Genomic DNA, 57,671 nt, shown 5'->3' with positions numbered 1-57,671 from the left:
TTTTGTAATTCATTTTACCAATCAATTATTACTTTACAAACTCAATAATAAAACCTCCTTTTGGAGCCATATTGTATTTCCACTTAGCATCAATTGGATGAGTTTCTACTTTAAAATCCATCAATGGGTCTTTACCTTCAGAAATGATTCTGAATTTTGAATGCCCTTTTCCGTATTTAGTCAGATCAATAGAAACAGGTAAAACTGTGTTAGTTCCGTTTATTCCGATGATATAAGAAAGATTATCTTTTTTACGTGACAACACGATTGATTTTCCTGGTTCTGCCACAATAGCCTCAGTTTTATCCCAAGTGGCAGGCATTTCTTTCAACAAATCTTTAAGTTCATTTGGCAATGAATTAAAAACCTCTTCCGAATCGGCAAAATGAATAATCCCTGAGGTATAAATCATAGCCATTGCCAATTCATGAACCGAAGTATTTAAACGTGTATATTTTCTAAAAGTTAAAGCAAATGGCGTGTAATCAGCTGGACCAGCAACGTTTCTTGTAAAAGGCAATACGGTATTTTGTTCTGCTGCTTTTTCTGGAAATCTTGGTTCATAAAAATAACTTTCTGTTCCTAAAATAGCTTCTGCGGTTACAAAATTCGGCCATGTTCTGTGCCAGCCTCTTGGAACTGTTGTTCCATGTAAGTTTACCAATAAATGTTCTTTTGCTGCATCTTCAAAAACGCCTTGCAAAGCTGCCATAACTTCTTGCCTGTCTGAACACCAAAAGTCAATTTTTACTCCTTTTATTCCCATTTCAGCCAATTCTTTAAATCTCTTTTTTCTTTTTTCTGAATCAAAGTATTCTGCTGAAAATCCCCAAACTAATGGCTGCACTCCTTTAGACAATGCATAATCTACAATTTTCCCTTCCTTGTTGGCTTTTTCCCAACCAGCATCAAAAAGCGTGTATTTGAAACCAAATGAAGCCGAAACATCCGTAAATTTATTATACATTTCTGGCGTAAAATCTTCTGGATGCGACCACCACGACCAAGCCGCTTTTCCAGATTGAATCCAAGAAACATCTTTAATTTTAGAAGCTGGAGCTAAATCAGTAATCATTGTAGACAATAAAATATTACCTGCATTATCTCCAATCATAATAACTCTCCAAGGCATTGTCCACGGTTCTGCAGACTCAGGATATGCATTTCCTTTATCTGGTAATGGCAAAGTAAATTTCTCATCATTTTTAGCAAAGGCAATGGTGTACATTCCGTTTTTAGAATCTGGCGCTAAATGACAGCCTGGAAATGAACCGTCTGTACCAGATTCTGCAATCAGTACCCAGTTTTTAGCATCGTTTACATTAAAAAGTGCTGGCATACACCAACCAATAGATTCGTTTCGAGCACCGCTTATTGGATCTCCTGATTTTACATTTACATAAAAATCTTCATAACCTGGTGTATAATCTCCAGCCTTATTATAAGGTTGCAACCATCCTTTTGCTTTTTGATCGATATGGAATCCTGTTATTTCATTTTTAAGAACTTTTGATCCATTCACTTTATTATCAAACTTATATCTAAAAGCAACACCTTCTTCTCCTGCAATTAAGTCTATCGTCATCAAAGCACCTTGTTTGTTTTTGAAAGTGATGCTTTTGGTTTTAAAAACATGATCAGCTGTTTTATTATTGGCTACTTTAAGTTCATATTTCTCACGTTTTTCTTCTATTGGAGAAACATTTACAACAGATAATCCAGTAGTAAAATCATCATTCTCGAAAGTCAATCCAAGAGGAGAATCAAGTATAACAGCTTTATCATGACGCGTAACTTTATAAGACAATTGTCCGTCTTCGCTTAAAGACAGTGAGATCTGATTGAGATTGTCCTTAGATTTTAGCGAAAGTGATGTATTCTGTGCCTTACAATTCGTCAGCAGAAAAAATACTGACGGCATCAGGACAATTAAAAATCGGTTTACAAACTTTTTTTTCATTATATAAATATTTAAAGGTGATAGTTAAATTTTGTCAGTTACTATATCAAAAGTATAAGCAATGGTTTCATCGTAGATTTGACCTGCTCCAAATAAAGTGTTAGGAAAATATTCATGATTGGGACTGTCAGGATAATACTGACATTCTAAACAAAGTCCGTCAAAAGATTGGTATAATTTAGAATGTTCACCGATTAGTGCACTGTCTAAATAATCTCCTGTATAAAGCTGCACACCCGGATATGAAGTATAAACTCGCATTATTCTACCTGATTTTTCTTCAATCAATTTACAAACAAGTTTTTCATCAACACGATTGCGATCTAAAACATAATAAAGATTTAGTCCCTTGTTTTGCATTACGTCACCCAGTTTATCATTCATAAATAAATATTCGTCAGCTAGTATAATTTTTCCTGTCGGAATATAGTCGGCCGTACTTTCTAATATTTTTGATCCTTGAATGGTTAATCTATGATTGTGAATTTTATCTTGACAAGCAGATAAATTGAAATAAGAATGATTGGTAAAATTAAGCGGAGTCGATTCGCTGGCTTCCGCCAAAAACTGAATTTTCAATTCGTTTTGATCAGTCCATTTATAAATCACTTTTAGATTTACATCTCCCGGAAAACCGCCTTCTCCACTTCTGTTTTCAAGTGAAAAAATCACAGCATCGTTTTCTATTTTAAAATCGAATACTTTAGAATTAAATCCTGCTGAACCGCTGTGATTGCTATTTTTTCCGTCGTTTTTATCCAGATAATACGTTTTATTCTCAATAGAAAACGAAGCATTATTTATTCGGTTTGCAAAACGCCCGATTGTCGCTCCGATATAAGCCTTGTCTTTTAAATAACCTTCTAAAGTAGGAAAACCTAAAACTACATTTTCTTTCTTCCCATTTTTATCTGGCACAACTATGGATTTTACTATGGCACCATAATTAAGCAGCTCCACATAATTTCCTTGGCTGTTTGTAATAGTAAATTTGAAAACTTCTTGATCTGCAAACCAGCCAAAAGACTCGTATGCAATTATATTGGTAGAATTCATATTGGTTTAAAAAAGGTCAGAAAAGATTTAAGTTAGATTAGAATTTCAAATTTACTTTTGATAATTGTGCTTAAAATGGACATTTTTTTTGAAAGCATGGATTAAATTATGATATTTGAAAAACAAGATTCAGGAAAATGAAAAACGCATCGCAAAAGGAAAAAATAAAAGTTAAAGAAGGTTTTTTAGGACAGCGCATGATTGTAATTCCTAAAAACATACTTTCCAATATCAAAAAGAATCCGCTTATTTCGAGTTTGTATTTTACCGATATTGGCGTTTTTCCTAATGCGAGCCATCATTCCATGAAGCGAAAACACGGAAGCAAACAATATATCCTGATTTATTGTTATAAAGGAGAAGGCATTATTAGCCGAGAAAACAAAACCATTACACTCAAAGCCAATACCTTTTATATTATTCCGCCAGAAGTTGCGCATGATTATTATGCTTTAAAACAAAATCCGTGGAGTATTTATTGGATTCATTTTACTGGACCACAAGCACCTTATTTTTACGATAAATTCATAACCGAATATCCTGATACCGCTCCGCAATTATCGCTTGAAGAAAGACGTATCGAACTATTTGACAACATATTAGACGTTATGGAAGATGGTTACAGCTCCAGCAATCTCGAATTTGCCAATTTATCTTTATGGCAGCTACTGAATACCTTTTTGTATGAGAAATTTTTCATTCAAAAAAACCGAAAATTTTCAGAGGATAATACTATTGAGTCGGCTATTGATTATATGAAAAATCATCTGGAACTTTCGTTAAAAATAAACGATGTTGCAGCTTATTTTAATTATTCATCATCACATTTTTTTACCTTATTTAAGAAACAGACGGGGTATTCTCCTATACATTATTTCAATTATCTAAAAATGCAGAAAGCCTGTCAATACCTAAGTTTTACGACTATGAGCATAAAAGAAATCAGTTTTAATTTAGGTTTTAATGATCCGCTATATTTCTCCCGTTTATTCAAGAAAATAATGAGTACATCACCTATTCAATATCGAACAGAATATAAGCAGTAACGCAATTGTTTTCGGATTTTAAAACATGATGCCAAAAAATCAGATTATAATCCATCTATTCAAAAAAAATATCCATAAATCAAAGGTTCCGATTCCGCTAATTTTACAAAAGCTATTAAAACCTTTTTATGAAAAATTACAATTATACCTTTTTACTATCAATTAGTCTAGTTGCAGCACTGGGTGGTTTACTCTTTGGCTACGACTGGGTTGTTATTGGCGGAGCAAAACCATTTTACGAAATTTATTTTGGCATTTCAGATTCTCCAGCTCTTCAAGGCTGGGCAATGAGCAGTGCTCTTGTTGGCTGTGTGGCAGGTGCTGCTGTTGCAGGAAAACTAGCCGATACTTACGGAAGACGTCCTCTACTGATTGCTGCCGCCGTATTATTCTCCTTATCGGCAATTGGAACAGGAGCTTCAGAAACCTTCAACATATTTATTGTCTGGCGTATTATTGGAGGAATCGGAATTGGAGTTGCTTCTACCATTTCGCCTTTATATATTGCAGAAATCGCACCTCAGGAAACCCGCGGACTTTTCGTGTCCATAAACCAACTTACCGTAGTTATCGGAATTCTTGCAGCACAGATTACAAACATGCTAATCACAGAAGTTATTCCAACTGGTTATTCTCACGCACAGATTCTTGCTTCTTGGAACGGACAAACTGGATGGCGATGGATGTTTTGGGCAGGATTTTTCCCGGCTGTTCTTTTCTTTCTATTGATGTTTCTGATTCCAGAAAGCCCAAGATATTTGGCTAAAAAAGAGAATCAAAATTCGGCAGAAGATACTCTTGCTAAAATTGGAGGAATTGATTATGCTAGAGAAGAGCTTTCAAAAATTAAAGAAACTTTTACACACGAAAGCGAAAAGACCGATTTCAAAATATTATTCGACAAAAAAGCTTTTTCGATCTTAATTATCGGAATCGTATTGGCCGCTTTCCAACAATGGTGCGGTATTAATATCATTTTCAATTACGCTCAAGAAATCTTTGTTTCGGCTGGTTACAGTATAAACGATTTGTTCATGAATATTGTGATAACAGGAAGCATTAACTTGGTTTTCACTCTAGTTGCTATGGGAACTGTAGACAAATTAGGCCGTAAAAAACTAATGCTTTTTGGTTCTGGAGCACTTGCTGTAATCTATGCTTTACTAGGATATTTTTATTATACCAATGTTACCGGATTTCCATTGTTGCTATTGGTATTATTAGCCATTGCCATTTATGCAATGTCTCTTGCTCCTATTACTTGGGTTATTTTATCTGAAATTTTCCCTAACCGAATTAGAGGTGTAGCAATGTCTATTGCCACTTTTGCGCTCTGGATTGCTTCTGCAATATTAGTACAGACCTTTCCAATTTTTAACAACTATCTGGGCACGTCAGGCACTTTCTGGCTGTATGGAATTATCTGTGCCTTAGGATTTCTATTTGTTTTCAGAAAACTTCCTGAAACAAAAAACAAAAGTCTTGAAGAGATTGAGGAGCTTATGGCTGCTGATCAATCAAAACATATTCAATAATTTAAATTTCATTACATCATGCAAAAAGTAAATGTTTGGAAGGAAAAAATAATCCTGCCAACTTATGAGGTGGGCAAACCTGAAAAAAATCCTGTATTTATTGAGAAAAGAGTGTATCAGGGAAGTAACGGATCGGTATATCCTTATCCGGTTATTGAAAAAATCGCGGACGAAAAAACAGATAAAGAATATCAGGCCGTATATCTTGAAAATGAATTCATTAAAATAATGATTCTGCCTGAACTTGGCGGAAGAGTTCATATGGCTTATGACAAAACTAAAAACCGTCATTTTGTATATTACAATCAGGTTGTAAAACCTGCATTGGTAGGACTTACAGGTCCGTGGATTTCTGGCGGAATCGAATTTAACTGGCCTCAACACCACAGACCAACTACATTTGATCCTGTAGATTTTACGATTGAAGAACATGAAGACGGAAGCGCAACAGTTTGGTGCAGTGAAGTTGAGCGTATGTTTAGAACCAAAGGTATGGCTGGTTTCAGATTATATCCTGATAAAGCGTATTTAGAAATTAAAGCGCAATTATACAACAGAACGTCATTTCCACAGACTTTTTTATGGTGGGCAAATCCTGCTGTAAAAGTAAACGACGATTATCAATCAGTTTTTCCGCCTGATGTAAATGCTGTTTTTGATCACGGAAAACGTGATGTTTCCTCTTTCCCAATTGCAAAAGGAACGTATTATAAAGTCGATTATTCGCCTGGAACAGATATTTCACGTTATAAAAACATTCCGGTTCCGACTTCTTATATGGCGATTGCTTCAAAATATAATTTTGTTGGCGGATACGAAAATGATTCAAAAGGTGGCTTATTGCACGTTGCCAATCATCATGTTTCTCCAGGAAAAAAACAATGGACTTGGGGACATGGCGATTTTGGACGTGCTTGGGACAGAAATCTTACTGATGAAGATGGTCCGTATATCGAATTGATGTGTGGTGTTTATACAGATAATCAGCCTGATTTTACTTGGATTATGCCAGGCGAGCAAAAAGATTTCACACAGTATTTTATGCCATATCGTGATTTGGGAGTAGTAAAAAATGCAACCAAAAATGCGATGGTTAACTTAGAAAACATCGGCGATCAATTAGTTATTAAAGCATACACAACTGGAGTTTATCCAAAAACGACGGTGACTTTAAAAAATAATGGCTCAGTTTTATTCCAAAAACAATATGATGCATCGCCATACAATTCATTTGAAGAAACAATTGATTTCAATACCTCATCAGGTTTAGAAGGATTGTCAATTACTGTAACAGATGCTGATGATAAAGTTTTAGTAGATTGGAATTACGAAGCTCAAAACGAAGATGAGATTCCAGAAGCTGCAAAACCTGCTCTTGCACCTGAAGATATAGAAAATAACGAGCAATTATTCCTGACAGCGCAGCATTTAGAGCAATACAGACACGCCACTTATAGTCCGATTCCGTATTACGAAGAAGCGCTTAAACGTGATTCTGGTGATGTTCGTGCTAATAATGCAATGGGATTATGGCTGATGCGTCGAGCAAAATTTGCAGAAAGTGAGCCATATTTCAGAGCTGCTATTAAAACGCTTACACAGCGAAATCCAAATCCGTACGATGGAGAAGCGTATTTCAATTTAGGATTGTCACTTAAATATCAGAATAAAAACGAAGAAGCATACGATGCTTTTTACAAATCGACTTGGAATGCAGCTTGGCAGAATCAGGGTTATTTTTATGTAGCGCAGCTTGATGCTTTAAAAGGTGATTTCGATTCAGCTTTGACTCACATTCAAAAAGCGATTTCTAAAAATACAGAAGATCATAAAGCATTGCATTTGCAGGTGGCTTTTCTTAGAAAATTAAACCAAAAAGAGAAAGCGATTCAGCTTGCTAATGCTTATTTAGAGAATGATTCTTTCAATTTTGGATTACTATTCGAAAAGTATCTTCTAAGTAATGACAAACAGGATTTAACGTATTTAAATGCACTTATTCGAAACAACATTCATACGTATATCGAATATGCCTTAGATTACAATGCAGCAGGTTTGTATCAAGAAGCTTCTGCTTTATTAAGTGAAGGATTAAAAGACGAAAATACCTATCCGATGGCTTGGTATTTTGCGGGTTCGTTTTATGAAAAGCTGAATGATTTTAATCAAGCTGAAAAATGTTTCAAGATGGCTTCTCAAGCAAAACCTGATTATTGTTTCCCAAATCAGATTGAAGCTGCTTTGGTGCTTTCAGAAGTTATCGAGAAACAGACTAACGATGCAAAAGCGCTGTATTATCTAGGAAACTTTTGGTATGCATCAAAATTTTATGATGATGCGATTTCGTGTTGGGAAAAATCGGTTTCAATTGATGATAGTTTTCCAACTGTACACCGTAATCTTTCATTGGCTTATTACAACAAATTGAACGATGAGCAAAAAGCACTAGCAAGTCTGGAAAAAGCTTTTTCACTTGATTTGGAAGATGCAAGAATTCTAATGGAATTGGATCAGTTGTACAAACGTTTAAATAGAGATTTGGTTTTCAGGTTGGCCTTCTTAGAAAAACATTTAGAATTGGTTATTCAAAGAGATGACGTGTATTTAGAAAGAGTTGCTTTGTATAATCTTTTAGGGAAACACGATAAAGCACTTACGTTACTGCAAAACCGAATGTTCCATCCTTGGGAAGGCGGTGAAGGAAAAGTAAGCGGGCAATATTTGATTTCTTTAACTGAAATTGCGAAACAGGAAATTGCGCAAGGAAACTATGATAAAGCCATAACGCTTTTGGAACAAGCACAAATTTATCCTGATAATTTAGGTGAAGGAAAATTACCTGGAGCACAGGAAAATGATATCCATTACTGGCTTGGTGTTGCTTATGAAAAGAAAAGCGATCTACAACAAGCTAATAATTGGTGGGAAAAAGCAACGCAAGGTTTAGAAGAACCAACAGCAGCTATTTTTTATAATGACCAACAGCCTGACAAAATTTTCTATCAAGGCTTGGCTTATCTGAAATTAAATGATTTTGCTGAAGCGAATAAACGTTTTGAAAAGCTCGTAGCTTACGCAAAAAAACACGTAAACGATCATGTTACGATTGATTATTTTGCGGTATCACTTCCAGATCTTATGATTTGGGAAGATGATCTGGACAAACGAAACAAAATTCACTGCTTGTATATGCAAGGATTAGGTCTTTTAGGTCTTGATAAAAAAGCTGAAGCAGAACAAACTTTTAATAGTGTTCTAGCAGAAGAGAAAAGCCATTCAGGGGTTACGATACATTTATCTCTTCTAAAAAATGAAGAATCAGTTTTTATAGGTTAATATAAAAACAGTTTTTTGAAGAAAAAGGTTTGATGATTCATTTCATCAAACCTTTTATTTTTTCTAATATATAAAAATAGGAAAATTTAATTTGCAGGTCTATCTTCTGTTCTTATTCCCCATTTTTTATTAGGTTTTGATCCCATAACAAATTCTAAAGTTCCTCCGGAATCCAAATCTGACTGCTTAATAAAGGTTTTAGTGTAAGTCTTACCATTTAGTTTTGCGCTCTGAATGTAAACATTTTGATCTGATACATTTTTGGCAGTTACTTTAAACGTTTTTCCGCCTTGCAATTCAATTATTGCTTCTTTCAAAATTGGAGAGCCAATAACATACATTCTGTTTGCTGGATTTACAGGATAAAATCCCATGGCACTAAAAATATACCAAGCCGAAAGTTCACCGCAATCGTCATTTCCAGAATAACCTGATGAAGTAGTATTGTACATCTTTTTCATGATTTCAGCAGTATATTTTTGTGTTTTCCACGGTTGACCTGCATAGTTGTACAAATACGCAATATGATGGCTCGGTTCGTTTCCGTGCGCATATTGCCCAATAAAACCTGAAGCATTATCATTTACTTCTTCTGGTTTATCTTCTAAAGTAAAAAATGTATCTAGTTTTTTAGTAAATAATTGATCATTTCCAACTAAGCTAATTAAGCCTTTTACATCCTGAGGAACATACCAAAAGTATTGCCATCCATTTCCTTCTGTAAACGGATAACCGCCATTAGCGCCATATTTTAAAGGATCAAATGGACCAATCCAATTTCCTTTATCATCTTTAGCTCTAAAAAAACCAATTTCTTTATCGTATAGATTTCTATAAAACTGAGAGCGTTTTGTAAAATGATTATAGTCTTCTATTTTAACTAATTTCTTTGCTAATTCAGCCACACACCAATCATCGTAAGCCATTTCTAAAGTAAGTGAAACCGATTGTGATTTTAAGTTTTCTGGAATATATCCAAACTTTTCCCAGATACCAAACGGAGATCCAGGGTGTTCGCGCATTGCTGAGTTCTTAATAGCCTCGTAAGCCAAATTGGAATCAATTCCTGGTAAATTCTTCATTACTGCATCTGCAATTACTGGAATAGCATGATTTCCAATCATACAATAATTTTCTTGTCCCCATAGTTGCCAAATTGGTAAATAGCCAAAAACTTTATAATACGCCAGCATGCTGTTTACGAAATCGGCTGAACGTTCTGGCTGAATTAAAGTGTATAACGGATGCGCTGCACGATACGTGTCCCACAAAGAAAAGGTAGAATAATAAGGTTTTGAAGCATTTTTAACTGTAAAATCTGCCGAAGGATAATCTCCATTTACATCCGACAAAGTATTTGGCTGAATATAAGTGTGATACAAAGCAGTGTAGAAAATCTGTTTTTGCTCGTCTGTGCCATCAATTTTTATTTTACCGAGTTCTTTTTCCCAAACGGCATCTGCCTCTTTTACCTTTTTTTCAAAATCCCAAGCAGGAATTTCAGACTCTACATTCAATCGTGCATTTTCTATACTTGTTGCAGAGATTCCCACTTTTACAAAAACTTCCTGCTGTTTTGAAACATCAAAATCTAATATGGCTCTTATGGCATTTCCGTTTACTATTCTAGCATTATCATAACTATTACCGCCGTCTTTAACATGATTACGAATTATAGGCTGTGAAAACTCTGCATGAAAATATACTTTTCGCATAGGCGCCCAACCTGTAATAATGCGATATCCTTCAACTGTATGATTATTTGGAAATGATAATTGGGAGGCAATAATTCGCGTGTTCCAATCTGATTTTTTCATCGAATGATCTAAATCGATGATAATATGCGCTTCTTTATTTTTAGGAAAACTGTATTTATGAAAACCCGCTCGTGTAGTTGCCGTTAATTCTGCTTTTACCTGATAATCTAATAATTGAACACTGTAATAACCAGGTTTTGCTGTTTCATTTTTATGAGAGAATTTCGACTGATAGGCATTTTCTCCTTCAGCTTCTTTCACAATTGCACCGCTAAAAGGCATCAGCATTACATCAAATAATTCGGCTACGCCTGTTCCGCTTAAATGAGTGTGGCTAAAGCCTGCAATTGTGGTGTCATTGTAATTATAACCGCAGGCTACACTCCAATCTGGTGTGCTGCGCGTATCTGGACTAAGCTGCACCATTCCAAAAGGAACTGTGGCACCAGGAAAATTATTTCCAGACAAAGGCGATCCATCTGCTGCTCCCGTTCCAATAAACGGATTAACATGTGAAGCAATTCTTTCTGAATTCTGCGCACTTGCTATCACAGAAGCGAATAAACTGCCTATGATTATTATGTTTTTTAAAATCATGATAAAAACTTTGTTTTAAAAAATTAATCCTGCAAACTCAAAAAAGGCCTTGCAGGATTAGGGTTGTTATTAACTACAATTTAGAAGAGGTGGTTTCTTTTAATTCTCCATTCACTTTGATTTTTACTTTTTCAGGTGATGGCGACAGTATTTCGTATTGTATTATTTTACCATTTTTCCATTTCATATTTATGGTAAAATTGCCTTCTGCTTTTAATCCTTTTACTTCGCCTTCTTTTAGCCAAGCGTCTGGCATTGCCGGCAATAATTCGATAAATCCTGCATGGCTTTGTATTAGCATTTCTCCAATTCCTGCCGTAGCTCCAAAATTTCCGTCAATTTGAAAAGGCGGGCCAGCAGAAAGCAGATTCGGATAAACTCCTCCTCCGGCTCCGTAATTGATATTTGTTGCAAGAGTTGGCCTTAAAATGGTTTTCAATAATTTATAAGCTCTGTTTCCGTCTTTTAATCTAGACCAGAAAAGCATTTTATAAGCAATTGACCAACTTGGGCCGTCGTCTCCTCTAACTTCTAAAGTTTTCTTTGCTGCTTCTGCTAAATCTGGAGTACTTTCTGGGGTTATTAAAGAGGCTGGATATAATCCGTACAAATGAGAAACGTGACGATGCTGCGGATCTGGTTCTTTATAAGGTTTCAGCCATTCCTGAATTCTTCCGTCTGGACCAATAACTCCTGAAGGCGGTAATAATTTCAGCCTTTTTTCCAAATCATTTCGCAATTCAGAATCGATTCCGAGTTTTTCAGAAGCTGTAATTACACCATTAAACAATTCACGTACAATTTGATTGTCGATTGTCGGCCCCATGCAAACATGCGCGTCCTGACCATTTGGAAGCAAAAATGAATTTTCTGGCGATACTGATGGCGAAGTTACTAGCCAACCTGTTTCCGGATCTTTTACCAACATGCTGTTGTAAAACTGAGCTGCTCCTTTGATTATCGGATAAATTTCTGCTAGATAATTTTGGTCTTTGGTATACAAATAATGATTCCATAAATTGTTGCAAAGCCAGCCTGATCCTGCTTTTGCAATTCCCCAAGAAGCACTTTCTCCTGGTTCTGTAAATCCCCAGACGTTCGTGATCACATGCGCCACCCATCCATCAGCATTGTAATAGGCTTTTGCCGTTTTTTCTCCGTAAGGAACCATTCCTTTTACCAAATCTTTTAGCGGAAGATTCAATTCAGATAAATTTCCTGTTTCTAATGCCCAATGATTCATCTGAACATTTACGTCAAGATGATAATCGCCATTCCACGGAGTTTGAACCTGATGCGCCCATAAACCTTGCAAATTTGGAGGCAGCAATCCGACTCTTGTACTGCTAATGCTTAAATAACGTCCGTATTGGTAAAACAAAACGGGAAGCTCAGTATCTGAATCTGGTTCTTTTAAAAACGCATCTAAACGTTCATTTGTTGGCAATGTTTTCTGAACTGGTTTTCCAAAATTTAAAGCCACGCGATTAAACAGTTTCTGATAATTTTGAATATGTATTTTCTTCTGATCGTCGTATTTTTTCTGCATCGCTACATCCAAAATTTTATCTACAGAAGACTCAAAACTTTTATCTTTAAAATCTGTTCCTGCTGAAATGTACAGAATTACTTCAGTTGCATTTTTTACTTCAATGGTATTATTGGCATAAAAAGCGCTTCCATCTATAATTTTAGCTTTTACTTTGGCTTTATATTTCATCCCTTTTCCGTCAATTCCATTGTTCAATTGTCCTGTCATTACAAGAGAATTGTCATTTCCGTTTTCGGTTTTAAAATGCTCTGGTCTATTCAATTGAACTGTGAAATTCAATTTCCCTTTTTTGCTTGAAGTCAATTTCACAAAAAGAGCATCATCGTCAAAACCTGCAAAATATTCCCGTTTATACGTTATTCCGTCAATCGCAAATTGAGTTGAAGCAAGAGCGGTTCGAATGTTTAGATTTCTGGTGTAATTTACAGGTTGAGATTTGGTTTTATAATCAAATTTTAATGTCATGTCAGCCAAAACCTGATAGCATCCAAATTGTACATTGGCACCGTCACCGCTTCCTGAACCAGGACCTGTACAAACAAAATTTTGATTGATAAGCTGTTCAGCTTCACTGTTTTTATTGGCCAATAATAATTCTCTTATTTGCGGCAAAAAAGTATAGGCTTTATAATTATTTGCATCTTGCGAAGATCCGCTCCAAAGTGTTATATCATTTAGGACTAATTTTTCGGTTTCAATTCCGCCATCAGGCATAATTCCTAAACGCCCGTTTCCTAAAGGCAATGTTTCTTCCCATTGAGAAGCTGGTTTTGTGTACCATAGTTCTAGCTGATTATTTTGCGAATAACCTAGAAATGGCAGTAGTACAAAAAGAAACCGTTTGATTATTTTCATATTCATAGTTTTATTCTTTTGCCACAGATTAAAGAAATTATAATAATTTTTAATCTGCCCTAATTTGTATTAAAAAACTTTAAAAAATTTCTACAAGGTTTTTAGAAACCTTGTAGAAATAGAACTCTTATTTATTGTATGGAATCGCTTTTACAACTGGCTTTTCTCCATTTTTTAAAGCTGATTCATCAAATTCTATTATAACTTCTTTGCTTTCTCCTTTTAACAAAGTGAAATAGCTGTCGCTTGCAATTGCGGGTAATATCTGAGTTCCTGATTTATCATTTAAAACCTGCATCTGAATTCCAAAAGCAATTCCTGATGTACTGGAAACTTTTGCTTTTACCACATATTTTCCGTTTTGTTTTACCACTTTCGAAGTTACATTTACGTTTGCTTTTGGCAGTTTGTTCAATGCTGTAAAATCTTTCATATTGGTTCCTCTCCAATAAAAATTCTCACTGATTACCTTGTTCTGAGCGTCTTTTAGCTTTAAGCGAATAAAATGCACTGGACTTAAATCTGAAGTATCTGTACTATTTTCTGCTCCAAAAACCTGAAAATCGTATAAAGAATAACCCCATCCAGAACCTCGTTTTATGCCTAACATTCGAACATAACGTCCTTTTACCTCATCAAATGCTATATTTTGAAGTCCTTGTTTTCCGTCTTTTATTACACTTGCATCGGTCCAGTTTTTTGCATCTGAACTTATCTGAATTTTATATTCTTTCCCAAAAGCATTTTCCCAATTTAGAGTCACGCGATTGATCACGTATTCGTTTTCAAGATCTACGTAAATCCATTCATTGTCTGTTGAATTACTTGCCCATCTGGTATTAGAATCACCGTCAACAATGTCTTTTACATTTCCTCCATCTGTAGAAGATGCTGTAACATTCTTTTGAAAAGCCAAATCTTTCTGATTCGAGTAAAACGGAATCACAAAGCTTTCTGTTGCTGTATTTGAATAAGAATCTACAACGGCATTTTGTTGGAATTTCGTCACTGGTTTTCCATCTAAATTGTAGACAATAGCTTCTGCCTTTAGATTTTTATAATCGGTTCCTGTGGTATTAATTACTTTTACCGAATTATTCACTGGACTCCACTGAATGTGCATAGGCTCGCAAGCCGATTTTACGCCCCAATAGGCTCCCGTTAAATCGTAATAATAATCGTAAGTCTGCCACACCATACTTGGATAAGACGACTGGCTCATCCAGATCATAATTCCCGAAGCGTCTTCCCACATATGGTCTAACCATCCTTCATACATGGCTTTGTTAGTTTCAATGTTTAATAATTGGGCTTTTCTTGTGTATTCTTCCAAATTGTTAGGTTTTCCATAGCGCTCGTTTATGCTTTTATCATAATTATCTGGAGTTGCATTGAATGCTTTTTGTCCAAAGAAATGCTTGTCCCACATATCGTTTCTTGGCCACCAGTCTTTTTCTGGAATAAATTTCTTGAAGCTTTCTATATTAGGAAAAACGGCTGTACCTATTTCAGATCTTAATCCCCAGCTTGGTCCGTCGCCTGTTCCTGCATAAGGTTCTGGATATTTTGTAAAATAGAATCTCGGATCTTTATTTCCCCAAAGTCCGCTTCCGCTTAAATTTCCTGTATTGGAGCATGGCTGATAATAACGATCGTTGTTGTCGAATGTTTTTACATTTTCGGCAATCCAACCATTTAATGGAGGTTGCGGAAGACCTTCGTTATTGCCGCACCAAAGTGCAATACTTGCATGGTTTCTAACGCGTTTTATTTTCTCGATTACATTACTGTTGAAAACGTGAATATCTAATGGCAGATTTGGATTGGCATTCAGCCAGAAATCATCCCAAACCATTATACCGTATTTATCGCAGGCCTGATAAAATTCGTCGTCTGTAGTTGAGCCTAACCAATTGCGAATGATATTGTAATTCATTTCTTTATGAAGTTTGACTTTCAAGTCATATTCTTCGCCTCTGCATCTCAGCATGTATTCGCTCATTCCCCAGTTTCCTCCTTTCAAGAAAACACGTTTTCCGTTAATGGAAATATGGAGCACGCCACCTTCTGTATCATAAGTATATTTTTTGATGCCAAAAGTTATTTTCTGGCTATCTGAAACTACATTTCCAATTTTAAACGTAAACTGACAAGTGTATAAATTAGGATCTCCGTAACCGTTTGGCCACCATAATTTCGGATTTTGAATGGAAAGTTCTGGAAACTGTTCTTTTGTTAATTTTACATTTGTAATTCCATCGGCATCAAGACTTACTTTTTTAGAAAAAGTGATATTTCCTGGCATAATAACTCCGGTAAGAACACCTTCCTGATTTTGTGCTGATGAATTTTTAAGGTCTACTTTTATTTCAAGATCGGCACGAGCATTTGTTGGCAAGCTGGTATGAACCCAAGGATCTGCAATAGTTACTTTATCAGTGTTGCTTAAGAATACGTCATCTGTAACACCTGAATTTAATCCTGGAACATATGGCATCCAGTCCCAGCCAGCGCTAGAAATATAAGTTGGGCTTCCGTAATTGTTTAAAGGCTGTTTAGGAATGCTTACCAGAATGTTTAAAACGTTTTTTGCTTTACGATGCACCAATTTTGTAATATCAAATTTTCCTCGCTGCATCATACCGCTTAAAACTGCGATTTTTTTTCCGTTAAGATAAATTTCTCCTTCGCGATTTATTCCTTCAAAATTAAGCCAGATAATTTCTTTAGTGAAGTTTTCAGGAATCGTAAATTCTGTTCGATACCAGAAACTGCGGTCATATTTTGCTTTGTCGACTTGATAAATATTATCGCCGAAATTTGGATCTTTTTCTAATCCGCTTACTACATAAGAATTAAAGACAGTTCCCGGAACAACTGCTTTTACCCAATCGGCATCTGAATAGTTTGGAGTAAATATTTTAAGACTGTCTTTTCCAATTTCTGCTTGGGGTTTTACTTTCCAAGCAATATCAGAAGAATTTAAGCTTACTCTATTTTGAGCATAAAAATTTAACGATAAGGCGTTTAAAACAAATAAATAGAGATAAAACTGAATAGTATAGAATTTCATTGTTATTTGAATGATTATAAAATTGTAATTTATTAAAATAGGAATGCCATTTTGGGCTCAGTTTCTAACAGAAAAGCTCACTACTGTTACTACACCTATACCCAAAATGGCATTACAAATCAAAACTGTGATATTAACCAAATCACATGACCAAAAAATAAAAAATTACTATTTAAAGTTTTTTTAGATATTAATAACCAGGATTTTGATCCTCTGGACCAATTTCATCATTAAGCTTGATCTCTCCAATCGGAATAGGATAACGGTTGTGAAATTCAGCAATTGTACCGTTTTGTTTAGCCCATTTGTTGCGAGCACCTACTAATTCTACCAATTTTCCTGTACGAATAAGATCCATTCTTCTCCAACCTTCAAAAGCTAATTCACGCATACGTTCATCCAAAATTTGAACTCTAAATTGCGTTTGAGAAAGTCCACTCCATTTCATAGCATCAGGCAATGTTCCTCCAAAAGCTCTTGTACGAACCTGATTTACATATCCTTCGGCTTCTGTTGTGTTTCCTAATTCATTTAAACATTCTGCGTAGCTAAGTAATACGTCAGAGTATCTGATATATGGTTTGTTTTTTCCTGAATTCCAAAACGATTGTTTTCCATCTACACGAATATCTTCGTATTTTTTAATGTGCGGATCCAACTCATCACCACCAAAACCAGCTGGAAGTGTTGGCACAACTCCTTTATAGGTAAAGTCATAACGAATGCTCGCCGCTTTACGCATATCACCTGCTTCCCATATTCCTCCATCAGTTTTATCTTTATAGCAATATTGAGTAGGAAGAATTAAGTCATAACCACCAAAATAAGCGTACTGATCCATGTTAGCCAAAACTCTTGAGCCTGTCTGCCATTGTATTTGGTTGTTATCTGGCCAGTTATTAGTATACTGCCATTCGTATAAAGATTCTGGAGAGTTAGCATGATCTGGGCTAAAAACATCTGCATAATTAGGCAATAAACTGTATTTTCCAGATTTAATAACTTCTTCAAACCATTGTTTTGCTTTGGCATAATCACGGTATCCTGACGCTTGTGGAGCATATAGATATACTTTCCCTAATAGTGCTTGAGCCACTCCTTTTGCAGGAAATGCAGGATTGCTCTGTGTTGCAGGAAGTTTTTCAACTGCTCTTTCCAAATCGGCAACTATATAAGAATACACCAAAGGTAGAGGCTGACGTTTTAAGCCAAATTCTGCCGATTTTGCTTTATCGTTAATTGGTATTTCTCCCCAATATTGTGTAAGCTCAAACATTAATGTAGCTCTTAAAAAACTAGCTTCCCCCATTAAAAGGTCACGTTTTGCGCTATCTTCTTCAGTATTGATTCCTAATGCTCTAATAGATTGTGCCGCTACTTCAATTACTGGCCATCTGTCATTCCATAATTGCCCAATTGCCTGATTCTCCTGGCTTAAAAAACCATTGTACAAATCAAGTCCTGCTTGGTTTGCATCTCCAGTTACCTGCAAAGCTCCTTGTTGCGCTTCGTCTGTACCAAGAGAAGTATAAAGACCAGCACGGTCTTTTTGCATATTTCTCCAATTCGTTATAGCTCCTAATAGAACAGGTTCTATTTTTCCTAAACTGCCATAAGCTTGGGCAGCAGTAAGTGAACTTTTAGGGTCTTCATCCAAAAAATCTGAAGAGCAGGATCCTGATAATATAGCTAGAGCCATAAAGGCTATAATTTTTGCTTTCATAAAAATAATTTTTAAAATTAATTTGATTAAAGAGTTACATTTAATCCCATAACTATCATTCTAGACATTGGATAAGAATCTCCTCCTTCAGGATCATAGCCTTTATACTTAGTAATGATAAATAAATTAGATCCTGTTAGATAAAATCTTGCGTTTCTAAGAAAAACACTTTCTGCAACTTTATCTTTTAATGTATACGATAATGTAAGTGCATTTAATCTTAAGAATGAAGCGTCTTGAATTGCCTTATCTGTTTCGCCTAAAGTATATCTTCCTCCTCCATAATAAGCTCTTGGCACATCTGTATTAGTATTAGTAGGAGTCCAACGATCCAAAAGATCTGTGTGTGCTGCACTCATTCCTCCTGAGTTCATGTAACTTTCGTAAGTTCCGCTTGGTCTCTTACCTCCTATTGAATAAGCAAATACGGCATTTAATCCAAAACCTTTGTAATTAACATCTGTAGAAAAACCACCATAATAATCAGGATTTAAATCACCAACCACATATCTGTCCTGATCGTTTATTACACCGTCTCCATTACGATCTTTAATTTTAATATCTCCAGGCTGAACAGTTCGGCTTCCGTAATTTACTTTGCTAAGGTCTTCTCCTTGTTGTGCTATACCATCATATTGAAATACATAAACTGTGTTTACTGATTGGCCTAAGAAAAAGTTTCCTGTACGTTGGATCTCATTGTTGCTATAACCACCTAAATTGTATATCTCTGTAGCATCTCCATAAAGTTTTGTAACCTTATTTTTTGCTGATGATATGTTAGCAGAAACATTCCATCTTAAATCTTTGTTTTTAATAATGTCGCCGCTAAGCTCTAATTCGAAACCCTGATTAGTAGTAGCACCAATATTATCCAGCTTGTATTTATATCCAGATGAAACTGGCATATTGCGAATCATTAAAAGGTCGTCATTATTTATATGGAAATAGTTAGCACTTGCAGTCAGTCTGTTTTGGAAGAAACCAGCATCTAACCCAATATTAAATTGTTTTTGTTTTTCCCATCTTAAATCAAAATTATCAATATAGTTGTCAGACACATAAGTCCCAGAATTGTTGCTCACTTGTGCATTATACAAGGCAAAATATCTGTAAGGATCCACATTCTGATTACCAACCATACCATATCCTACACGAAACTTAAGCTGGCTTAATTTTTCAAATCCTTGAAGGAAATTTTCTTTAGCAATATCCCAACTTCCTGCTACTGAAGGAAAGGTTCCCCATTTGTTGTTAGGACCGAATTTAGAAGAACCATCTCTTCTTATTGTACCTGTAATATTATACTTTCCATCAAAAGTATAGTTCAATCTAGCGAAATACGATTGGTTTGAATAATTTGTAAATTTTGAACCCAACTGCGCATTATCTTTTTGATAAGCACCAGATAAAGCCATATAGGTCAAATCATCACTAACAAATCCGCGAGCTCTAACATCGGTTGAATTATCTGAGTTGCTCATCACAGAGAATCCTCCCATTAAACTTACATCATGCTTTTCAGCAAAGACTCTGCTATAAGTTGCGGTATTATCCCATTGGTAATTAAATTGTGAATATCTGTAATGATGCGCTTCTCCGTTCATAGAGTTTCTAAGCGACTGCCCTGTATAACTTGGCACATAATCAAAGTTTGCCTGATCTGTAACGTCTATAGAAAGAGTAGTTCTGATATCAAGTCCTTTTACTGGTTTTAGGCTTAAAAAATTACTGCTTGTAAGTCTATTACGTGTACTTGAATTTATGATATCAAGACTTTTTATCGGATTATAAAGATTTTGGTCAAATACTTCACCATATCTAAGATAAGTAGCCTTAGGATCTATAGGCAATAATGGATTTGCTCCCAATGCCACTCCAAAAGCGCTTCCTTCTTGATAGTTAGTTTCACTTCTTGAAAAAGTAGTATTGGTACCGAACTGCAACCATGATTTTAAATCTTGCGTAAGGTTAATTTTTCCGTTATATCTTTTAAAATCAGAGTTTTTAAGAAGTCCCTCTTGGTCAACATAATTAAAGCTTACAAAATAAGTTCCTTTCTCTCCTCCTCCGCTAAAGCTTAAATTATGGTTAGTTTGAAAGCCTGAACGCGTTACTTGGTCTAACCAATTGTAACTTTTACCAGTTCTATAAGATTCCAATTCATAAGGCGCAAATACTGTAGAACCATCTGATTTAATTTGATTGATATAAGCAGCACGATCAGCCCCTGGATGTTCATCCATATAGCGATTTGCATAAGCATCAACTCTTAGATCAAATAACTGCTGGCCATTCATCAAAGGGATAGTTCTTGCAAATTCAGATACACCTGTCCAGCTATCATACTGTATTTTTGCTTCTCCTGTTCTTGAACCTTTTTTGGTTGTAATTACGATTACTCCATTAGCCGCTCTTGAACCATATAATGCGGTAGCAGAAGCATCTTTAAGAATTTCCATACTCGCAATATCGTCAGGGTTAATGTTTTCAAAATTGCTATCGGTAATCAAACCATCAATTACAAATATTGGGTTACCTCCAAAGTTTAGAGAATTATTCCCCCTAATTCTAATTGAACCTGCTTGACCAGGAACAGCACTTTGTTGCACATATACACCAGAACTACGCCCTTGAAGTGCTTGCACTACGTTTGGCGTAGGAACCTCTCGAAGCTTGTCACCAGAAACACTACTTACAGCTCCTGTTAAATCTCCTTTTTTCATTTTGGCCCCCACGATTACAACTTCAGTCAGTTCTTGTGTACTTGGAGTCAAAGAAATATTAATTTCAGATTTACTTGCTGTTGCAGTCTTTGAATCAAATCCGATGAAACTAAATTCTAGTGTGGAGCCAGATTTTACGTTTGTTAATTTGTAACTACCATCAATGTCTGTAGCTGTAGAAATCTTAGTACCTTTTACCAGAATGGTTGCTCCAGGCAAAGGTAAGTTTTCATTATCTGTAACTTTACCGGTTATGGTTTGGGAATAAACTGTACCGGCAGAAAGCATAACTACTAAGAAGCATAAGTATCTTATTGCAATTCTCATAATAATTTGGTTTTTTTAGTTAATAAATTAGAGAGTTAGTTTTTTTATTTGTTTATTGAGCATCTAGAATATGAGAAAACGAATTGACTTATACTATACTATACTACAACATTACAAACATACAAATATTTTTATTACATCCAAATTTATGTTTAAGAATTTGCTATTTTTTTCAGTGATTTATTTCGTCTTTAATACAAATACACAGGAATAAAAACGAAAAACAGAATAGATAGCGAATCGTTTTAAAGAAATATCAGACAAAACATTAGAAGTATTATGCTTAAAACAAGGAAAATCGTATGAATTTAATTCCTAGTCTAGCAAACTTAATTTTCAAAAAAAAACAAGATTTTACTTCTTAAGTGAAACAAAAAAGATGCACTATAGTGCATCTCTATCAAAAAGTTTTAAATCTTAATTTCTCTGATTCTTAGAATTTTAGAACTATGCGACTCCCCATTTTGAAAATAATATAAAGATACTCAGCATACCAATCAATAAAAGGGCGAAATACCAATATCGATTCTTCCAAGGAGTTAATTCAACCGATTCCAGTTTAATTTCAGCATAACTGTAACTAGGATAAAATTTAGAAACCACCAACATACATACAGAAGTAAGCACAAATAGCAAAGCTAACATATGCAGATAATGCAGTTGAATATCTAGAAGGTAATTAAAAATAATATAGCTAAGAATAAAAAATATCATCCCAATTTTTGCTGCTTGAGGCGGTACTTTTTTAAATACAAAACCTACTAGAATAATGGTAAAAATTGGCACACAAAACATGCCTCCTAATTGCTGCAAATAGGTATAAAAACCTGCCTTGCTAAAAATGATAAATGGAGCTGAAAACATTGCTAGAGCCGAGACAATAATCTCAAACTTGCGTCCAGTGTAAACCAGATGCCTTTCTGTTACTTCTTTGTTTCTTTTCTCCAACCACGGTTTATAGAGGTTAAGCACAAATAATGTACTACTGCTATTAAGTCCCGCATTAAAAGTACTAATTGCAGCACCCAAAACTACAGCGGCAGTTAAACCAATCATTACTCCTGGCAATGTATCTTTTATTACTAGCGGAAAAACTTCTGCTGTATTTTCTAATTTATCGTAAAGATGAACTCCAACTAAACCAGGAATATTAATAATGAAAGGGCAAAGCAACTTTCCTAAACAAGCCAATCCCATACCTTTTTGACTATGCGATAAACTTTTGGCCGAAAGCGCTTGCTGCACAATAAATTGTTCCATTCCCCAATAGTACAGATTCATGATAAACATTCCTGTAAAAATGGTATTAAGCGGAATCTCATCTTGAGATCCGCCAATAGAATTTAAATGTTCTTTGTGTTCTGAAAGCAGAATATTGAGACCTTTAAACCAATCTCCGTTCCCTAAATATTTGAATCCAAAATACGGAAAAGCAATTCCAATTGTCAGCAATCCGATACTTAAAACCGTGTCACTAATTGATATGGCGCGCAAACCGCCTAAAACAGAATAAGCACATCCTGTAAGTCCGATTACCCAAACCATAAACCAAATGTTCTGCCAATAGGTTAATCCTAAAGGTTGTAAAAAATTAAACATTCCGGTTAAGGCAACTGCGCCTCCATATAAAACAGCAGGAAGCAAATTGACCACATAACTGCAGAGAAATATTATCGAAACTAGTCTTTTAGTAGAATGATCGTAACGTTTTCCTAGATAATCTGGAATGGTCATGGCTCCAGTACGGAAATAAATTGGCAGGAAGAACTCAGCAACCAAAAGCATGGCTAGCACAGAACTTACGCCCCATGCTATCACGCTCATATTATTATTGTAAATAGATTCGTTTTCGCCTATAAACTGATTAGCACTGATATTGCTCAATAGTAAGGCTCCTCCAACGATAAAAAAATTATTGTTACGATCGGCAAAAAAAAGTCCATCTGTTGTCTGAACCTTTTTTTTCCGAGTTTTTAATGCTGAAATTACGGCAACTAAACCTGTTATTAGTAAAAAACTAACAATGGATGAAACGTTCATAAATTACAACGAATTTCTATCTATAAGAATTGTTGGAATGATTTCCTGAGTTTTTTTTCTGTTTAAAACAAAATCGGCTGCTTTTTTTCCCATTTCTGCGAAATCAGTAGAAAATGTTGTGACACCATCAAAAATAATCTCTTTTACAATATCATCATTGTGTGAGATAAACCCAATGTCTTTACCAATTTTCAAACCTTTGATTTTTGAGTCTTTCAACATTTCCCAAAGTTCGAGATTATGAATGGTAAAGTACACTTTTCCTTTTTCTAGAGAACCAGCCGTATACTCCTCTTTTATAACTCCTTTGATATCATAATCTTTCATGAATCTTTTGAAGGAATTTAAAATTTCATTAGGTTCTGCAGACGACGGTTTAAAGAAGAAAACTAATTCGTCGTATTTTTTAATTTTATCTTTAAGCTGCACAAAAGCATTGTAAGACGAATCTCCAAACTCTTGTGCAACATAATTATAATCTTCATCTGTTTCTATAAAACGGTCTACCAATAACACTCTGTTTGTTGGAAGTTGTTTTAAGACATCTGGCGTTTTTTTGCTAGGAATCGGAGCAATAACAAACATTCCGTATTTTCCTTTTATATTCTGAACAATGTTTTCGAATGTGCTAAAATTATTGTGATGGAAAAAAATATCCAATTGCACATTCTTTCCAAGCCCTTTTCTAAAATTCTCATAAAACGTTTCCTGAAAAATATCAAATGCAAAGATCAATAATGCAACTTTCAACTCCTGCTTTACATCATTAGTGGCAACAAAGTAACCCAATCTATTTTTGGATTCGATTATTCCTCTGTGAACAAGTTCTTTATAAGCTTTTGCAATGGTTTCTCTTGCAAAACCCAGTTCGCTTATAAAAGTATTTACAGACGGAAGCAAATCGCCTTTTGTGACTACCTTTTCATCAATGGCATTAATTATCCCCTGAACCAATTGCTCATGTTTAGATAAGGAATTAATAGATTCAAGATTTTTGATCTGCTGAATAATTTGCTTCATAAAACGTTTTAATAGGTATTTATTTAGAAAATATAGTATTACAAATATATACTAATGTTTATAATTTAGTTAAGCTTTAGTAATTTTTAAAACCACGCTGCTGTTTGATGGCGTAACATTTGGATTGATTCCCACTTGCATTAAGAAATCGCCAGAATAAACCGCTGTTTCTACTACTGGTTTTTTATCTGGATATACGTTGATTTCTTCTATTTTATAATTTTGATTTGCTTGCAATCCTTTTAATTTTATTGGAAGATGTGTTCCTGCTTCATATCTTGAATTAACAGAATAGCTGAAAACCACTCCTTCATTTCCATTTTTATTGACAAACATTACAGACGCAGCATCATTTCCGTACGGATCTTGTAAACGATATTGGTCACCATGCCAAATAGTATTGCTTAATGCATGGTAATTTTTGATAGCCTGTTGTGTAAAAGTTAAGTCTTTATCGTTTAATTCTTTCACCACAATATCAAAACCTAATCTTCCCATCATCGCAACATCTGTACGGTATTTTAAAGGCTGTTTTCCCCAGTCTGTAACGTGCGCTGCAATTGTTAAAGCAGGATAAAAATAAGAGTACTCATACTGCATGTACACACGCTCTAAAGGATCTGTATTGTCACTTGGCCAGAATTCTGTAAAATATTTCAAAGCTCCGTAATCTACTCTTCCTCCACCACCAGAACAAAGCATCATTGGTATTGTTGGATATTTTACACGAATACGCTCCAATACTTTATAAAGTCCGTTTACATAATCTGTATAAAAGTTGTTTTGTTTATCTTTTAAATAACTAGAATATGCATTATAAATTACAGCATTACAGTCCCATTTAATATAAGCCAATTCTGGATTTTCGGTAAAAAGATTGTCTACAACTCCATAAACAAAATCTTGAACTTTTGGATTAGACAAATCTAAAACCAACTGATTACGGAAATAATGTTCTGCTCTTCCTGGCTGTTTTACAATCCATTCTGGGTGTTTTTTGTACAAATCACTTGCCGGACTTACCATTTCTGGCTCAATCCAGATTCCGAATTTTACCTGATTGTCTTTGGCTGTTTTAACTAAAGTTCCAATTCCGTTTGGCAATTTCTTTTTGTTAACTTCCCAATCTCCTAAAGCCGCATCGTCATTGCTACGCGGATAAGTGTTTCCAAACCATCCGTCATCTAACAAGAACATATCTACGCCCAATTTTTTACTGTCAGCAATTAAGACTTTCAGTTTATCTTCATCAAAATTAAAATAGGTTGCTTCCCAGTTGTTTAACAATGTCAAACGATCTCCTTTTCCGTCCAAGATTTTATAGTTTCTTGACCAATCGTGCAGATTACGGCTTGCGTGTCCTTTTCCTTTAGATGATAAAGTGTACCAGAATTTAGGTGTTGTAAAAACTTCGCTTTTAGCCAGTTTGTAAGCAGCCGCTGCATTATTAATTCCAGAGATTACTCGAAGGTTATTCAACGGATCTAGTTCTAAATCAGTTCTAAAGTTTCCTGACCATTCCAAACCTGCAAATAAAACTTTCCCTTCGTCTTCTGAAGCTGGTTTGTCCAAAGAAACCATAAATACTGAAGGCTGAAATAAATTGGTACGTGAGCCTAATTTAGTATCCAAAGTTTTAATTCCGTGAGTAATTTTAGCCTCCTCAGATTGCATTTCTTTGGCCCATTCACCATGATATTGGTTTAAATAGAAATTGTTGTATCCTTTTAAATATAAGTTAGCCGAAGCATATTTGTTTAAAGTAATACTTCCTTTTTCGTTATGCTGAATGGTTGTCCATTGCTCAATAACATCAGTATCGTAATACGCCTGAATAAACAAATGAACCTCAACAGGATATACTGGATCTTTTAAAGTGATTTCGGTTTGAGAAACTCCTGTACTAACCGTGTTGGTTTTATGGCTTACATATAACAAATCTAACGAAGTGTTTCCGTCAGCATGAGTTACGGTAATAGCTGGTTCTAATAAATTTTTAGATCCAGAAGCAGTATAAGTGGCATTATAAATACCTGAATAATCGGTTCCTTGACGAAACTGACTTTGTATTTTGGCATAATCTGAATCGTTTGCCAATTTTTCTCCTAAATAAATAGTACTTACTTCTTTGCCTTTATTTACCTGTAAAACCAATGCATTTGATTTTGTTTTTACAGCTATAATTTCTTGTGCTGTTATTGAACTGCAATAACTCGTGAGAATAAAAAATGCTATCGCAAAAGACTGCCTTAAATTGATACTTTGTTTTTTCATTTTATTATGTATTATTTTTTACTTCTTTTCTTGTGTAATTCCTTTCCAATTATCTGTTCTAAATGATGACGCAGGAAGACCTGATGCATTTGTCAGATTTCCGTCTGGATTATCTGCCCAGTTGTATCGAACCGCTGCAGGATTTGGAACGTTCTGCGCATATACGATCACTTTTCCGTTTACTATTTTTGCTTCTGCCCAATAAAATTTCTGATCTGCTCCCGCAATAGAAAATCCTTTCAGCATACCTTCTTTAGCTTTAATTTCAGTGTTAAAATCAAAATCTAACACAATTGTATTGTTTTCAATTTTAAACGATTTATAAAGCGGTCCCGAATAATCGATTTTGGCATTATACACTTTTGCTAAAGCAATATTAGCGAGACGACCTCCTACATCTTGTTTATTTTTTGGGTGAATATCTTCTCCATTTCCAATATCAGTGGTTACTGCCATTCCTGTGTTTTGCAGTTTTAAAGCCATGAACTGTGCCTCTCTTAATTCTGCCCAATCCGAATCTCCAGGTTCTTGTTTCTGCTGTTTGTAATTGGCTAACTGCACAAAGAAAAACGGAAGATTTTTATCTTTAAACTGAGTTCGCCAGTCGTTTATAAGCAGCGGAAATAATTTTTGATATTGAAAAGCTCTTTCTGCATTGCTTTCTCCCTGATACCAGATTACTCCTTTTATTTTGTAATCTGCCAAAGGAGCAATCATGGCATTGTATATTGCACTTGGCCTATTTTGCCCCTGAGCCAGATAAGGTCGTGCAGGCAAATCTTTACTGTCTGCACCTATATTGTATTTCCAATCTCCTGCTAAGGAAATAATTTCTTTATCTGATTTTAAAGCGATATTTTCTTCTCCATAAATACCTCCATTTCCTGCTCCGTCATATACTCTAATGATAATTACGTTTTCTCCTTTTTTCAAATATTTTGATGGAATGGTATAATGACGCTCTACGTTATATCCTTTTGTTTCTCCAATATAATTTCCATTTACCCAAATCATATCATCATCATCGGCAAAATAGCTTAGAGTAAAATCTTTACTATTATCTGCGATGGCAACCTTTTTTCTGAACCAAACTATACCGTCAAAATTTCCTAATCCGTTGCTGTCAAAAAAAGAAGGAACCTTCATTGTTTTCCATGAAGCATCGTCAAAACCAACTGAAGCCCAGATTGCTTTTTCGTTCTGATATCCTTTGTCAGCATTAGCTAGATGTTTTTCCCAAACCGCTAAATCAGCATTGTATTTTTTCTCTAAAGTTTCTCTGCTTGATTCAGATTTCATCGCTTCTATCTGAGCATCAAAATCATGAATGGTGCTTAACGCTCCAGAACTTGTCCAAGCTTCTATCAATGTTCCTCCCCAAGAAGAATGGATTAATCCGATCGGAATTTTTTTTTCTTTATAAATTTTCCTAGCAAAAAAATAAGCTGTTGCACTAAAATCTGCTATAGTTTTAGAATCGCAGACATTCCATCCATTGTGTTGCACTTTTAGTATATTTAATTGCAAAGTGCTTTCTATATGTTCTGCTTGCAATAATCGAATCTCAGGATAATTGGCGTTTGCAATTTCTTCTTTATAATTCTCTATTTTTCCCCAGCCTTCAAGCGGCATTTCCATGTTGCTTTGTCCAGAACACAACCACACTTCTCCAATTAGAATATTTTGAAGCGTTTTTACTTCTCCGTCATTTATTGCAAGCGTATAAGGTCCGCCGTAAGCAGGCGTTTTTAAAACTACATTCCACTTACCATTTACAACGGCAGCTTTATATGTTTTTTTATCCCAAGAACTTGTAACTGATACTGATTGCTGATTGCTTTCTCCCCAAAACGGAACGGTGCTTTTTTGCTGCAAAACCATATTATCAGTAAAAAAAGAAGGCAACTTTACTGTAGCATTTGCTGCAACCGAAACCAGTCCTATTACAGCTAACAGAATATTTTTTAAAAGATATTTTTTCATGCTGAATCTATTATCGTTTTATGATTTTATACAAATGAGCATCTTTTGAACCAAGATTTACATTTAAAGTATTGTCTTTTATTTCGCTCTTTTGAGAAGTAAAAAGATCTTCGATTTGATAACTTCCTTTTTGAATATCTAATCTCTCCAATGGTAAAGCATAGCTTTTTGCTTCGTTTCCATAATTGAAAACAGCGATATACCAATCGTTTTCTATTTTCTGCTGAAAAACTTCAGTTGTATCTTTTCCTGTATTTCCTTCTACTGGTCGAAAAGCCACGCCATGAGCCACTATCTTAAGCAACTCTTTATTCTGAAGCCACTCTTTGGCGCGTTTGCTCCAAATTCCTTCCTTACTGTAATCGTCTCCTGTGATTAATGTTCCTGTGATTATTGCAGAAATTAATCTTGCACGGTTTTCTCCCTCTGTAACATCAGCAAAAACAACATGATCGGCATCAATATAATCATACGAATAGGTTTGCCACCAGCCGTAATTCACGCTATTCAGAGTATATTGAGTCTGCTCGATAGTTTTCCAAGCATCGCATGCAATACGTCTTATATGAGCATAACGAGAGGTTGCCATATTTGGAGAAATTGCGGCATAAATAAGCATTTGTCCGTCTAGTGCATTTACCAAATGCTCCATTCCTACTTTGTAAGCCTGCATTCCTGTTGTGACATTTTTATCATAAAAAGAAGAAGATTCAGCCGCTGCATGTCCTAGAAAGTCGATTTTGATCATTTTGAAGCCGCACGCTTTTAGTTTATTAATTACATAATCAACACGTTTTAGCGTACCAGGATGTGTTGGATCAATTGCGCGTGCGCCATCAAAATCAAAATAAGTATTTCCAGTTTTTGTCCACATTTCGCCAAAAGTATAATCGCTTCCTTCTGCTTTACGGTTTGGTCCGTCTTTCCAGCCCCAATCTGTAAAAGGTGCCCAATAGGCTCCCGGTTCTAATCCTTTATTTTTACAGTAATCTGCAAATTCTTTTAGTTTGCTGAAATCTCCTGTAAAACCGCCTTTTACCATATTATCCCAAAATGAATCAAGATCGATATAAGCTGTGTTTCCTACTCGAAACTGCGGAATTTGATTCGCAAAAAAATCAGCAACTTTGGTCGTATTCTCATAATTGATTTTTTCCATCAAAACGCCCCAGCTGTTCCATCCCACTGGAGTTGGCTTATCCCATTCAAAAACATATGGTTTTTCTACAATACGATTGGTTTTAGCATATTCTTCCATTCCGTTTCTCCAATCGGAATAATATCCAACAAAGAATTTTGGCGACAATACTTTGTTTCCTCTTACCAAACCGTGCGCAATGCTGTCTCGCGTTATTTCTTTTTCAGAAAAACCTGCCCAAGCCGAGAATAAAGGCTCTTTATTTTTGTTGATTGATTTTACAGCACTTTTCCAAACGGTATGTTCTAAAGAACCTACTATAAAACCATTTCTAGAAGTGTTATTAAATACTATTCCAACTTCTGCACTTGTATTATTTGAAATTGTATCTAATTTTTTAGAATTATAACTCGCCCAAGCATCATTATCATAAGGAACAAAAACAGTTTGCAAGTTTTCTACTTTATCAAAAGTAATTTTTCCTAAATCTAATGGCGCAATATAATTGGTTGCTATTTGCTTCTCGTTTCCTAAAATTTCAATTTGAGTTATAAAATAAGATTGATTATTATAGGTAAAGAAATTTTGAATTAAAGTTGGATTGTTTTTATCCTTATAAGTTAGAATATACTTTGTCCCTTTTCCTAAATTATCTGTAAAAGCTTCTTTTGATAAAACCGCTTCAGGATAATCACTAATAGAAATTGTTTTACCATTAACAACAACCGAAGCTTTTGCTCCAGAAAAAATATTTTTACCAGATTGGCTTACTGCTATTGTTTTGTTTTTAACATCATAAGTAATGTTGCCATTTTTTCCAAAAGTCATTTTTATGCTTTTTTGAGCCTGCATAAATGGACTAAAAAAAAGCATTATTATCCCAGACAAAAACAGCTTTTTTATTAATAAACAATGTGGTTTCATTAATTTTATTTTTGGTTATTATACTATTCTATACTACAATGATACGAATTAAAATTTACCCTGCAAGAACATTGCAAAAAATACTGCTTACTTTTTTTGCCCAAACAAACATAATTACCTAAAAATCAACATTTAACACAATTACAAAAGAGCTTTATTTTTTTTCTTCAAAATAGTCATTTTGACAATAATTATGACATAATCTCAAAAATCTAACTAAAAATATACATCTCAAAAAATTTTATAAATCAAAAATTATCATTTTAACATTCTAGCCAAAACAAAAAATCCCGATTCTCAACTAAAGTGAAAATCGGGATTTTTGAAAGTTTTAAAAGTCTTTAATTCTTAACAAACTTAAAGTTTTGCACCGGATGTCCAGTCGCTTTTACTTTTACCATATAAACACCCTTTGAAAGTCCGTTTACTGGTATTTCTGAACTAATCATGTCTTCGGCAGTAATAGCATTCTTCCAAACTTCTTTTCCGCTTATATCATATAATGAAATTGTCGCTGTACCATTAATTACTTGATCAAACTTAATTCTGAAACTGTTTGATGCAGGATTAGGAAAGACATAATTTGTAGAAGCAGTTGGCCAATTGTAACTTGGCGCACTTAGCACTCCTGCGTTCGAAATAGCATAAATAGCCGCATCTGCTTGAGGCAATTGAACATTCAATGTGCTTTGAGCGGTACTTGTCGCTCCAGAATAAAGCTCTTTGACTGTATAGTTTCCTGATCCAAGCCCTAGACGACTAAAACTGATATTATTTGTCATCGTTGTATTTCCGTAATTAAAAACAGCTACATAAGTAACGTTGTTGTATGTTGCAGAAAATACATTTGCGGCATTGTATCCTGTGTTTCCATCGGCAGGAATAAAATGCATCTCGTTACGAGCAACATTCATTACATCATTATTTTGCAAAAGACTTTGTGCAGTTGTTTTCCACTGACCCGCAACAGAAAAATCATCACCTGCAATTACTGTTCCTGTAACCACGCTGCTTAATAATCTTGCACGATTTTGCCCTATTGAAGCAGTCCCAAAAACAATATGATCTGCATCTATATAATCGTAAATTTGATTTTGCCACCAGCCATAAGTTGTACTATTCAAAGTATAATCTGTTTCGTTTATGTTTGTGTAGGCATCGCATGCTATACGTCTTACGTGCGCAAAAGGGCCAGTAGCCAAATTAGGAGATATTGCGGCTTGCACTAACATCGTTCCGCCAATTTCATCAATCAAATATTTCATTCCTTCCTGATACGCTTCCATACCCGTATGAAGCTGATTATTTGCAAAACTGTCAGCTTCAATACTCGCATGCGTTAAGAAGTCAATTTTTATCATTTCGAATCCCGCGGTTTTGAAACGATTTATAAAATAGTGAATTCTAGCCTTAGTTCCTGGACTTGTCGGATCCATAGCATAAGCTCCATCCAACTCTAAAGGATTTCCGTTAACTTTTGTCCAACACTGATTATAAGTATATGAACTTCCTTCAACCTGACGATTGTATTTTCCCCAATCTACAAAAGGAGCCCAATAAATTCCAGCCTTATAACCTTTACTTTTTGCATAAGTGACAAATTGAGCTAGCTCAGCATCACTCATATTGTCCCAATAAGAATCAAGATCAATATATAAAGCATTGTCTTGAGTTTTAAATGCAGGACAATCATTATGAAAAAAATCTACAACTGCTTTTGCTTTCGTCAAGTTAATATTGGTTTGCATAGCTCCCCAGCTGTTCCATCCAATTGGTTTTGGCGCTGTCCAGTCAAAAATATATTTAGGTTGCATTGCTGCATTTGCTTGTGCAAATTCTTCGAATCCTGTTCTCCAATCGTCTGTAGCATTAATCATTACTTTTGGAGAAGGGCAACTTGTCTGCCCCACATTTACCCAACCATGTCCTCTTGCATCTCGGGTTACATCTTGTTTTGTCCAACCTGCAATTACCGAAACATAAGCTGATGAAGAACCGCCGCCACTTACTGTAACACCTGTTTTCCATTTTGTATGCTCCAACGAACCAATTACCAAACCTTTACGATTAGTATTATTATAAATATTAGTTACCTCAGATGCTGTAAAATCAGCCGAATTTAAAGTATAGGCATTATATCGAATCCAGGCATCGTTATCGTAAGGAACAAATACAGCTCTAGTATCTCCTGTTCCAAAATTTGGCGTTACCTGATTACTGGTTAAAGGAGACATTTTATAGCAGTTTGAACCATTTCCTGTCAGCACAACTTGTACAGCCAGATAATTTTTATTGGTATAGGTATAAAAAATCTGCTGCATTCCGAGCGAATAATTTCCACTTAAAGTAAAAATGTGCTTAGTTCCGCTTCCCACATTATCGGTAAATGATTCTGAACTATAAACCGCTGAAGCAAAATTAGTACTCACATACTGCTGATCGCTATTTGCATAAGCAGATGCATTGCTAATTACAGTCGCACCATTAAATTTTATGCTATACGTTTTATTGGTTAAATTATAAACGATACTATTATTTGTTCCAAAAGCAATAGTTTGGTTAGTTCCTGCTGCTAAAGGTGTTAAAATAAATTTGTCGAGATTAGGAGCCCATGAGTTGGTATTATCCCAAAGCAAAGTTGTTGTGCCGCTGTTCAAATAAACGTTTATGTTTTTAGAAGCAGCTGTACTCCATCCTCCACTCGGTTCGCAAGGAATCGCAATCGCCGCGGCAGAACCAGCTGTTAATCGAATCGCACGTGGATCTCCCGTACAATAAAACAATTGCAGATTGTACCAACCCGTTGCTGCTACAGTAACATTTACAGAAACGCTACCAGTACCTCCTAAATTACCGACAATTTTTCCTGAACAGGAATCGCAGTTTTGAATGTCAGCATTTCCAGTGCGGGTACCATTTTCAAATTCGTAACTCTGACTCCAACTGCAAATCGTTAATAAAAATAGCATTAAAGTCAGTAGTTTTTTAACCGATACTTTTTCTTTTGTAATTTTTTCTTGCATAGTTTTTCAATATTAGTTAGTAAGATTTAGTACTATTCTGTACTATACTACAATAATAAGAAAAATATTAGTATAACATTAAAAATCAGACGATTTAATTGTTTAGTTGAAACAAATTAAACAGAGAGCCAATAAAACTGATGTCTTTTCTCTGCTAAAATATTTTTAGATTACAAAGTCTCTTTCTCTGTTGACTTTGAAAGCCTTAACTTTATTGATCGCTGTTCTTTTTACTACTCTATTATTTTCTTTAGAAATAATTCAAAAAAAATTTTCACAATTAAAAAAACGCCTTATATTTGCACTCGCAATCACGCAACGATTGCGACATACTGGAGAAATGGCAGAGCGGTCGAATGCGGCAGTCTTGAAAACTGTTGACTGTAACAGGTCCGGGGGTTCGAATCCCTCTTTCTCCGCTGAATTTTAAAAAACCTCAATATTCTATTGAGGTTTTTTTTTGCTTTATACAGAAGTTTACTCGGCTTTTCAATTCAATTTATAGCAAAACCTTAGCATAAAAATCATGTGCATTAAGTAAGAAAAAAATCATTATTTTTAACTAACCTTCATTTTTGCATTATGACCGATAAATCACAACTCTTAAGTTCCATTTTCAGGCATCTTGACGGCTTAGTTACTGCGCCTGTAGCAATAGCGCTAAAAAATAAATCTGTACTAGATTTTATCTTAAATAAAAAGCAAACCACTTTATCTGAACTTACATCGGTTTTTAATGCCAACGAAGGCTATCTAAATATCGCTTTACGAGTTCTCGCTTCTCAAGGATTTTTAGATTATGAAATCAATAATAAAACACAGACTATTTCAATTTCTGTAAATGAGAAAACCGAAATTGCTTTTTCATTATTTCATCTTTACAGAGATGTTGTAGAATTGCTTCAATTATCTATACATTTTCATCCGCGTTTGTTTGAAGACACTCCTTTTGAAAAACTCAATATCATTTTTGAAAAATATAAAAAGAGAGACGAAATTGAGCCTTCCAGTGATCCTCTAACGAATAGCATTCAAGAGCAAATTTTAAAACATATTGAAGGTTACCTCATCGGACCAACTATCGTGCGATTGGCAATGAACGGAATGTTTCATAAGTATTTTATGGAAACTTCTTTTAGACCTGAAGAGTTTCATAAATCGCCCGAAAATTTTAAAAAGATTTTAGACTTTTTTGTTCATCTGGGATGGTTTCTAGAAAAAAATGGCAATTATCAATTTACCGAAGCTGGTTTATTTTTTGCTAAAAGAGCCAGCGCTTATGGAGTTACGGTTTCCTATCTGCCAACATTTGCTAAAATTGAAGAATTGATTTTTGGAAATCCGGATATTTTAATAACTGCCGAAGGTGAAAACGAACTTCATGTGGATCGCGAAATGAACGTTTGGGGAAGCGGTGGCGCTCACGACACTTATTTTAAAGTAGTCGATGAAATCCTTATAAAGCTTTTTAATCTTCCTATTGAAGAACAGCCAAAAGGAATTCTCGATATGGGTTGCGGAAATGGCGCTTTTCTACAACATATTTTTGAAGTAATTGACAGGCAAACTTTAAGAGGAAAAATGCTCGACGAATATCCGCTGTTTATAGTTGGAGTTGATTATAACCAAACCGCTTTGAAAGTAACCAGAGCCAATCTGATCAATGCAGATATTTGGGCAAAAGTAATTTGGGGAGATATTGGCCGTCCCGATTTGCTTGCAGAAGATTTGCAAGAAAATTATAATATTGATTTGAAAGATCTTCTTAATGTGAGAACTTTTCTAGATCACAACAGAATTTGGCAAGACCCTAAACATGTTAACGAGAAAAGAGTCAGTACCTCAACTGGTGCATTTGCTTACAGAGGAAAAAGAATTAGCAATAATCTTGTTGAAGACAATCTTTTAGAACATTTACAAAAGTGGTCACCGTATGTACATAAATTTGGTCTTCTTTTGATTGAACTTCATACCATAAATCCAAAACTTACGGCCAATAATTTAGGCCGAACTCCAGCAACAGCTTATGATGCTACTCATGGTTTTTCGGACCAATATATTGTTGAAATTGATGTTTTTAATGCAATTGCCGCAGAAGCAGGATTATTTCCTGATAAATCTATTTTTAAGAGATTTCCTGACGCCGATACAGCAACAGTGAGCATCAATTTGTTGAAAGGAAAATAAATAAAATGTAACGTTTAAAATTAGCTGAAATAATATATTTCACCCCGCTGGGGCTCTTTCTTAAACCGCAATTCTATTTCTATAAATATTTCGTCCCTCTGGGACTTTTCTAAGACACAATTTAAAACTAATATATAGTTTCATTGGGATTTGAAAAACGTTTTCAAGCTCTGGAAGAGCGAAATATTTATAGCTAAAAATTCAAGACACAAAATAAAAGCTCCATCGGAGCGACATATTTCTGAAATTAATAAAGGAGCGACCTTTCCAGACGCTCCTTTAATTTGAATTTATTTAAGAAATTATTTTCCTCCAATCAATTCCATAATCTTGTCATAAATTGCCGTATTCTGATAAACTCCCATGAATTTCTCAGATCCTGGACCGTAAACAAAAACAGGAACCGGAATCGCCGTATGATCATTGGTACTAAAACTTCCGTGAACGTACCCTTTTTCAATACTTCCGTCAATTAATGATAATCCTCCAGTTTCGTGATCTGCTGTTACGATTAACAAAGTTTCTGAATTTTTATCTACAAATTCCATTGCCTGACCAACCAATTTGTCAAAATCAAGCATTTCTCTTACAACATATTCTACATTATTCTGATGTCCGCCGTAATCAATTTGAGCGCCTTCGGCCATAATAAAAAACGGATTTTTTGTTTTCGAAAAAGTGTTTGTCGCTTTCGCTAAAGATTTTGTTAGAAAATCTCCTCTTCCATTTTTTATAGAAACTACCGCTGCATCTTCTAAAACGACAAATTTGCTGTTTTTAATCGTATCTAAACTCGAGAATTTATCTGAGAAAGTGTATCCTTTTTCGATTAAAACTTTAGACAAATCTTTACCATCTTTTCTAGAAATAAATTCTTTCTGACCTCCTCCAATCAAAATATCTGACGGACTTGAAAGAAAATCGTTAGCAATTGGTTCGCTTAAACTTCTTTCTGGCTGATGTGCATAAAACGCAGCTGGAGTTGCATCAGTAATATTTCCAGCAGAAATAATGGCCGTTTTATAGTTTTTCTTTGCCAATTGTTCTGCAATCGTCTGAAGCGGTTTCCCTTGTTCATCAACACTTATAAAACGATTATTAGTTTTATGTCCCGTAGCCATTGCCGTTGCTCCTGCGGCAGAATCTGTGATATAACTATCTGAAGCTTTTGTGATCGAGAATCCTTGAGTTGGAATATTAAATAAATTCAATTGCCCTTTGTTTGCAGTATATCCAGAATAAATCTGCGCTAATCCCATCCCGTCTCCAATTAAGAGAATAACGTTTTTTGGGCGTTTATTCTTGAAAACATTTTTAGGAACATAAGCTTGGTGAAATTCTGTATTCTGGTAAAATGTCGTTTTAATGTTATTTATAAATTGAGTTAGTTCGTCTACTTTATCCGTTCCTATAAAATCAACTTTTAAATTCATTAAAGTCATATACGTATTCACGTTGTCTTGCGTAGCCCAGAATCTCACTTTTTTGTTTTGATCGTGGACTTTTTTGATAATTGCCTGAATTTTTTCAGAATCTGGCTGCGTCAAAACTCCTTTTCCGTTCCAAACTGTGATTTCATGTAAATCTTCGCTAATCATTTCAACTCTTGCCAATTGATCTGGAGTATAGCTTTCATTCAGCCTTCCGTCAAAATAAATGAAATCGGGATATTCCTTCCAAAGTGACGGTAAAGGTCTATTTCCAGAAATAACCACTTTTATGTTTTTATTCGAAATAATATCTGGAAAAGTCTTTAATTGTTGTACAATTGTTTTTAGAGTTGAGTCGGCATCAGACTTAATATCAATCATTAATATTAAAGGTTTATTGCTCGGATACGCTTTTCCTTCCAATGTTTTTAATTTGTTTGAAAGAGGTTCCAAATACATGCTTTTAAGTGTATTGTGAGAAGCAATTTCTTTAGAAGTATGTGCCACAAACAATTCATTATTTACTAAAAAGACATCGGCTTCTATAACGCCCGTTTCATTAGAATAAGCACCATAAAAAGGTAATTTACTTTCGTAATCGTTATGAGAATGAATATTTGAAGAACTGTATTCTTGCGCTTGAACGAACAAGCAAAATTGAAGGCAAAAAAGGGTGATTATTTTTTTCATCGAAAATGATTTTTATTCTTTTAAAGCTGTAGGAAATTTTATTAGAAATGGATTTCTGTAATTTATTTTTAACACATAGAAACATAGTTTTCTTTATGTGTAAAGGCGTTTCACTAGTTTAAATGCACATAGTAAAAAGTAATCTTGTCATTTCGACGAAGGAGACTCGAGCGATAGCGAATAGGCGAAGCAAATCTTCGTTAGCAACTCGGCAAAGATTGGGGATTTAGATTGTGGAGCTTCTAGTGAGGATTTCTCCTTCGTCGAAATGACAAGATTGTGTGAATGCGTTCGACTTGCCATTCCTCGGAATGACAAACTTTATTTTTTACAACTGCAGTCTCCTGACTAAGACTGCAGCGTAAAAAACTAAAAAAACACAATGAAATTATAGATTACCAGCCTTGGTTTTGAGTCAAAGCTCCTTTACTTACTGCGATTTCATCTGGCGGTATTGGCCAAACGTGGTGAATTGCAGGATTGAAATTACGAGCAGGATAAATAACGCTTCCGTTATAATGATGCAATGGTTTCGCGTACGTTTCTTTTGCATCTCCCCAACGCACTAAATCAAAATGGCGGTCTGTCCACTCACCTGCTAGTTCACATCTTCTCTCTCTTTTTAAATCGACCATTGTAGCTCCAGAAATATCTGTAAGACCTGCTCGGTGGCGAATCATATTGATTTCTGTATCTGCATTTTGACCCTTCATTAGTTTAGCTTCCGCTAACATCAAAATCACATCAGCATAACGTAAAAGAGGAACATTTAAAGCTGTTGAAGGCTTGTCTCCATTAGCATTTACATAACGAATATCTACTCCGCCCGAAGTCGTTTTTGGATAACTAAACGGCTCCATATATTTTTTAAACTGATAACCCGTTCTGTTACTTGAACTTACTACGTGATTGCCTTCGTTGAAAGTTACGGTCTCTCCGAAGTAAACAAATTTGTCTCCTTTTTGTAAAATTGTAGCACTGCGTCTTTTATCGTTTGCAGCATAAGTGTCGAATAATTCTTTTGTCGGATAGAAATTTCCCCAACCATTGTAAACTCCCCATCCTTTATCTTCTAAACAAACTCCAGGAAAAATAGAACCTAAAGAAGTATTTTCTGCACTTGAAGTTACAGACCAGATATATTCTGAAGACCAGTTGTTGCTGATTTTAAATACATCTTCAAAATTGTCCAATAATTTGTGTTTTCCGCTAGCCACAATCATATTGGCATATTTAATAGCATTGTCCCAATCTTTTGCATACAGATAAGTACGCACTAAATAAGCCCAAGCGGCAGTTTTGTGCGCGCGTCCGTAATTGTCTGGTGTAAGCTGATCAAAATAAGGCAACAAATCTGCTGCTTTAATTAAATCTGCTGCAATGTAAGCGTAATTTTCGGCTACATTTTTTGCGCGAGGCACAAAGGCATTCGTTGGATTTTCTCTGTCTTGAATTGGAATTCCCGCACGATCGTCTCCGTAATGGTATGCCAATTCTAAATGCATTACAGCATGATTAAAATAAGCCTCTCCCAACATTCCGTTTTTTGTACTTTCATCCAAAGCGATATTGGGAATATTACGAATTACGTCATTACAACGTTTCATGATTTCGTAGTGAATTCTCCAAATGTCTTTTGTATCCGATTCTGATCCGTCTACAATAAAGTTTTTAATTCTTTCTGCATTTTGTCTTGGTTTAGTCCCAATATCATCGCTGGCATTATTCAGCCAAAAGAAACCACGACCGTACATATTATCATCAGAATACAAAGCGTAAATTGCATTTACTCCTGCTTTTGCATCTGCTGGTGTTTTCCAGAAATTCCCGCTCGAAGGAGCTCCTTGCGGCACAACATCAAGTTCGCTTTCGCAAGCCGAAGTACTTACCAAAAGCACAAAACTCAATAATAAAAGACTTATTTTTTTCATTTTAATTGTTTTTTATTTTTTAAAAAGTTGCGTTAACACCTGTCATGTAAATACGAGAAAGCGGATAACGTCCTAAATCCATTCCGAAGTTTTTAAGTCCAACTTCAGGATCCATTCCAGAATATTTTGTGATTGTAAATAAGTTTTGTCCCGAAATAAAGAATCTCAGTTTCGCTTTTCCGTTCAACCAGCTTTCTTTAACGGTATAACCAATCGAAACGTTTTTCAATCTTAAGAAAGAAGCATCTTCGATAAACAAATCAGAAATACGCCCAAAGTTGTTATTGTTATCTGTTGATGAAAGAACTGGAACATTGGTATGAGTATTTGTTGGAGACCAAGCTTCTTTAGATTCAGACAATAAGTTATAACCTGGAAAAGAAGCATTTAAACCTGTATGTTTTACAGCATTGAAAACGCTATTTCCTGCAGCTCCGTTAAAAAAGATGTTCATATCAAATCCTTTGTATCTGAAATTGGCATTCAAACTATACGTTGTTTTTGGGAAAGGACTTCCTAACACTACTCTATCGCTATTGTTGATTACGCCGTCTCCATTTTCATCTTTAAATTTAATATCTCCAGCAACTGCATTTGGCTGATACATTACACCATCTTTGTTTACATACGCTTTCACCTCATCATTACTTTGAAATAATCCGTTTGTCTGATATCCGTAGAAAGCTCCAACTGGACTTCCAACTTGATAAATATTGGCTAATGGCAAACTACGAACTCTGCTTAAACCAAGCGGCTCTAATGAATTCAAATCGTCTTTAATCGAAACAATTCTATTGCTTAAAAATCCAGCGTTTGCCGTAACATCAAATTTAAATTCTCCGCGAGTTTTTTGGTACGTTAAACTCACTTCGATTCCTTTATTTTCAACATCTCCCGAGTTTACAATTCTTCCTTGTGGCGTTCCAGAAACTCCAGGCAATTGGTCACGAACCAACATGTCTTTGTTTTTCTTTACATAAGCATCAACAGATCCAACCAAGCTATTATTTAGCATCGTAAAGTCTAAACCAATATTGGTCTGTTCAGAACTTTCCCATTTTAAATTCGGGTTTGACAATTCGCTTTCAGCATAACCATAATTAATTGATGGCACTGCTCCAATTAAAGCCTGAGTTTGTACCAAAGGCACACTAAATTGATATGGCCCAAGGTTTCCTAAGTTTCCAATTTGTCCCCAGCTTGCACGAAGTTTTAAATTGCTGATGATTGGCTCAATACCTTTCATGAAATTTTCTTCAGAAATTAACCAACCTGCGGAAACTGAAGGATAAACTTTCCAGCGGTTATTTTCTAATAATTTTGAAGTTCCGTCACGACGAACAATTCCAGAGATTAAATATTTCTGACTGAAATCGTAATTAATTCTTCCCACATAAGACGAAATAATTTCATCTGATCTTCCTGCTGCGGTCTGCTGAATTAATTTTGCATTTAATAAATAACGCTGTGATGGATCTTCATTGTCAAAACCAGTTCCTTCAACGGTATAGAAGTCTCTTTTTGTTTCTTGATACGTATATCCAGCTAGAGCTTTCAGATTATGTTTTCCGAATGATTTCTCATAAGAAATAGTCTGCTCGCTCAATAAATCTGTAGTTGTTATGTTTTTTAACGTCAATCTGTTGAAATCGAAGATCTTTCCTGGCTCTGTAACTTTTACTGTAAAGTCTGATGCATTATCTTGGATTCTTGTATAACCCCAGTTCGATTTCACTTTTAATCCTGAAACAATTTCCCATTCTGCATATGGATTGATCAAAATGGTAGAAATAGGGTTCTTATTGTCTAATCTTTTCAAATACGCTACCGGATTGATAACGTCTCCGTAAGAACCAATATATTTTTCTGGAACACCGCCAAACTGACCTGAACCATCTTCTCTATAAATCGTTGCATTTGGCGGATACAAAATTGCTGCTTGAATTGCTCCTGTATACGAACTTGACGTATTAGCAGTCTGTCCATCTGTTAATGAGTATGAAATATTTTCTCCAATTGTGAAATTATCTGCCAATTTGAAAGAAGAATTTGCTCTTACTGTATAACGTTCTCCATAAGTATTTAGCAAAATACCTTCGTTTTTTCTATAACTTCCAGAAAGAAAGAAATTAGATTTTTCTGTTTTTCCATTTACCGAAAGCGACAAATCTTGAATTTCTCCTGTACGGAAAATTTCATCCATCCAGTTGGTTTTTGTTGTTCTTGCCGTTGGTTCAAATGCAGGATCAAAAGCAGGAATTCTTGGCAAACCTGCATTGTCTCTTGCTAAATTCATAGCATCAGCATATTCTGCAGCGTTTAAAACTTGTAATTTTTTAGCAACATTCTGAAAACCTCCTTGGTAGTTTACATTCACATTAATTTTATCTGAAACTCCTTTTTTAGAAGTAATTAAAATTACCCCACCAGAAGCTCTTGCACCATAAATTGCTGCAGAAGCCGCATCTTTTAAAACGTTTATCGATGCAATATCATTTGGATTTATAGTGTTTAAAGAACCGCTGTAAATGATTCCGTCTAAAACGATTAGAGGTGTTTCAGCGTTTAAAGATCCAATACCACGAATGTTGATTGTTGGAGATGCAGTTGGATCACCACCATCGTTGATTACCGTAACTCCGGCAACTGTTCCTTGCAATAATTCAGCTGCGTTGTTGTATGTTCTGCTAGAAGTTTCTTTCATAGAAACAGAACCAACCGCTCCTAAAACTTCATTTTTTTTCACACTTCCGTAACCCATAACTACAACTTCTTGAAGCTGTTTTACGTCGGCTGCTAATTTTACCGTGATGTTTTGCGAACTCGTAACTTTTACTTCTTGTGTTATATAACCCACGTAAGAAAAAACAAGTGTCGCTTCTGAAGCGTTTACTTCTAATTTAAATGTTCCGTCAAAATCTGTTGCTGTTGCTGCGTCTGAACCTTTATCTTTAATTCCAACTCCTGGTAAAGGCATATTGTCGTCTCCTCCGAAAACAGTTCCCGAAACCATAATTTTATTCTGATCAGCAGAAGCAACTTTCTGGTTTTTCTTGATTACAATATTGTTGCTCACAATCTCATATCTAAGCACATTTCCGCAAATCTTATCCAACGCTTGTTCTAGCGTTACATTACTCAATTTTAAACTTAATTTCTGATTGGCATTTACTTGGCTGCTTTCGTACATAAAATGCACATCAACCTGATTTTCAATTTTTTGAAATATATTCTTTATACTCTCATTATCTACTTTTAAAGTCACTCTTTTGTTAATGTCAACATTCCCAGCTTTTACTGTTAGTGCGGCAAAAAACAAAGTCATAAATAGGAATAATTTTGTTCCTATTGTCCTTATGCTGGCATACCGCATTTGCTTTTCATTCATAGTTTTTAGATTTAGTGTAATTGTTTTGTTTATTAGGTTGCTACGTAGTTTTATTTTTGTTGTTTAAAGAATTATTCGATTTTGTAAACCCCAGAGTCCATTTTGTATTGGGCATTGACGATATTACACACCAGTCCAATTACCTGATCGGCAGGCAGTTCTTTAAAATAAGCGCTAATCTTTAAATCGTTTAAACTCTTGTTTTTGACTTCAATTGAAACATTGTAATTACGATTGATTGTGGCCACAACTTCAGAAAGAGGCGTTTCTTCAAAAACCATAATATTTTTTCGCCAAAGTGAAATGGTATTCAACGGAACATCTTTAAAAGCTTGAAGCTTGTTGTTTTGCGATTTAAAAATCACTTTCTGCCCTGGAGTTACATATACATTTTCATCAGTTACAGTCGATTTCACATTTACTCTCCCGGTTGCAACCGAAACTTCTTGTGTCGTTTGATCTGGATACGCTTGAACATTAAAACTGGTTCCGAGAACTCTGGTATCCATTTTATTGGTATGAATAATAAAAGGATGCTTCTTGTCTTTGGCTACGTCAAAAAAAGCTTCACCACTTAAATACACTTCTCTAGTATCGCCTTTAAATTCCTTCGGATATTTAAGAACACTTCCTGCATTTAGCCAGATTTTTGTTCCATCACTTAATTTTATTTGAGCATGTTCGCCTAGTTTTACTGCAAATTGCTTGTTTTCAACAGTATTTGATGTTGCGTAAAAAAACACTGATAATCCGACAAGGAAAACCAAAGAAGCCGCAACAGCCCAGTTTTTGTATGAAAGAGAAATAACTTTATTCGTATTCTTTATTTGTCTTAATTCTTTTTTCAGTTTTGAGCGGTCAGATTGAACCACTTCCATATTATCAAAAAAATCATCAGTACGATCGTACCATTTGTTCCACATTTCTTGTCCTTTCGGAGAGTACTTTCCTTCTAAAAAATTTTTGATTTCGTTATTTGAATTTTCAGGCATTATAATTTCTTTATGTCTTTAATAGTATGTCTTGGGAATTGTAATTTTAGGTAGGCGCAAAAGGTTACGCTTCTGTTAAGAAAAAAGCTGAGATCTTAATCTGAAGTTTACTTTTAATTGAATTCGCCCAAATGCGTACGCATAAATTTGAGCGCATACGTAATATGATATTTTACAGTTTCGATTGAAACATTCAATTCTTCGGCGATTTCTTTATTAGTATAATGTTTTACGCGACTGAGAATAAAAACCTCTTTTGATTTTTTAGGAAGTAATGATGCCGCCTCGTCAACTGCTTTTTGCAATTCATCATAATAGATAGAATCTTCGATAGCATTATAACTGGTTTGCGAAGCAGTATTTTTATCTAGAACCTCCTGAATGTATTGATCGGTAACTTCGTGCGATTTGATGTAATCTAAAGTCATGTAGCGAACCGAAGTGTAGATGTACGCGGCAAAACTTTTTTGAATCACAATTGTCTTGCGTCTTTCCCATATAGAGGTAAAAACTTCTTGCACAATTTCTTCTGAAATGGCGATTGATTTCATTCGGAGATATACAAACCGAACAAGCAGATCTCGATATCTGAAATAAAGTTCATCAAAAGCTTTGTCCTTGCCCGATTTTAATAATTCAACAAGTTCTTCGTCTGTAAACTTCTTATACATGATTCATTATTTTATGATTAATCAAATGAAAAGCGTGAGCCAAAACACTTTTTCTGATTTTGTCTTGATAATGATCGTGCTGTTTAAAAATTGGCATATATAAAGTATTGGTTTCTTCTTATATGTCTCCAAAATTAAAGCTGAGGGTAGGTCGATTAGGTTACGTTTACATTAATAAAACTCTTCTAAAACGAAACATATTATTAACATTTGAGATCGAAAATTAGCCGCTACATAAAGGTTTACAGCATTTAGAACAAAAACTAAGAAACTTTGTTTGAGATAACAGTCTTTCTCTTATAAAAAGCAGAATTGAAGCGAAAAAGTGCTTAACAAATAATTAATAGGAATGTCTTAAAATGAATTTTATTCAGTTGAAATTCTTTTCAAAAAAAATAAAAATTGAAAATGGTTGACAAAAGCAACTAAATTTATATATTTGTACCTCAACAATACAATATTACAAATCATGACTACTACGACTTCAAAAATTAGAAGTTTCAATAGATTCTATACGGCGCATTTAGATATTTTAAGCCAGCATTATTTAGACAGCGAATATTCTTTGACTGAGATACGAATTCTATATGAAATCAGCGAAAGCAAAACTATAACGGCCCAAAAAATCACAGAAATTTTAAATCTAGATAAAGGATATTTAAGCCGAATTTTAAAACGCTTTTTAAAAGAAAATTTAATTGAGAAAGTCACTTCTTCTGAAGACAAACGTGCTTTAAATATTAAATTGACTGATTCTGGAAATGAATTATTAAGCGTATTAAATGATAAATCTGAAAACAAGATTGAGGGTAAAATTGAAAAACTAAACAATTCTGAAAAAGAAATTTTAGTCGATTCGATGAATACAGTTAGAAATCTGCTGACAGAAAATAAAATAACTCGTGAAGATATTACCTATCGCCATAATATTACTCCTGGCGATATTGGCTACATTATTTATTTACACGGATTTATCTATGGAAACGAATCGAATTTTTCAACTGATTTTGAGAAATATGTAATCAAGACTTTTTACGATTTCTTAGAAAAATATTCTCCAGAAAATGACCGAATTTGGATGGCAGAATACAATAACAAAATTGTGGGATGTGTTGCTATTGTGCATCAACCTAATGAAGAAGCGCAATTGAGATGGTTTCTTCTCGATCCCGCTTTTAGAGGTCTCGGAATTGGTAAAAAACTCTTAACCGATGCCGTTGATTTTTGCAGAGAAAAGAAATTTAAAAACGTTTTTCTGCTTACCACAAATTTACAAGACAAAGCGCTTCAAATGTATAAAATGATGGGATTCGAAGTTACAAAATCTGAAGAAGTTCACGAATGGGGGAAGACATTTTATGAGGAGCGTTATGATTTGAGACTTTTCAAATAGAATTTATAAAACATCAAAATGCTTTAGCCAAAACTTCAAATGTTTAGCTAAAGCATTTTTAATATCCTCTTTTTATTTAAAAATAAGTCTAAATTTTATTGAAACAATTACATCATAGTATTAATACGAATACTAGCTTTTATAAGAGCCAATGCCGATATTTTTGATACATGAATATCTTTTGGCTGATGATGCGAATTCTGACTTACCAATTTCACATAATCCTGTCCTTGATCAGATTTCTGAACGTATTTTACAGTGATGTATTCTTCCCAGTCATTCAGTTTAACACTTAGAAGATACATTTCGCCAAAAAAGATATTTTCAAATTCCGTTTCCTTATAAAGAATAATATCTCCCGATTTCAATAAAGGATACATACTATCTCCTGTAACAGAAATTGCCCCATCGCATTTTGGAAGATTTGGAATTTTTATTGTATCCAAAATTCTTTGCGGTTCTCCGCTGCTAAAGAGCTCTCTTAAACCCGCAACCGCCTCCAAATCATACAAAGGTATTTCTTGATTTGCATGAAGCGAATCGACTGTTTTTCTATCACTATTCATAACCATAACGCTAGTATTTTCTTCTTTAATCATAGGTCCGTTTCCTGTTAACAGCCACTCTGAACTTAGGTCTGGATAATAGTGTAATATTTTACACGCTTTATCTGTTCCCATATTGCTGCTATTGTCTAAAAATTTATTAGAAAATCCTAAATCATTACAAAACTTATATTTAGTAATCCCTTTATAATCAAGATATTCCCGCACTCTTTCCGTTGACCCCATAAAAAGACGTATTATTTTACGTTAAAAATTTGTTTTAATGTATTATTTTACATTATATTTGCAAAGTAAAGAAAAATAAAATTGAAAAACAATAGGTTAAGCCAGAAAATATTGAACAACAATAAAATAAAACAATTTTAAACAACACATAAACAATTGATTTACAAAGGAAAAACAATAAATATTCGTAAAAAGAAAAATACTACCCTAAAACACAAAAAGAATGGAAAATACTACGAATCTAAAAATAGCTCTTTATAAAAAATCTGAAAACAAGAAAATAGCATTAAATCTTTAATCCAAATTAAAATGGGAACAAATCAAATCAAAGAAAAAATTCGGGAACTGGAAAATTGGCTTATCGAAAATCCAAACAGTCCTGAAAGAAGTTTAATCGAATCTGACATTAACAAATTAAAAAATCAATTAGAGAAAAATTATGAGTAAAACACAAATCGAAGAACGTATCGCATTATTATATCTAGCACTTCAATATTGTTCAGAAAGAAGCAAAACTTTTACAGCTGGAGAAAGAATCTGCATTAATCAGGAACGCTTTCAATGGATGCATATTCTGGATGATGAAACTGCTTCTCCACGCCCTGTTTCTCCAAATATTGAAAGTAAAATAAAAGAGGTTTCGAAACTTGCTTTACACCATAATTTCAAACCTTATTATGCAGATCCATTTAAAGAAGAAATATTAATTTACTAAAAGCCAATTATTATGAACACTACAACTGCAAACAATTTTAAACCCTTTGATTTAACTCAATTTTCTGCGCAACAATTAAAAGAAGCACTTCAACGAGTTGAAAACAAGAAAAATGAAGAAAGAGATGCTTATAAAAAACTAGTTGCTGAAACGATTCCAAAAGCGCTTTCTAGATTACAGCAAACTTCTGAAATGATGCAAAATGCAAAAACGGAAACTTTTAGACTGTTTGAAACTATTCTGGATTTAAAAAATCAGGTTTACGGTTTTAAAGAAAAACAAATGTCTCATACTTTTTCTAATGACAAAGAAGAAATCACAATCGGTTATCGCATTAATGAAGGTTGGGACGATACTGTAACTATTGGTATTGAAAAGGTTCAGAACTATATTTCGTCTCTTTCAACTAGTAAAGAAACTGCTTCTTTAGTCAAAATTGTTTTCAATCTTCTAAAAAAAGATGCCAAAGGAAACCTAAAAGGCTCTAGAGTTTTAGAACTTCAAAAACTGACAAAGGAGTTTAACAATGAAGAGTTTACAGATGGTGTAGAGATTATTGCTTCAGCTTTTAAACCTGTACGTTCAAGCTGGTTTATTGAAGCTTGCCGAATTGATGAAAATGGCGTAAGAACCAATATTCCGCTATCGATGTCTTCTGTAGATTTTTTACAAGGATATGCTTTTGATTTTTTTAACCAGCAAAACGAGCAAAATCATGCAGCTTAATCACGACATTTATTTATCACTGTTATTAACGATCCTGTTAATTCTAACCAATTTAAAACCGATTCTTTTATTTAGAGAATGGTTTTATTTCAAATTAAAAACAACTTTTAAACAATACCTGAATGAGCGTAAAAATAAAGCCAATTACAGATCATGAAAGCTACAAAGTAAATGAACATACTATCTTTAAAGACAGACTCGGAAACTGGAATTGCACTCATGACTTATCCCAAAAAGAACGACTGGCTTTTAATCAGTACGAAAGTATTGTAATCAAAAATCCGAGATTCAAAAAACACACAACAGCCACTTACAAAGGCTAAAAACGACCTCTCAACCTGCAGCCGAAAAAAGCAGGTAAATAAAAATGGTTCCTGTTTCTTCTTCTTTCTGAAGAGAATCAGGAACCGACAAACGGGCGATTTCTGCCCTTATAATAAACAGCCAAAACTCATTCTTTCTATTGGAATCCAAACCTAAAAAGGTTTTGGAAACAGGATTGTCATGCGGGGTTTGCTGACCTAAATTGTTAAATAAAATCTTTAACAAATACAACCTCAGAACGAGGTTCAATATAAAAATGGCATCAGGAAGTAAAACCATTTATTGAATATGATCAAATGGTTTGGCTGTCTTAAATATGATGTCTTTATAATTCAAACTATTAACTCTTTTTCAAACTTCGTTCTTCTTAAAATTTTCTTTTTTCTATCATTCAAAATATTATCTCTCATGCCTATATCTTCAAACAGAAGTCTCGGAATTCAAAAAAATAAATTAATGCGTTACAAACTCATTAAAGAACTGTATCAAAAACACAAAACGGAAGATATTCCAACTACTGTTGTGTGGCGTAAATACGTCTATCCGGTTTACCCGATTTCGAGAACTACTTTGTATGAAATTCTCTGTACACCTATCACTTCTGAACTAAAAAAAATAGAAGAACTTATGAGCAATCAAAAAAGACCTTCTTAATACTTGTAAAAGAAAAAAAACTTCTTTTTTAATCTTCAAAAGCATCCTTTTTGTGATGCAAAGATGAAGCATTTACTTCATCTAAAACGACTTCTGTTCGCTTTCCTTACAACTCTGTAAAGCCCTAGAATACAAATGTTCGCAGACCTTGCATTCATTTTATTTAGGGCTTTTTTTACCCAATCTTTGCAATCTCAAAAGGAAACAAATGAACCTCAAAAACTAGATAAATCTTCTAGTTAAGCTTCCTCAAAAAACAACTTTCAGGTTGTCTTTTAAAAACATTTTTTAATCCAACATTAAACTTTAAACACATTCAATGGAGCAGTTTTTATACCCCACTCTAACCGCATTTTTTGCCGCTTTTATCACTTGGTTTTTCTCCATGCGAAAATCATTGGCAGAAGACCGCGCAGCAGAACTCGACAATGCCGTAAGCGCCGTAAAATATTACCGTGATCTTCTGGACGATATTACAGCAAGACTTACCGCCGCTACAGAAACCATAAAAAAAATGGAAATACAGCACAAAGAACTTATGCTGATCAACCAGCAATTGGTTGACGAACTACAAAAATTTAAACAATTAAACGGAAAAAGCTCATGACACTAGCTCAAAAAACGATCGCAATCGCAACGGCACAAATTGGTGTCGAAGAAATGCCAAGAAACAGCAACTCAGGCCCTGAAGTCGAAATTTATCTACGAAGCGTCGGACTTGGTAAAGGATACGCCTGGTGCATGGCTTTTATTTATTGGTGCACACAGAACGCCGCAGCCCAAATGAATGCTAAAAATCCTTTAAAGAAAACGGGAGGTGTTTTAGATCAATACCATTCGAGACCTCTTTTAGTAAAAAAAACACCTCAACCAGGAGATATTTTCATTCTAGACTTTAATAACGGTACAGGTCACGCCGGATTTGTTGAAAAGATTGCCGGAAATACAATTTATACCATTGAAGGAAACACCAATGATTCCGGTGGCCGAGAAGGCTATAAAGTAGCCAGAAGAAAACGTGACATCAAAACCGTTAAAGGCTTTTTACGCCTCTAATACCAAAACTTAAAAATCAATCTTAATTATGACAAAAAAACTAAAATGTCTTGTTTTTTCTTTTTTCATTATCCTAATCATGATTTCGTGTCGAAGTCCGAAACCAGTGCAAAATGAAAACAAAACTCAGACTATTACTATTACAGAAACTTTACACGATACAGTTTTTAAAATTGCTAAAGACAGCAGTTCCTACAATGCATTACTAGAATGCCTTAACGGAAAAGTGATTCTTAAAAATGTTATTCAAGCCGAACCAGGGCGTACATTAAAAAGCCCAAGGGTTCGACTTGATAACAATAAACTCCAAGTAGACTGCAACCTCAAAGAACAGGAACTCTACGCGCATTGGAAATCGAAACAGGTTAAAGATGTTCAAGAGAAAACGATTACGATTACTAAGTTTACTAACTATCTCACTTTTTGGCAGAAAGTCCAAATCTGGCTAGGAAGATTGCTACTACTTATCCTGCTTTTCCTGATTGGAAGATTCTTGTACAAAACCTATAGACCTGAATGGTTTAAATAAAAAAATTTATTACTAATACTTAAAATATGTCCGCAAAATCCCATTTTTTTATAGAGTCGGGAGGTTTTCCCGCACAGTTGTCAGCTCAGGGCTTTGGACCTCAATCTGAAACTGTTTTTAACCTGACTTCTAGATTTTCTTTAGACGCGCCCAAAAAAGCCTTTTCGATTTGCAAAGGAGTTGTTTTGATCCAGCCTCAAACTGGCAATCCTGATAAAGTGAATCTAATTCTTCGTCCTTACAACCAGCCTTTTCCTGGACTAAACATCAAATATTTTATTTACAGAGGTTTGCAGAAAAGCGACTTTTTTACTGATGATGCAGAGCCTTTAGTTAAGAAGAATGAAGGATCGTATTCAGACTTTATTGACAAGATAAACATCGATTTCAACGCTTTTCATGAAGGGCGTGTAAAAAAAGAAGGCGAAACAACAACACCTATTCCTGTTCCTCCTTTCACAGCTAAATTTATTGGCTATGAGAAAGAAAAAGAGGATGATGCCACTAATGGAACCTTAGCAATCCCGCTTTCTGACTTCTTTTTCAAAGAATCAAAATTTGTTGCCGCTGGCGATACTTTTAATGAAAAAGACGATTTCGAATTACCGTTAATTGATATTGGAAAATCTTTAGGAAATTTTGCCGAAGGTTTATGCGGAATTGATGTTGTTCTAAATTACGGCGATTACAAACATGATTTTGACAATACTGAATTTGCTTTCAATTTAGAGTATGCTCGCAAGCCTTTCGCAGAAATTACAGTAAATGGTTCAACAGATTTCATTAAGAAATTACAGCGCGAACAAAGCACTCAATTTATTGATATTGCTGCTTTTTATGGTTCTCATGTTGAAAATGGAGTTGTTACAGCAACTGCTTCTGGAGAAAAAACGGAGAAAAAAGGAGTTGCTATTTACAATGATCTGCTTAATAAGTTTTCGACGAAAAACAATTGGTACGTTTATATTCAAAGCGATCGTACACGCAGTTACGATTTTTACAAAAACTATAAAATTGGTGAAGGCTCTGAAAACCTAAAAACAGGATTGCTGAAAGATACGGCAACCAATGAAGTCCCTATGACAGCCGTAACTTATGGCACTTCTGGATGGCCGGTTTTAATTAACAACCAAGAACAGGCCAATACGGTTACAACAAATAATCTGTACTTACAATTTCCAACCGACAACAATAACAACACCGCTTTTTATGGACAAATTGGTAAAGTTGCCAATGCACAAAAAGATAATTTCATTAATGCAGATGGTTTAAGATTACCGCAAGATGAGGAAGGAAATTATAGCGAGTTAACTTCTACAGTACAATTGACAACTCCTGCTATTGCCGGTAAAAATATTTCGTCTCTTAGTCTTTTGATTTATCAGGGAAAAGTGAATATGTATACCGATCAGGTAATTCCTGATGAAGAAGGAAATCCTATAATCACATATAGACAAGCAAACTTTTTTGACAATGTTTTCAATTTAATCAAGGCTGAACCTTTACTAAAATTAGGAAGTGATGAAAGTTACTCCAGAATGACTTCTGAAAAACTAAATCTTATCAATGAGTTTTATGATAAAAAACAACAGGGAATTTCGATTGTACAAACTCTAACAGTAAATGACGTTATTGAAACCGGAATTGAAGAAACACCAACTGTTGCCCGTGTTACTTATGTAACAGAAGCTGTAGATGTCATGAATAATGCTGTTTCTGCAACTGGAAGCACAACCTCAACAACTTATACATCTTCTTCAGCAGGTGGCGCAGTTGGCAATAGCAAAACGTTCCAGTTGCCTGATCCTTATTATTACAGTTTGCAGCTATTTACTGACAGTACTGAAACTATCACTGGATTAGAACTAAAAACTTTAGATGGTTCTACACCCAACAAAATTATTCTAGGATTAACGAAAGCTGAAAATGAAACTATAAAAGATTTGATTTCTAATAACATGAAAAATCCTCGATTGTTTTTGATTGATCTTTTTGAAGATGGAAGTGAATTGTTTTCTCCTGAAGGTATTAAATATCAAAAATATAGAGTTGGTATTGTGGCTGAAAATGCTGAAGGCAATAATGAATTGATAGAAAAACTAGAGAAACCTGTTTTTGTTTATTCATTGGATCGAAAATATCATTTCAGTAAGGATTATAGTGAATATACACAACAATATAACAATACAAATTCAGTAGAAATTAAATTAATTGAATAATTATGTCCGATAAAGCCGTCATTTTATTAAAACAGAATAAAACAGTAAAAATTAAAAATTTTACTAATCCACAATTTACCATTGATGGAAAAGTTATTAGTTTTTTCTCTGATAGTGGTGATAAATATATTTTTTGTGAGGAAATTAAAGTAAGCGATCTTGGAATCGATAACATACAAACTATAATTGAAGGTTATTATTCAGAAAATCATTACCTGAATTTCAAAAAAGAAAAATCTCATGCCTCTTTTTCTTCTTTGGTGATTTCAAATTTTGATAGATATTTAATTCCTGCTGCAGAAAATGATAAAATTCAAGTCGAAAAAATTAAATTTTTCACCCCTTACAAAAACGATAAAAATCTTACAAAAAAAATAACTTATGAATTAAATTTCAAATCAACTGAAAATTATATTAAAGCGGATGGTAGTATTATGGAGCCATCAAATCAAGATGAGATAGTAGAAAAAGATATGATCTTATCAGAGCATGCAAGAAATTTTTATTTTTCCAATGTAGAAACCTTAATCAGTATTGATCCTGTACTTGAATTTAGAAAAGTTTTAATATTGACTAAAGCATCTATAATTATTAACAATATTATTAATTCTATTTTTCCTCTATTAGATGATCCGGCTTTTGATGAATTGAAAATTTTACAAATAAATTTTTGGAAACAAAATATATTTGCATATTCCGATGAAAATGTACTAAATAATTATTTAGATAGGTTAAGGTCATTTTATAAAATAGCTTATGATAAGCAAAAACTATTAAAAGATTCAAGCAAAGACGAAAAATTATTTATTCTATTATTAAGTTTATCTGAAAAAGCATTATCAATATTTACTCCTGAAAATAAAATTGAATTATTAAATAAAATCTATCTAAAGAAATTAAGTATTCTAACTGAAAAAGCAGAGTACGAAAATTTAGTAATAAAAATAATTCTTTCTTTTTATCCAGATGACACAGATAGTATTAATTTATTTTTGACTCGTTTAACTAGTGAGAGACCTGAGATAAATAATGATAAAGTTTTATATCAGTGCTTATATGATAGTATGAGTACAAGTTTTGCAATTACTGAAGGAGTAATAGGCATTATAAACCATGTATTTAGTTCTGATTTTAAACCTACAAAAACCAAAGCTCAATTTGTAGAATCTATTTATACCCTATGGCATTTTAGTAAATATAACCCGTATAAAGAAGACGGGACTTATAAAGAAAATACAATCAACCTCAAATCTTCATCTCCAAGTTTAGTTACAATAACCAAAAGTACAACTAATATTAATTATACATTTAATTATACGAATTATATAGCATTTGATCCAAAATATGAAACTATAAACAGTAATAACTTCACATACAATGCAATAACTGATTTTGAACTAAAGCGACCAGATGCTGCACCAATTATAATTCCATATTATTCTGAAAAATTTTTGGGTGTTTTTTGGGATGATTATTCATTTAACTTCAAAGGTTCTAAAATAGAAGTTTATCAAAAATTAAAACCAATTTTAACCACTCCAAATACCAGTACACCTGATCCAGACGATTATATAGTTTATAATAATGGAGATGTAATCAATCAACTATATGGTACTTATGATATTTATCAACCCATCACATTATTAAATACAAATATCGAAACAAGGTCAGCTATATCACATACAAGCGGTGAAGATATTAACTTAAACGGACAAAATATTAACTCATTTATTCCTGTTTTCGTTTTAGCTTTTATAGATCAGGATTCTTCTAGAGGCAATACCGAGACATTAATAGGATACACTGTAGATGTTGCAACAACATTTGCTGGAATTACAAATTTAACAAAACTCAGACATCTAAAATGGGCTACAAAGACACTTTCAGCAACTGAAATAGGTCTTTTTACAATTGATGGTTTAAGAGTTGTCGTTGGTGGAGTAGAGTTTTCATCTGGGGTTTTAAGTTTTTTAGGAAATTTCATAGAATGTGATGAGAATAGTGAATTCTGTAAAGGAATAAAAACTTTTCTAAGTTTACTTCAACTCGCATGTCTTACTATTAATGTTGGTGATGGAATAGCGTCCTTAGCCGCCAAAAGACAGGCTAGAAATGTTGCAAATATTGCTGACAGAAATGGATCAAATTCAAATTCAGTAGACAATTTGACTCATGCATTAGGAGGAAGTGATACTGCCAGAGAAACTGCAAACAAAATTTTGCAATTTGCTGATTCATCATCTCAATTTGAAAGTCTTAATGCTATTGTGGATAGAGTAAGGCAATTGTTAACAAATAACTCAAACACGGGTCTTTTTGATATTGCTAAAAGACTATCTGGAGAACAACAGTTTATACCAACACATTACAGCCTAAATGATATGAGAGAAATAGTATCTCATTTATTTACAAAAGCTGAAGTTTTTGGCCCAGCATTTGACAAACTTTGCTCTCATTTTATGTTCATAGGTTCAAAAGAAGGAAAATTAATCAGTAAAGATAGATTAGTAAAACAAATTACTTTTTTTTATGATGAAGTTTTAAAAAGAGGATATCCCTCCGGTTTTAACAGAACTGATAAAATTTTTGAAGTTTTCTGTGGAAAAAGCAAAACTTATTTTAGCGCTAAATTTAAATTTTGGAATGAAGACACAATCAATAAAGTAGTTAACCAATTAAATGACAGCGACTTAACAAAATACATAGACGCCAATTGGTTAAATTTTAATTTTACTAAGAGAATTGAACTCGTAGTTCAAGGGTCTTCAATAAGAAAGTATATAGACGGAGAAATATTAGAGCATTTAAACGCTAGTGATTTTCTTTTAGATGCTCCAGATGATTTTGAATTTGCGTTGAGATTAAAACCTCAAGATTTTGAGGTTTTCACTTATATAGCTCGCCAATATGCAAAAGAAAAAAAACTTACATTTGACTTCCAAAATGTTTCAAATAAAGGATTTATGAAATTAGATGGAATTGAACGTCTTTTTGGTGAAAATTTTATTATTCAATTTAGACAAACCATACGTAATGATGTTAATTTCTTACCAAACAAAATTAACTTTGCGATTGTTAAAGAAGGAGGTCCTTATGACCTTGAACCATTTTTAAAATTTAAATATTAAATTATGAATACAAATATAAAGTATACAAATCAAGACGGAAATTACATTACTAACCAGCAAGTTGAAAATTTAAAATTTTTCAACAAAGAGTTTTTTTACAATAATGAACTAAAAATGGTTGAAATATACGCTCCTCAAGGAAGAACTAATAACATAATTTTAGATGGAGGTGATTATTATTTATCTTCAAATGAAAATTTAGAAACAATTATAAGTCAATATGCCTCAACTGGAAATAATTGGACATTTTTTTATAACAATCAAAATAATAATTTAGGAGACAGTTATTGGGAATATCTTTTTTATAATAAAGGAGAATTAGAAACAAAAGGCATTAAAGTTTTCAATAATGAGAAATTATTAATTGCATCATGTACCATTAATCTAGAAACAAACGAAATAGATGAGCAGAGAAAATATTTTTATGGAGATTTAAATATATATAAAAGAAACGAATATAGGTATCCTTTTTTGAGTGTATTTTATGATGAAAACAATAATGTAAGGGATATATATATATATGATGAAGACTATCAAAGTGTAGATGAGTTTTTATCATCAGCGAGTTCTAAATATTTTGATTGGAATTCACATCCATATTTTCATAATTTTACACCAATACTTCCTGTTGAAATAATTGCTTAATTTCCTGATCACCCCCCGCTGGCGCGAGCGTCCCGCTCGTGAACGCAAAGTATTTCTTACATTAGCTCAAAAATAATAAATGAGCAGAAAATACAAATTTGGAGATAAAACTGGAGCTTACTTTATAAGTTTTGCTACGGTATACTGGATAGATGTTTTTACAAGAGAAGAGTATTTTGGGGGCATTGTTGAATCATTAGATTACTGCAGAAAGAACAAGGGAATGGAGATTTATGGATATTGCATAATGCCAAGTC

General features: G+C 34.2%; 36 protein-coding genes, 1 tRNA gene and 1 pseudogene. 18 read left to right on the top strand and 20 right to left on the bottom strand.

Features of this window, described 5'->3' with window-relative positions:
- Window positions 1-28: 28 nt before the first annotated feature.
- Together JC605_RS13805 and JC605_RS13800 are read right to left on the bottom strand one after the other, a co-directional pair.
- Window positions 29-1,960, bottom strand: coding sequence for a glycoside hydrolase family 97 protein (locus JC605_RS13805; RefSeq protein ID WP_198856757.1), 1,932 nt, complete (start codon window positions 1,958-1,960; stop codon window positions 29-31).
- Between the two features lie 24 nt (window positions 1,961-1,984).
- Window positions 1,985-3,016, bottom strand: a complete 1,032-nt coding sequence (locus JC605_RS13800; protein WP_198856756.1) for an aldose epimerase family protein — start codon at window positions 3,014-3,016, stop codon at window positions 1,985-1,987.
- A 137-nt stretch (window positions 3,017-3,153) separates the two neighbouring features.
- Here JC605_RS13800 and JC605_RS13795 point away from each other — a divergent pair, with 137 nt between their 5' ends.
- The 3 genes from JC605_RS13795 to JC605_RS13785 all read left to right on the top strand — a co-directional run bounded on the left by JC605_RS13795 (window position 3,154) and on the right by JC605_RS13785 (window position 8,933).
- Entirely contained in the window at window positions 3,154-4,062 is a 909-nt protein-coding gene (locus JC605_RS13795) for an AraC family transcriptional regulator (RefSeq protein WP_198856755.1), read from the top strand.
- 128 nt (window positions 4,063-4,190) lie between these two features.
- Complete coding sequence (locus JC605_RS13790; RefSeq protein WP_198856754.1) at window positions 4,191-5,597, top strand: sugar porter family MFS transporter; 1,407 nt, start codon at window positions 4,191-4,193, stop codon at window positions 5,595-5,597.
- Between the two features lie 18 nt (window positions 5,598-5,615).
- Window positions 5,616-8,933: a DUF5107 domain-containing protein gene (locus JC605_RS13785; RefSeq protein WP_198856753.1), complete on the top strand. Its 3,318-nt coding sequence runs from the start codon at window positions 5,616-5,618 to the stop codon at window positions 8,931-8,933.
- Window positions 8,934-9,019: 86 nt separating this feature from the next.
- Here the strand turns inward: JC605_RS13785 and JC605_RS13780 are convergent, their stop codons facing one another.
- The 11 genes from JC605_RS13780 to JC605_RS13730 all read right to left on the bottom strand — a co-directional run bounded on the left by JC605_RS13780 (window position 9,020) and on the right by JC605_RS13730 (window position 33,945).
- Entirely contained in the window at window positions 9,020-11,287 is a 2,268-nt protein-coding gene (locus JC605_RS13780; RefSeq protein ID WP_198856752.1) for a GH92 family glycosyl hydrolase, read from the bottom strand.
- A gap of 73 nt (window positions 11,288-11,360) precedes the next feature.
- The gene (locus tag JC605_RS13775; protein WP_233074112.1) at window positions 11,361-13,694 is read right to left on the bottom strand and encodes a glycoside hydrolase N-terminal domain-containing protein; all 2,334 of its coding nucleotides are present in this window, start codon (window positions 13,692-13,694) and stop codon (window positions 11,361-11,363) included.
- A gap of 127 nt (window positions 13,695-13,821) precedes the next feature.
- Entirely contained in the window at window positions 13,822-16,767 is a 2,946-nt protein-coding gene (locus JC605_RS13770) for a discoidin domain-containing protein (protein ID WP_198856750.1), read from the bottom strand.
- A gap of 190 nt (window positions 16,768-16,957) precedes the next feature.
- Window positions 16,958-18,490 carry a RagB/SusD family nutrient uptake outer membrane protein gene (locus JC605_RS13765; protein WP_198856749.1) on the bottom strand — a complete coding sequence of 511 codons (1,533 nt, stop codon included), beginning with the start codon at window positions 18,488-18,490 and terminating at the stop codon, window positions 16,958-16,960.
- 26 nt (window positions 18,491-18,516) lie between these two features.
- On the bottom strand, window positions 18,517-21,543 hold the full coding sequence (locus JC605_RS13760; protein WP_198856748.1) for a TonB-dependent receptor: 3,027 nt from the start codon (window positions 21,541-21,543) through the stop codon (window positions 18,517-18,519).
- A gap of 447 nt (window positions 21,544-21,990) precedes the next feature.
- Window positions 21,991-23,583 carry a solute:sodium symporter family transporter gene (locus JC605_RS13755; protein WP_198856747.1) on the bottom strand — a complete coding sequence of 531 codons (1,593 nt, stop codon included), beginning with the start codon at window positions 23,581-23,583 and terminating at the stop codon, window positions 21,991-21,993.
- A 3-nt stretch (window positions 23,584-23,586) separates the two neighbouring features.
- Complete coding sequence (locus tag JC605_RS13750; protein WP_198856746.1) at window positions 23,587-24,603, bottom strand: GntR family transcriptional regulator; 1,017 nt, start codon at window positions 24,601-24,603, stop codon at window positions 23,587-23,589.
- Between the two features lie 69 nt (window positions 24,604-24,672).
- A complete protein-coding gene (locus JC605_RS13745; protein WP_198856745.1) occupies window positions 24,673-26,877 on the bottom strand; it encodes an alpha-galactosidase in 2,205 nt (734 codons plus the stop codon).
- An 18-nt stretch (window positions 26,878-26,895) separates the two neighbouring features.
- Window positions 26,896-28,860 (bottom strand): sialate O-acetylesterase, encoded by a 1,965-nt coding sequence (locus JC605_RS13740; RefSeq protein WP_198856744.1) that lies wholly within the window; start codon window positions 28,858-28,860, stop codon window positions 26,896-26,898.
- Window positions 28,861-28,870: 10 nt separating this feature from the next.
- Entirely contained in the window at window positions 28,871-30,826 is a 1,956-nt protein-coding gene (locus tag JC605_RS13735; protein ID WP_233074111.1) for an alpha-galactosidase, read from the bottom strand.
- A 437-nt stretch (window positions 30,827-31,263) separates the two neighbouring features.
- Window positions 31,264-33,945 (bottom strand): T9SS type A sorting domain-containing protein, encoded by a 2,682-nt coding sequence (locus JC605_RS13730; RefSeq protein WP_198856742.1) that lies wholly within the window; start codon window positions 33,943-33,945, stop codon window positions 31,264-31,266.
- 334 nt (window positions 33,946-34,279) lie between these two features.
- Between JC605_RS13730 and JC605_RS13725 the strand changes: the two genes are divergently transcribed.
- Together JC605_RS13725 and JC605_RS13720 are read left to right on the top strand one after the other, a co-directional pair.
- Window positions 34,280-34,364 (top strand) — tRNA-Ser (locus JC605_RS13725).
- A 163-nt stretch (window positions 34,365-34,527) separates the two neighbouring features.
- Entirely contained in the window at window positions 34,528-36,132 is a 1,605-nt protein-coding gene (locus JC605_RS13720) for a class I SAM-dependent methyltransferase (RefSeq protein WP_198856741.1), read from the top strand.
- A 302-nt stretch (window positions 36,133-36,434) separates the two neighbouring features.
- On the opposite strand, the gene JC605_RS13715 is transcribed toward JC605_RS13720, so the two are convergent.
- The 5 genes from JC605_RS13715 to JC605_RS13695 form a co-directional block, all read right to left on the bottom strand.
- Entirely contained in the window at window positions 36,435-38,252 is a 1,818-nt protein-coding gene (locus tag JC605_RS13715; protein ID WP_198856740.1) for an alkaline phosphatase, read from the bottom strand.
- Between the two features lie 395 nt (window positions 38,253-38,647).
- Window positions 38,648-40,183 (bottom strand): RagB/SusD family nutrient uptake outer membrane protein, encoded by a 1,536-nt coding sequence (locus JC605_RS13710; RefSeq protein WP_198856739.1) that lies wholly within the window; start codon window positions 40,181-40,183, stop codon window positions 38,648-38,650.
- Between the two features lie 19 nt (window positions 40,184-40,202).
- Window positions 40,203-43,571, bottom strand: coding sequence for a TonB-dependent receptor (locus JC605_RS13705; RefSeq protein ID WP_198856738.1), 3,369 nt, complete (start codon window positions 43,569-43,571; stop codon window positions 40,203-40,205).
- A gap of 71 nt (window positions 43,572-43,642) precedes the next feature.
- Window positions 43,643-44,563 carry a FecR family protein gene (locus JC605_RS13700; RefSeq protein WP_198856737.1) on the bottom strand — a complete coding sequence of 307 codons (921 nt, stop codon included), beginning with the start codon at window positions 44,561-44,563 and terminating at the stop codon, window positions 43,643-43,645.
- 113 nt (window positions 44,564-44,676) lie between these two features.
- Window positions 44,677-45,234 carry an RNA polymerase sigma-70 factor gene (locus JC605_RS13695; protein WP_198856736.1) on the bottom strand — a complete coding sequence of 186 codons (558 nt, stop codon included), beginning with the start codon at window positions 45,232-45,234 and terminating at the stop codon, window positions 44,677-44,679.
- Window positions 45,235-45,703: 469 nt separating this feature from the next.
- Here JC605_RS13695 and JC605_RS13690 point away from each other — a divergent pair, with 469 nt between their 5' ends.
- Window positions 45,704-46,627: a bifunctional helix-turn-helix transcriptional regulator/GNAT family N-acetyltransferase gene (locus JC605_RS13690; protein WP_198856735.1), complete on the top strand. Its 924-nt coding sequence runs from the start codon at window positions 45,704-45,706 to the stop codon at window positions 46,625-46,627.
- A 107-nt stretch (window positions 46,628-46,734) separates the two neighbouring features.
- Here the strand turns inward: JC605_RS13690 and JC605_RS13685 are convergent, their stop codons facing one another.
- On the bottom strand, window positions 46,735-47,418 hold the full coding sequence (locus JC605_RS13685; RefSeq protein WP_233074110.1) for a S24 family peptidase: 684 nt from the start codon (window positions 47,416-47,418) through the stop codon (window positions 46,735-46,737).
- A gap of 309 nt (window positions 47,419-47,727) precedes the next feature.
- Here JC605_RS13685 and JC605_RS13680 point away from each other — a divergent pair, with 309 nt between their 5' ends.
- The 4 genes from JC605_RS13680 to JC605_RS13665 all read left to right on the top strand — a co-directional run bounded on the left by JC605_RS13680 (window position 47,728) and on the right by JC605_RS13665 (window position 49,182).
- Window positions 47,728-47,865: a hypothetical protein gene (locus tag JC605_RS13680; RefSeq protein WP_198856734.1), complete on the top strand. Its 138-nt coding sequence runs from the start codon at window positions 47,728-47,730 to the stop codon at window positions 47,863-47,865.
- Window positions 47,858-48,133: a hypothetical protein gene (locus JC605_RS13675; RefSeq protein ID WP_198856733.1), complete on the top strand. Its 276-nt coding sequence runs from the start codon at window positions 47,858-47,860 to the stop codon at window positions 48,131-48,133. Before JC605_RS13680 ends, JC605_RS13675 begins: the two co-directional genes overlap by 8 nt.
- Before the next feature lie 12 nt (window positions 48,134-48,145).
- Window positions 48,146-48,859, top strand: coding sequence for a DUF3164 family protein (locus JC605_RS13670; RefSeq protein ID WP_198856732.1), 714 nt, complete (start codon window positions 48,146-48,148; stop codon window positions 48,857-48,859).
- A gap of 122 nt (window positions 48,860-48,981) precedes the next feature.
- Window positions 48,982-49,182, top strand: a complete 201-nt coding sequence (locus JC605_RS13665) for a hypothetical protein (protein WP_198856731.1) — start codon at window positions 48,982-48,984, stop codon at window positions 49,180-49,182.
- Between the two features lie 10 nt (window positions 49,183-49,192).
- Here the strand turns inward: JC605_RS13665 and JC605_RS23735 are convergent, their stop codons facing one another.
- Window positions 49,193-49,462 (bottom strand): hypothetical protein, encoded by a 270-nt coding sequence (locus tag JC605_RS23735; protein WP_233074109.1) that lies wholly within the window; start codon window positions 49,460-49,462, stop codon window positions 49,193-49,195.
- A 129-nt stretch (window positions 49,463-49,591) separates the two neighbouring features.
- Here JC605_RS23735 and JC605_RS13655 point away from each other — a divergent pair, with 129 nt between their 5' ends.
- The 8 genes and pseudogenes from JC605_RS13655 to JC605_RS23730 all read left to right on the top strand — a co-directional run.
- A complete protein-coding gene (locus JC605_RS13655) occupies window positions 49,592-49,837 on the top strand; it encodes a hypothetical protein (RefSeq protein WP_099720049.1) in 246 nt (81 codons plus the stop codon).
- A 319-nt stretch (window positions 49,838-50,156) separates the two neighbouring features.
- A complete protein-coding gene (locus JC605_RS13650) occupies window positions 50,157-50,444 on the top strand; it encodes a methyl-accepting chemotaxis protein (protein ID WP_095931269.1) in 288 nt (95 codons plus the stop codon).
- Window positions 50,441-50,893 (top strand): CHAP domain-containing protein, encoded by a 453-nt coding sequence (locus JC605_RS13645; protein ID WP_198856729.1) that lies wholly within the window; start codon window positions 50,441-50,443, stop codon window positions 50,891-50,893. The genes JC605_RS13650 and JC605_RS13645 overlap by 4 nt, the downstream gene beginning before the upstream one ends.
- A gap of 28 nt (window positions 50,894-50,921) precedes the next feature.
- Entirely contained in the window at window positions 50,922-51,422 is a 501-nt protein-coding gene (locus JC605_RS13640; RefSeq protein WP_198856728.1) for a hypothetical protein, read from the top strand.
- A 26-nt stretch (window positions 51,423-51,448) separates the two neighbouring features.
- A complete protein-coding gene (locus tag JC605_RS13635; protein WP_198856727.1) occupies window positions 51,449-53,641 on the top strand; it encodes a hypothetical protein in 2,193 nt (730 codons plus the stop codon).
- A gap of 2 nt (window positions 53,642-53,643) precedes the next feature.
- Entirely contained in the window at window positions 53,644-56,769 is a 3,126-nt protein-coding gene (locus JC605_RS13630) for a hypothetical protein (RefSeq protein ID WP_198856726.1), read from the top strand.
- 3 nt (window positions 56,770-56,772) lie between these two features.
- On the top strand, window positions 56,773-57,414 hold the full coding sequence (locus JC605_RS13625) for a hypothetical protein (RefSeq protein WP_198856725.1): 642 nt from the start codon (window positions 56,773-56,775) through the stop codon (window positions 57,412-57,414).
- Window positions 57,415-57,493: 79 nt separating this feature from the next.
- Window positions 57,494-57,671, top strand: a pseudogene (locus JC605_RS23730) (transposase); the annotation flags it as partial.

Origin of the sequence: Flavobacterium sp. IB48 (assembly GCF_016405855.1) — a bacterium.
In the GTDB taxonomy this organism is placed as follows: Bacteria; Bacteroidota; Bacteroidia; order Flavobacteriales; family Flavobacteriaceae; genus Flavobacterium; species Flavobacterium ginsengisoli.
Note: the sequence above shows the minus strand (reverse complement) of the source record. Positions and strands in the feature narration are given on the sequence as shown.

Excerpts from the sequence above, each read along its gene's own strand:
- JC605_RS13680 (WP_198856734.1), top strand. The coding sequence starts at position 47,728 with ATGGGAACAAATCAAATCAAAGAAAAAATTCGGGAACTGGAAAATTGG.
- JC605_RS13740 (WP_198856744.1), bottom strand. The coding sequence starts at position 28,860 with ATGAAAAAATATCTTTTAAAAAATATTCTGTTAGCTGTAATAGGACTG.
- JC605_RS13720 (WP_198856741.1), top strand. The coding sequence starts at position 34,528 with ATGACCGATAAATCACAACTCTTAAGTTCCATTTTCAGGCATCTTGAC.
- JC605_RS13755 (WP_198856747.1), bottom strand. The coding sequence starts at position 23,583 with ATGAACGTTTCATCCATTGTTAGTTTTTTACTAATAACAGGTTTAGTT.
- JC605_RS13685 (WP_233074110.1), bottom strand. The coding sequence starts at position 47,418 with ATGGGGTCAACGGAAAGAGTGCGGGAATATCTTGATTATAAAGGGATT.
- JC605_RS13715 (WP_198856740.1), bottom strand. The coding sequence starts at position 38,252 with ATGAAAAAAATAATCACCCTTTTTTGCCTTCAATTTTGCTTGTTCGTT.
- JC605_RS13655 (WP_099720049.1), top strand. The coding sequence starts at position 49,592 with ATGCCTATATCTTCAAACAGAAGTCTCGGAATTCAAAAAAATAAATTA.
- JC605_RS13640 (WP_198856728.1), top strand. The coding sequence starts at position 50,922 with ATGACAAAAAAACTAAAATGTCTTGTTTTTTCTTTTTTCATTATCCTA.
- JC605_RS13635 (WP_198856727.1), top strand. The coding sequence starts at position 51,449 with ATGTCCGCAAAATCCCATTTTTTTATAGAGTCGGGAGGTTTTCCCGCA.
- JC605_RS13800 (WP_198856756.1), bottom strand. The coding sequence starts at position 3,016 with ATGAATTCTACCAATATAATTGCATACGAGTCTTTTGGCTGGTTTGCA.
- JC605_RS13765 (WP_198856749.1), bottom strand. The coding sequence starts at position 18,490 with ATGAAAGCAAAAATTATAGCCTTTATGGCTCTAGCTATATTATCAGGA.
- JC605_RS13690 (WP_198856735.1), top strand. The coding sequence starts at position 45,704 with ATGACTACTACGACTTCAAAAATTAGAAGTTTCAATAGATTCTATACG.
- JC605_RS13750 (WP_198856746.1), bottom strand. The coding sequence starts at position 24,603 with ATGAAGCAAATTATTCAGCAGATCAAAAATCTTGAATCTATTAATTCC.
- JC605_RS13775 (WP_233074112.1), bottom strand. The coding sequence starts at position 13,694 with ATGAAAATAATCAAACGGTTTCTTTTTGTACTACTGCCATTTCTAGGT.
- JC605_RS13790 (WP_198856754.1), top strand. The coding sequence starts at position 4,191 with ATGAAAAATTACAATTATACCTTTTTACTATCAATTAGTCTAGTTGCA.
- JC605_RS13645 (WP_198856729.1), top strand. The coding sequence starts at position 50,441 with ATGACACTAGCTCAAAAAACGATCGCAATCGCAACGGCACAAATTGGT.
- JC605_RS13770 (WP_198856750.1), bottom strand. The coding sequence starts at position 16,767 with ATGAAATTCTATACTATTCAGTTTTATCTCTATTTATTTGTTTTAAAC.
- JC605_RS13760 (WP_198856748.1), bottom strand. The coding sequence starts at position 21,543 with ATGAGAATTGCAATAAGATACTTATGCTTCTTAGTAGTTATGCTTTCT.
- JC605_RS13730 (WP_198856742.1), bottom strand. The coding sequence starts at position 33,945 with ATGCAAGAAAAAATTACAAAAGAAAAAGTATCGGTTAAAAAACTACTG.
- JC605_RS13785 (WP_198856753.1), top strand. The coding sequence starts at position 5,616 with ATGCAAAAAGTAAATGTTTGGAAGGAAAAAATAATCCTGCCAACTTAT.
- JC605_RS13705 (WP_198856738.1), bottom strand. The coding sequence starts at position 43,571 with ATGAATGAAAAGCAAATGCGGTATGCCAGCATAAGGACAATAGGAACA.
- JC605_RS13710 (WP_198856739.1), bottom strand. The coding sequence starts at position 40,183 with ATGAAAAAAATAAGTCTTTTATTATTGAGTTTTGTGCTTTTGGTAAGT.
- JC605_RS13695 (WP_198856736.1), bottom strand. The coding sequence starts at position 45,234 with ATGTATAAGAAGTTTACAGACGAAGAACTTGTTGAATTATTAAAATCG.
- JC605_RS13805 (WP_198856757.1), bottom strand. The coding sequence starts at position 1,960 with ATGAAAAAAAAGTTTGTAAACCGATTTTTAATTGTCCTGATGCCGTCA.
- JC605_RS13675 (WP_198856733.1), top strand. The coding sequence starts at position 47,858 with ATGAGTAAAACACAAATCGAAGAACGTATCGCATTATTATATCTAGCA.
- JC605_RS13700 (WP_198856737.1), bottom strand. The coding sequence starts at position 44,563 with ATGCCTGAAAATTCAAATAACGAAATCAAAAATTTTTTAGAAGGAAAG.
- JC605_RS13630 (WP_198856726.1), top strand. The coding sequence starts at position 53,644 with ATGTCCGATAAAGCCGTCATTTTATTAAAACAGAATAAAACAGTAAAA.
- JC605_RS13745 (WP_198856745.1), bottom strand. The coding sequence starts at position 26,877 with ATGAAAAAACAAAGTATCAATTTAAGGCAGTCTTTTGCGATAGCATTT.
- JC605_RS13625 (WP_198856725.1), top strand. The coding sequence starts at position 56,773 with ATGAATACAAATATAAAGTATACAAATCAAGACGGAAATTACATTACT.
- JC605_RS13650 (WP_095931269.1), top strand. The coding sequence starts at position 50,157 with ATGGAGCAGTTTTTATACCCCACTCTAACCGCATTTTTTGCCGCTTTT.
- JC605_RS13780 (WP_198856752.1), bottom strand. The coding sequence starts at position 11,287 with ATGATTTTAAAAAACATAATAATCATAGGCAGTTTATTCGCTTCTGTG.
- JC605_RS13795 (WP_198856755.1), top strand. The coding sequence starts at position 3,154 with ATGAAAAACGCATCGCAAAAGGAAAAAATAAAAGTTAAAGAAGGTTTT.
- JC605_RS13670 (WP_198856732.1), top strand. The coding sequence starts at position 48,146 with ATGAACACTACAACTGCAAACAATTTTAAACCCTTTGATTTAACTCAA.
- JC605_RS13665 (WP_198856731.1), top strand. The coding sequence starts at position 48,982 with ATGAGCGTAAAAATAAAGCCAATTACAGATCATGAAAGCTACAAAGTA.
- JC605_RS23735 (WP_233074109.1), bottom strand. The coding sequence starts at position 49,462 with ATGGTTTTACTTCCTGATGCCATTTTTATATTGAACCTCGTTCTGAGG.
- JC605_RS13735 (WP_233074111.1), bottom strand. The coding sequence starts at position 30,826 with ATGACTTTTGGAAAAAATGGCAACATTACTTATGATGTTAAAAACAAA.